Source organism: Rhizobium sp. LjRoot258 (assembly GCF_964254185.1).
Classification (GTDB): Bacteria; Pseudomonadota; Alphaproteobacteria; order Rhizobiales; family Rhizobiaceae; genus Rhizobium.
Map to the genome: position 1 here is coordinate 2,465,163 of NZ_CAXUST020000001.1, position 55,775 is coordinate 2,520,937.

The window sequence follows — 55,775 nt, forward strand, 5'->3', positions numbered from 1 at the left end:
AATTCCTGTGGCACGAAGGCGGCATAGGCCGCAGGGACGATCGCGCTCGCAAAACTGATCTGCTGCGCCGTCAAGCCGACGCCGAAACGCGTAGCATCGGTCGGGCCGTTAAGCGTGACCTCGTAGTTGACGTTCTTCGCACCACCGTTGCCCGCAGCACTCGACACGGTGAGATTGTTGAAGTCGATCGTCTCGTTGAAGCTCGTGAGCAAAGGGAAGGCATCCCGAAGCATCCCCTTGAGCTTGTCGCCGTCTGCCGCGGCAAGCTGCTTTTCGTCGGCGTGGTCGACCGCGAACATGATGATATCGCGAACCTTGTTTGCCGGCAGGCCGTTTACGGCGGCTGCGAAATCGATCGCGTCGGCGCGAATTTCGACCGGCGGCACCTCGCGACTGCTGATCGTCTCGAGGAATCCTGCGGCGGAGCCGCTGGTGGCGAAATTCGTCGTGCCAGCCGCTGCGCCATCCGATGACGTCAGCTTATACTTCATGCCATCAAAGCTGGCGCTGACCTCCTCGGCCTGGCTCTTCGACGAAAAATTGACGGCCTTCGTGGAGACGTCGCCCGAGCGAAGATAGCTGATCGCCGGGTCGAAAATGCCGCTGAAGATGAAGGCATCGATGGCATAGGTAAAATCGGTTTTCGGCTGTCCGGGTGCGGTGAAATTCCCGGAAACGTTGAGGGAATTGTTCCCTTCGACGCCCCACAGGCCGCTATCCAGTGGTGTAGCGAACATCGACCAAGGCGTCAGGCCGGTGATTGCAAAGCTGCCCGGCTTGACCTTCTTCAAGAGCGTCGCGAAATCATAGATGATCTCGTAGCGTGTCCCTGCTGGCTTCACGGTCACGAAGCCGTCTTTTGCCACACTCTTGGCCAGCAGCTTCGTCAGGCTTTCCTCGACCTGTTTTGCCCCGGCCTGGTTGATGTCGGCGGCATAGGCTGCAGATGCCAAAGCGAGCGCAATCGTGCTCGTTGCCGCAATGAGATTGAGCCGCATACCTGAATTCCTCCGACGCTTGCGTTTTGCGAGCATGTGAGGTTTCCCGACGACGGATGTCAAGCTGTGTTGCAGCGCCGCGATCAGGCCGCCGCGTCGGTCTTCACGGCAACCGTCGAGCCATCGACGACGCCTGCACCGTCAGGATTGACGAAGGCCTCGATGTCAAGACGCGGCATCGGCTTTCCGAACAGGAAGCCCTGCACCTGCATGCAACCTTCGCGGCGAAGGAATTCGACGTGCTCCTCCCGTTCCACGCCCTCGGCGAGAACCGGAATATCAAGGCTCTGCGCTAGAATAAGCGTCGAGCGGACAATCGCGGCCGACTGTTTGTTGGTGACGACGCCGTCGACGAAGGCACGATCGATCTTGATCTTGTCGAACGGGAAACTCTGCAACGTCGACAGCGAGGAATAGCCCGTGCCGTAGTCGTCCATTGCCACCTTGACGCCAAGCGCCTTCAGTCGCCGGATGGCAATCAGCGCATGCCCGTGGTCGGCAATGATGCCGGATTCCGTGATCTCGAGCTCGAGGCGCGGAGCCGCCAGACCCGTTTCCACCAGGATCTGATGGACGATCTGCGGCAGGCGGCTATCAGCGAGCTGCTGGGCCGCCACGTTGACCGCTATGGTCAACGGGTTCCTCCAGCTGGCCGCTTCGACGCAGGCGCTGCGCAGCACCCATTCGCCGAGTTCCATGATGAACCCCGTCTTCTCGGCGATCGGGATGAATTCGGTTGGCGAGATGTAGCCGCGCGTCGGATGCTTCCAGCGCAGCAGCACTTCGAAGCCAAGTACCTCGCGCGTCACGGTATCGTTCTGCTGCTGATAGAACAGCTCGAATTCGCCCTTCTTCAGCCCTTCACGCATCTCGATAGCCAGCGCGTTTCGTTCCCGCGCCGCCTCGTCCATCGAGGGGTCGTAGAAGCAGATGCTGCTTCCCGCCGTCGTCTTGGCGCGGTACATGGCGACGTCGGCCTGCGAAAGCAGGTCGTCGATGGTGCGCGCCCTGTCAGGGAAACTGGAAATGCCGATGCTGGATCCGACGCTGAGCGATTGGCCGTTCCAGTCGACTGGCCGCTCGATCTCGTCGAGCAGGCGTTGTGCGACGCTCCTGGCCTCCGAACGGCCGGCGTGATCGCGCATCACGACCACGAATTCATCACCGCCGACGCGGGCTGCAAACTGTCCCTTCTGCATGACCTTCGCCAGCCGCTCGCCGATCGCCCGGAGCACGGCGTCACCAGCCGCATGACCGTGGACGTCGTTGATTTCCTTGAACCGATCAAGGTCGAAGCAGAGGACGGCGACGTTCCAGCCGATTTCATGGGTGTTTTTGGTCGCAGTCGCCAGATGTTCGTTCAGCGCTGACCGGTTTGCAAGGTTTGTCAGCGGATCGTGCAGAGACAGATGGCGATAGCGGGCGACGGCCGCTTCCGTCGACTGCATGTCGATGATGTAGGTGGAGGCGCCGAGAAGCAGGATGATGATCATGACAGCGCCGACAAGGCCGGTCATCACGCCGACGGAGAGAATTTCGCGGGGAACGGACACGGTTGCATCGGGGACAATCGTCATGCCCGCCATGCCGAGGAAGTGCGTCGAAACGATTGCAAGGATCAGCGGCAGGGCGGCGGCGACCGGGCTGAAGCGTGTCGTCGGGCGGGCAACCCGGCTCGTCACGAAGGCGCCGAACCCGGCCGCTGCAATCAGCGAGCAGATGACATAGGCGCTGCTCCACTGGATATCCCCGGCCACCCTGTAGCCGGCGATGCCGAGATAGTGCATGGCTGCCACGCCAAGTCCGACGATGGCGCCGCCGGCCTCGACAAGTGCGTCCTGGCTTCGCATCGAGGCCACGCTAAAGCCGATCATCGTGGAGGCGATGCCGACGAAAAGCGACAGCAGCGTCAAATCGGGCTCATAGCCGCTGAGCGCCGGCGCCCGGAAACCGAGCATGGCAATAAAATGCGTCGTCCAGATCGTCGCGCCGCCAACGAACCCTGACAGGAACAACCAATTGAATTTTTGCAGCCCTTGGGTGCGCCGAACCCGCGAGAAAAGCCGTACCGTCAGCAAAGAGCCGAGAAGGCAGATGACCGTTGCAAAGATCAGGTGCGGCCAGCTATGGTCGACGGCAATGCAGGAGACGAGACGGAGCATGAGAAGGACCAGATTGTGATTGGCCCCTGATAGCCGCCGTGACATTCTGTATTCGTTAATCTCGCGGGAAATCCGGCTATATGGTTAAGCCTTCGCGATCGCTGAAATCGTTCCCTCGCCGACAGCTTGTCCGAAATCGTGGCCATTGCCGATGGCAAGGGAGCTGCTTGCGTTTCCGGTGCATCTGTACTATAGCGCACGCGTCCGCGCAGACACCCTTGGAGGCAACGCGGATGAGGATGGGGTAACCCGCCTCCAGTTCCGCGCCAAGCATTGGCCTGCGCGGGGCTCTCCAAATAACCTCGGAAGGAAAAGTCATGAGCCACGAAAGCTACGAGCTCAAGGCCGAGGCGCGCGAACGGGTTGGTAAGGGGTCCGCCCGTGAACTTCGCCGCAACGGTTTGATTCCCGCTGTCATCTATGGTGACAAGCAGGCCCCCATTTCTATCGCTCTCAGCACCAATGAGGTGACGAAGCGCATTCACGCAGGTGGCTTCATGACCACCATCGCGACCATCGAAGTCGACGGCAAGAAATACAAGGTTCTGCCGAAGGACTACCAGCTCGATCCGGTCCGCGATTTCACGATGCACGTGGACTTCCTGCGCGTTTCCGGCAACACCCAGGTTACCGTTGAAATCCCGGTTCACTTCATCAACGAAGAAAAGTCCCACGGCCTCAAGGCTGGCGGCGTTTTGAACATCGTTCGTCACGAAATCGAAGTGCAGTGCCCGGCCGATGCGATCCCGGAATTCTTCAACGTTGACCTGAGCGGTAAGAAGATCGGCGACAGCATCCACATCTCCGACCTCACCCTGCCGAAGGGTGTCGCGCCGGTTATCGCGGACCGTGACTTCACGATCGCAACGATCATCGCCCCGGCTGGCGGCATTGACGAAACGGTCGAAGAAGAAGGCGAAGCCGAAGCCTGATCGCTTCCATAATTTGTAAAGCATAGGGCCCGCTTTCTAGCGAAAGCGGGCCTTTTCATTTGCGCGCGCGGAGCCCGTTTCAGCAACATTTAATACATTTCATGGAAGCATGCCGGTAGGTTTTAGAAGACCGACGGGCGTAGAAAACCGTGAACGCAAAGTGCGGCTGGGGGCAAACGGAACAATGAACAATTCCGTTGAAAATCGTTTTTTGGCAATCATTTGCGCAGCGTTGCTCCTCTTCGTTGCTCCACTGTTCGTGCTTTTCCTTTTTCTTTCTTCCGAGCGCGCAGACAAGGAAATACGCGACCACATCTCGGTTCTTCTTGTCGCCAATTCTCAGGCGCTCGCAAAGCCGCTCTGGGACCTCGATGACGACAGCGTAACCCAGATCAGCGCGACGATCGTTTCGCAGGGCGCCATCGTCAAGGTTCAGGTCCGGGATCAATCCGGCCAGCTCGACGTGACGCAATCGACAATACCGAAATCGTTCAACGGCAATCTCGTCCAAGTGTCGCGCGCGATCATCTACAACACCATCGACGGCCCGAAGAATCTGGGCACGATCTCCGTCTTCTATCCGGCGCTTGGCCTCTTCTCCGGCCTCAAGCACGAAGAGGTCGTCTTCATGTCGATCTTCATCTTCGCAGTGCTGGCCGTCTTCAGCGCGGCATTGATCGGCAATCGCATCTTCATCATCCGGCCGCTGATGCGCCTGACGGCAGCCGTCGAGGCCACCCGCCAGCTCGGCTCGCGCCATCACGTCAACTGGCAATCGAACGACGAGATGGGTCGTCTGGCCCGCGGTTTCAACGAAATGCAATCCAAGCTCGAAAGCGAGGAACGCGAATTGAAGCTCGCGCATCGCCGTGCTGTCGACATCTACGACCTGACGCCGGCCATGCTGTTCTCGCTCGATGAGGATGACCGCATAACCGCCGTCAGCGACTACTGGCTTGTCGCGACCGGCTACGACCGGCCGCGGGTGATCGGCTGCAGGTTCGCAGATCTCGTGACCGCCGATACGCGCGACGCCTTCCTCAAGCGCAAGAACGACCTCGACGGCGGCGCCGCAGTCGACGTGACGGTAAAGTTCATATGCGCCGATAGCAGCCTCATGGATGTGCTCATCCTGGAATCGACAGCAGCGACCGCTGGCCACGACCGGCTCTCGCTATCGGTCATGACCGATGTCACGGAGCTGAAAGCCTCCGAAGCACGCAACCACCAGCAAGCCATCCGGGATCATCTGACCGGCCTGCTGAACCGCCAGGGCTTCGAAACGGTGCTCGACGCCAAGATCCTCGAAGTAGACGCCGCCGGCCAGGAACTCGCCTGCCTGTTCGTCGATCTCGACCGCTTCAAATGGATCAACGACAATCTCGGCCATGCCGAGGGCGACAGGGCGCTGCGTGAGTTTGTCGACCGGCTGAAGACCCATCTGGCGCCATCGGATCAGGCGGCCCGCCTCGGTGGTGACGAATTCGCGATCCTTCTGCCGGCAAAGGACGCGGCCCGGCGGGCAAACGCAATGGCCGAGCAGATCGCCTCCATCTTCATCGAGCCTTTCGGTCCGGATCTGCATCTGAGCGCCAGCGTCGGCATCGCCATCTACCCGCGCCATGCCTCGAACGCCGCCGAGTTGTTGCAGAAGTCCGATATGGCCATGTACGCAAAGAAGCGCGACGGCAAGAATGGCGCGCAACTCTTCGACACCAGCATGATGGACCACAATCGCGCTCGCGCCGAAATCGAGAACTATATCGAAGCAGGTCTCGCCGAGGACTGGTTCGACGCCTACCTGCAGCCGATCGTCAGCCTGAACGGCCGCGGCGTTGCCGGTTTCGAGGCCCTCATGCGCCTCAACCATCCGCAAAAGGGTTTGATGGCACCGGCGGAAATCATCAATGTCGCGGAGGAAACGGCCAAGATCGTTCGCGTCGGCAACGTCATCATGGAAAAGGCGATCGCCCATCTCGCGGCCATTTCCCGCCTCCCCGGCATGCAGGACAGCTATCTCGCCATCAACTTCTCGCCACTGCAATTCGAAGCCGCCCTGCCCGCGCGGCTTGCCGCTCTGCTCGGCCGCCACGGTATCCGCCCGCAGCGCATCGTCGTGGAAATCACAGAGGCAGTGCTGATGCACAACAATCCGCAAATCCGCACGGTTGTCGCCGAGATGCGCCGCTTCGGCTGCCGGATCGCCCTCGACGACTTCGGCACGGGTTATTCGTCGCTGAGCTATCTCAACCGCTTCCCGGTCGACATCATCAAGATCGACCAGTCGTTCACGCAGTCGATCAACGATGCCAACGACGACGTTCGCGAGAAAAGCCGTACGCTGGTGGAAAGTATCACAACGCTGTCTCACAAGATGGGGTGCATCGTCATTGCCGAGGGCATCGAGACCGAGGACGAATGCCAGACCTTGCACAAAATGGGCCTCGACTTCGGCCAGGGATACCTGTTCCATCGCCCGCAGCAAGCCGCGGCTCTGATCGAGCGTCTGTCTGCGACTGAACGGCTTGTTGCGCGGGCCTCTTGAACAAAGCAAGGCAACACAATGAAGAAACTGCTGCTTTTCACCCTTTTGAGCATCTGCGCCTCCAGCCAAGCCATGGCAGCCGGCGTCATGCTCGCCACCGAGGAATACCCTCCCTTCAGCTACCGTGATGGAAAGACAATCAAGGGCGCTTCGGTCGAGCAAGTCGAAAAGGTGATGAGCGACGCCGGCATCGACTACAAGATCGAGATGATGCCTTGGGCCAGGGCCTACAAGCTCGCCCAGACCACGCCTATGAGCTGCGTTTTCACGACCGCTCACAGCGCCAAGCGCGACCCCATGTTCAGGTGGGTCGAGCCGTTGCTGGTCGATCGCAACATCCTCATCACCAGGTCCGGGTCAGGTGTGACAGCGAAGAATCTTGAGGAAGCGAGGCAATATACCGTCGGAACACAGCGCGAAGATTATACCGAGGTGATGCTGAAGGAGAATGGCTTCACCAAGCTCGACGTCGCCACCGACTTCAACGCCACACTGCGCAAGCTGCTCAATGGTCGCATCGACATGATGCCGATCTCCGAGATCTACTTCGGCAAGCTCAAGGCGGAACAGCCTTTGGAGAAGCTCACGGTGCTCTCCTCACAGCCGATGGGGATCGCCTGCGAGAAGAACTTCCCAAGAGAGCTGCTCGCCAAGATGCAGGCTGCGCTGGATAAGCTGATCGCCAACGGCACGCAACAAACCATCTTCACCAAGTATGGTCTAAGCTCGGCAGACTGATTTTTCTGCGCCTGCGGCCTCTCCGCCTTGACTTTGACGCCGTTTCGCGGTGGTGAACGATAACGAACATTTCAAGGAATGAACGAGCCATGCTGATCATCGCGGGTCTCGGCAATCCCGGCGGCAAGTACGCCGGAAACCGCCACAATATCGGCTTCATGGCCGCTGATGCCATCTACCGCCGCCATGATTTTTCGCCTTGGTCGAAGAAGTTCAAGGCTGAGATCGCCGAGGGCGAGATCGCCGGTGAGAAGGTGCTGCTCATCAAGCCGCAGACCTACATGAACCTATCTGGTGAGGCCGTCGGCGAGGCCATGCGCTTCTACAAGCTGCAGCCCGCCGATCTCGTCGCGATTTATGACGAACTCGACCTGCCTCCGGGCAAGGCACGCCTGAAGACGGGTGGCGGCCATGGCGGTCACAACGGCATCAGGTCGTTGGACGCCCATTGCGGCAAGGACTATCGCCGCCTGCGCCTTGGCATCGGCCACCCCGGCGTCAAGGAACTGGTGCAGCATCACGTTCTCAGCGACTTCGCCAAGGCCGATCAGGCGTGGCTTGAGCCGCTGCTGGATGCGCTTGCCGACAACGCTGACATGCTGGTTCGCAAGGAAGACTCTCAACTGATGAACAAGCTGGCGCTGGCGCTTGGCGCAAAAGCCGAAGAGGAAAAGCCGAAGCCGGAGAAGAAACCAGCGGCGAAGTCTCATATCCACCAGGCCCGCATTCACAATCAACCGAAGATGCCTGCAACCGGCCCGATGGCCGAAATGCTGAAGAAGATGTTCGGCAACAAGGGCGATTGAAGCATGTCTGCCGGCGAGCTCATCATTCGCGCCGCTAAGGCACGCGACCTGCCCGGCCTGCTTGCCCTCTATCGTGAGCTCAACCCTGCCGATCCGACCATGGAGCGCGCGCAGGCCGAAGAGCGGTTTGGAGCGATCCTCGCGCAACCCGGCATGACAGTCTTCATCGGCGTCGCGGGCGAAACCGCCGGGGCGTCGGTGACGCTGGTCGTCGTCCCCAACCTGACCAGGAATGGCGCTTCCTATGGGTTGATCGAGAACGTCGTCACCGCGGCCGATTACAGGCAGCGGGGGTATGGACGAGCCTTGATCCAGCACGCCACCGACGCAGCCTGGAAGGCCGGCTGCTATAAGGTGATGCTTCTGACCGGCTCGAAGGATCCGGCAACACTGCGCTTCTACGAGAATTGCGGCTTCGTCCAGGACAAGACCGGTTATCAGATCAGGCGACCGGCAGCCGGCTCATAGCAGCGAGATAGTGTGGAGCCTGAAAAGAAAGAGGTTCCAGACCCACGAAAGACCCCTGTCGATCAGCCAGGCCATGGCGATGGAAACGCCCGGCGAAAACAGCATGGCCAGCAGACCGCCGACCACGCTCAGCATGCAGGAAATGCGGAAATTCTTGAGGCTGTCGAGACGATAGTAGCCGCTGTCATCATATTCGGTCCCGAAAAGCAGATCCGCAAGATTGTAACCACTCGACAGTGGCAAATCCATCAGAGGCCTGTCGGTGACGCGGTCAGGCAGAATGTTGAAGACCGCCCGGCAGACATGACCGATCGCGCCAAGGAGGGCAAAAAGCCCCGCCGCCACAAAATAGTGCCATGTTGCTGCCTCGCCCAGCATGAACGCCTCCGCTGCTGCCGACATTCTGCCCGAAAACAGCGGATGTCAGATTAAGGAGCCTGGTTAAGAGATCGCCAAGCTATTCCTCGGGCTCTGCCGTCAACATTAGCGGAAACCCGGCCTCCTTGGCATAGTCCATCGCCTCCTTGACCTTGGTCTCGGCGATATCCTTCGTGCAGACCACGACGACGCTCGATCCCAGCTTGTGCGCCGTCATCATCACGCGGTAGCCGACCTCCTCGCTCATGCGGAAGACAGCCTTGAGGATCATCACCACGAATTCGCGCGGCGTATAGTCGTCGTTGAAGAGAATGACCTTGTAGAGCTTCGGCCGATCCAGCTTCGGTTTCGACTTTGTCTTCGGTTTAAGGGCAATACCGTTGTCACTCATCGGAAACCCACCCGTTGATGACATGGAGAGGCGAGAACAGTCCATCGATGTCTATATTGCGCTGCAAAGGCGGGCGTTCAACCCCTCACAATGCAAGAGACTTGCGCGAAGAGCTTGACCGCAAGGCGCGTTTTATCCCATAGCCAGCACCAACGAATTCAAGAACAGCAGGTTTCAGGCCATGGGCTTCAAATGCGGTATCGTCGGTTTGCCGAATGTCGGCAAATCGACCCTCTTCAACGCGCTGACCAAGACGGCGCAGGCGCAGGCGGCGAACTATCCCTTCTGCACGATCGAGCCGAACACCGGCGAAGTCGCCGTGCCGGATCCGCGCATGCAGAAGCTCGCAGCGATCGCCGGCTCCAAGGAAATCATCCCCACCCGCATCTCCTTCGTCGACATCGCCGGCCTCGTGCGCGGTGCATCGAAGGGTGAAGGCCTTGGCAACAAGTTCCTCGCCAACATCCGCGAAGTCGATGCCGTCGTGCATGTGCTGCGCTGCTTCGAGGACGACGACATCACCCACGTCGAGGGCCGCATCAACCCGGTCGGCGATGCCGACACGATCGAGACCGAGCTGATGCTCGCCGACCTCGAGAGCCTTGAGCGCCGCGTCGAGCAGACGCGCAAGCGCGCCGCCAGCAAAGACAAGGAATCGCTGGCGCAGCTGCCTGTCATGGAAGCCGTGATCAAGCTGCTGAACGAGGGCAAGCCTGCACGCCTGCTTCTCAAGACGCTGGCGCCCGAGGAGATCGAGATCCTCAAGGGCCTCAACCTCCTGACCTCGCATCCGGTGCTCTACGTCTGCAACGTCGCCGAAGCCGATGCCTCGACCGGCAACGAGCACACCAAGGCCGTGGCCGCCATGGCCATGGAACAGGGCGCCGAATGCGTCATCATCTCGGCCGCGATCGAATCCGAAGTGGCACAACTGCCGGAAGAAGAAGCAGTGGAGTTCCTGTCGGCGCTCGGCCTTGAGGAAGCCGGTCTTGATCGGTTGATCCGCGCCGGTTACCACCTGCTCGACCTGATCACCTATTTCACCGTAGGCCCCAAGGAAACCCGCGCCTGGACGATCGTGCGCGGCACCAAGGCGCCTGCCGCCGCCGGCGTGATCCACACCGATTTTGAACGCGGCTTCATCCGCGCCTTCACGATCGCCTATGACGACTACATCAGCTTCAAGGGTGAAGTCGGCGCCAAGGAAGCAGGCAAAGGCCGGGACGAAGGCAAGGAATATGTCGTCCAGGACGGCGACGTGATCCACTTCCGCTTCAATACCTGACGCGAACTGAGAAACTGCCGCCTATGCCGGTGGCAGTTTCTCCTGCATGGCAGCCGGCAGCTTGCCTATGACGAGCCGCCGGAGCGGCATCCATCCGGTGCCGATGACGAGCACGATCGCGCCGACGGTCAGAAGCGTGATGTAGATGTAGGTATCGACACGCGCGTCCCCCTGGCGGAAGATGCCGTAGAGCGCAAAGCCCAGCGACAGCAGTCCTGACGTCACGAATGCGCGCCGGTCGATGATGAGACCGATCGCCATGAGCGCGACGACCGTCGCCACCACCACGGGCGTACGAAACGATACTGTCTGCAGCGCAGCAAGTGTACCGCCGCTGAGACCGGCAAGCGAAATGATGCTGTAGAGCAAAGCCGGTGCTGCGCCGAGATGGAGCCAGAAGGCAATATCGGAATTGACTGTACGACGAAGCGGGTCGCGCAGATCGAATTTCATGGCCAGCGCGAAAAGACCGACCGCGCATATGATCGCGATGATCGACAACACGACGGGATGATTGACCTCGAAGCCGGGATCGCCGCTGAGCCAGCCGAGCGTGCGCAAAACCAGTTGCAGAACAACCACCGCCGCCCCTATGATCGTCAGGGCAAGGGCGAGCGGTATGCGATACAGCAGATAGAAGAGACCGAACACAACCGGAAAGGCGAGCGTATACTGCAGGGCCACGTTGCCGCCTATGGCAATGACGGCAGGGGAGCCTTCCAGCCAGCGCGCAGCCACCACTGCGGTCCAGAGACCAAGCGCCACGGTCAAGACGACAGCAGGCAATGCCAGCCTCTGGCGTCGAACGAGGATCTCCGCAAGAACGACGATTGCCGGTAACACCGCGAAGACCGAAGCGATGCCCCACAGGCCTGCCAGCGCCACGATGATGCCGATCGTTATCAGCACATCGTGAAAGCCGCGCACGAAACTTGGCGTCTCGGTGTCGGAAAAAGCGGTCGGCTCCGCGCGCTGCTCCACCGGCTGGCCATCCGCCCTGACGCCGCGCTCGATCAGAAACGGCAGAAGCCGCTCAGCAGCCTGGACCGGAATGATACCCTCCCGTGTGGCTTCATCGAGGATCAATTTCAATTCGGGCATGTTCAAAATCTCGCGGGGTCCGTTGAGTCGCGTCGAATGCTATTGTAGTCGTTCTGAAACGCCTACGAGGGGAAGAGAAATTTGTCCGATCAGAAGCTTGCCTTCGAAGATTTCCAGCCGGGGCGACGTTTTGCGCTCGGCCCGAGGCCGGTAACGGCAGCGGAGATCATCGAGTTCGCCGGCGAATTTGACCCGCAGCCGATGCATCTCGACGAGGCGGCCGGCCGCGCCAGCATCCTCGGTGGGTTGGCAGCATCCGGCTGGCATACGTCCGCACTGTTCATGCGCATGATGGCGGAGAGCTTCCTCATCAACTCGTTCTCTCAAGGCGCGCCCGGTGTCGATTTCATGGAATGGCGAAAGCCTGTTCTTGCCGGAGACACGCTTTCGGGCCATTCGACAGTCATGGAGACCCGTGCGCTGCGCTCCAGGCCCGGCATCGGCATGGTGAAGTTCCGCCACGAGGTTGAGAACCAGAAAGGGAAACTCGTCTGCCTGGCGGAGAATTCGATCATGTTCGTCCTGCGTGAAGCGCTGGAGAAGACCGCATGATCATGGCAGAACGCTACACCAGCGGCGAGAAGACCGAAATCGGCAGCTACGTATTTTCGGCCGAACGGATCGTTCACTTTGCCGAGCGCTTCGACCCTCAACTGTTCCACCTGGACGCCGATGCCGCAAAGGCTACGCTCTTTGGCGGTCTCTGCGCTTCGGGATGGCACACTTGCGCGGCATGGATGAAGACCTTCGTCGCCTACTGGAGCGCAGAATGCGCTCGACTGGCCAGCCAGGGCATCAAGCCGCCCAAGCTTGGACCCTCCCCTGGCTTTCAGAAGCTTCAGTGGCTGCGGCCCGTCTTCGCCGGCGAGGAAGTGACTTATTCCGTCACGTTTCTTTCGAGCCGCCCCCTGGCATCCCATCCGGGGCGTCGGTTGAACACTATCCTCTGCGAGGGCGCGATCGGGGACGGCACGCCGGTCATCCGGTTCGAAAGCACCGTCATCGAATTCGAGTGATTGCGGGCCTCAGTGGCCCGAGAATTCCACCAGGGTTCGAACGTCGACGCCGAGATCCTCCAGCTTCCTGCGGCCGCCGAGATCCGGCAGGTCGATGACGAAGCAGGCTGAAACGACCTCCGCCCCCATTTGCCGCAGGAGCTGTGTGGCGGCCACCGCCGTTCCTCCGGTGGCGATCAGATCATCGACGAGGATGACCTTCTCGCCTGGCTGCACCGCATCCCGGTGCATCTCCATCTCGTCGACACCATATTCCAGGCTATAAGCGACACGCACGGTATCGCGCGGCAGCTTGCCTTTCTTGCGGATCGGTACGAACCCGGCCGAAAGCTGATGCGCGACCGCACCGCCCAGAATGAAGCCCCGCGCCTCGGTTCCGGCAATCTTGTCGATCTTCAGGCCCGCATAGGGCTGCACCAGTTCATCGACGGCGCGGCGGAAGGCCCGCGGATCGCCGAGCAGCGTGGTGATGTCGCGGAAAATAATGCCGGGCTTTGGGTAGTCCGGGATGGAGCGGATGCTGGCTGCAAGCTCCGAAATCGTATCACTCATGGAATATCCATATTCTGCAGGGCTTCAATTCGGCGCACCCTATCAATTGCCACTGTCGGAACCAACAAAAAAGGCGGCTCGAAGGCCGCCTTTCCCTAGATCCTGGAGCAAAGCTCTCAGTGTTCCTTGTTCGCATAGACCGAACGCTTGGTCAGGTAGATCAGTCCCGTGAAGATTACCAGGAAGACCATGACCATGAAGCCGGTGCGCTTGCGCTCTTCGAGATGCGGCTCGGCGGCCCACATCAAGAAGGACGAGACGTCCTTGGCGTACTGGTCGACCGTCGCCGGCGCACCGTCGTCATAGGTCACCTGGCCGTCGGACAGCGGCTTCGGCATCGCCAGAGCAGCGGCATTGGCGAAGTACGGGTTATAGTGCGTCCCCTCGGCCACCTGAACGCCGGCCGGCGGCTGCTGGTCGTAGCCGGTCAGCAGCGAGTAGATGTAGTCAGGGCCACCTTCCTGATAACCGCCGACGAACGGGATCATGTCGATCAGGAATTGCGGGAAACCACGTTCGATGCCGCGCGCCTTGGCAATCAGCGAGAAATCCGGGGGTGCAGCGCCATTGTTGGCCGCTGCCGCCGCCTCGTGGTTCGGGAATGGCGACGGGAAATGATCCGACGGAATGGCCTTGCGGGTGAACATGTCACCGCTGGCGTTCGGACCGTCCTGAACCTCGTAGTTGGCGGCAAAGGCCTTCACCTGAGCGTCCGAGTAGCCAAGATCCCCAAGCGTTCGGAAGGGCACAAGGCTCATCGAATGACAGGCCGCACAGACTTCCGTGTAGACCTTCAGACCGCGCTGCAACTGGCCCTTGTCGTAATGGCCGACAGGGCCGGCAAAGGTCCAGTGTTCATGCTTGGGATGAAGCAGCGGATAGTGCGGCGTCTCGCCTTCGGCATGGTGCGCCGGCGCGGCGCCGTTCGAGGCGGCTTCCTGGGCGAATGCTGCGCCGCTCAAACCGGCGACGACAGCAAGCGACAGGAGGCTTGTAACAAGCTTTTTCATGTTTCTCTTCCCTTCCTGTCGCACGCTCAAGCCTTGACCGGCTCAGCGGCGGCCGCCTTGTTGCGCTTTTCCAGAACCGCTTCCGTAATTGAATTTGGCAAGCGGCGCGGCGTCTCGACGAGGCCGAGAACCGGCATGGCGACCAGGAAGAAGGCGAAGTATAGCAGCGTGCAGATCTGCGAGATGGTGGTGAACAGGCCCTCGGCGGGCTGGGAACCGAGCCAACCGAGAACGATGGCATTGGCGACGAACAGCCAGTAGAACACCCTGTACCACGGACGATAGACAGCCGAGCGAACCTTCGACGTATCGAGCCAGGGCAGGAAGAACAGCACGATGATGGCGCCGAACATGACCAGAACGCCGGCGAGCTTCGAGTCGATCGGTCCGATGTTGAAGGTGATCGAGCGCAGCATCGCGTAGAACGGCAGGAAGTACCATTCCGGAACGATGTGGGCAGGCGTCTTCAACGGATCAGCCGGAATGTAGTTGTCCGGGTGGCCAAGGAAGTTCGGCATGTAGAAGACGAAGTAGGCGTAGACCAGCAGGAAGATCGACACACCAAGCGCATCCTTGAGGGTCGCGTAAGGCGTGAAGCGAACGGTATCCGTCTTGGTCTTGACCTCGACACCGGTCGGATTCGTCTGGCCGACAACGTGCAGCGCCCAGATATGCAGGACGACGACGCCGGCAATGACGAAGGGCAGCAGGTAGTGCAGCGAGAAGAAGCGGTTGAGCGTCGGGTTCTCGACGGCGAAACCACCGAGCAGGAACTGCTGGATCCACTCGCCGACCAGCGGGAATGCCGAGAAGAAGCCGGTGATAACGGTCGCGCCCCAGAAGGACATCTGACCCCAGGGCAGAACGTAGCCCATGAAGCCGGTCGCCATCATCAGGAGGTAGATGAGGACGCCGAGGATCCAGAGGATCTCACGCGGCGCCTTGTAGGAGCCGTAGTAGAGACCACGGGCGATGTGCAGATAGACGGCAACGAAGAAGAAGGAGGCGCCGTTGGCGTGCATGTAGCGCAGCAGCCAGCCATGGTTGACGTCACGCATGATCTTCTCGACGGAGTTGAACGCAACCGTCGTTTCCGCAGCATAGTGCATGGCGAGCACGACGCCGGTTAAGATCTGCACGACGAGCATGACTGCAAGCATGGCGCCGAAGGTGTAGGCATAGTTCAGGTTCCGCGGAACCGGATATGCGACGAAACTGTCGTAGACCATGCGCGGCAAAGGCAGGCGCGAATCGATCCACTTCTCTAGGCCGGTTGATGGCTCGTAGCTGGAATGGCCACTCATAAATCAGTCCCCCTCAACCGATCTTGATTACTTTATCGGAAATGAACGAATAGGTCGGGATCGCCAGGTTCTGCGGCGCCGGACCTTTGCGGATGCGGCCGGCCGTATCGTAGACCGAGCCATGGCAGGGACAGAACCAACCATTGTATTCGCCGGCCTGGCCGAGCGGGATGCAGCCGAGATGGGTGCACGAACCGATCATGACGATCCAGTTTTCCTTGTCCTTGCCGGCGGAACGATCAACGCCCGTCGCCTGGGCGTCTGAAGGCAGATTGGCGTTGCGCGCGACCGGATCCTTCAGATCGGACAGCGCAACCTCATCGGCAGCCTTCACTTCCTCAGGCGTACGGTTGCGGATGAAGATCGGCTTGCCGCGCCACTTGGCGGTCAGCGACATTCCGGGCTCGAGGCTGGAAACGTCGACTTCGATGGAAGCCAGAGCCAGCGTGGAGGCATCCGGACGCATCTGATCGATAAACGGCCAAGCGACCGAAACGGCGCCGACAGCGCCCGCCATACCAGTGGTGAGATAAAGGAAATCACGGCGAGTGGGCTCGCCCGTGATCTCGCTTGTCGTTTCGTGTTCGCTCACGGCTTAAACCATCCTCTACGCAATTTTTGCGGAACTCCGCCTTCCCCTCGCGGCGGCGAATCTGTCGCGACACAATTCGACCATAGATTCCCCACCAATCCGGCGCGTTCTAAGCTTGATCGCAAATTATGTCCAGCCTTGGCAAGGCCATGTGGGCACAATGTCGCGGGAATTTTCAGATGATTTTCGAAGACAATCACATGCTTGCCACAGTTGTGCATTGCACCAATTCCAACCTCGTGCTAGGCGACCGCCACAAACCTCTCCCTATCCCAGCGCCCGCCGATGAAAGACACTTTATACTGCATAGGGAGTGTCCTCCTCTCGCTGTTGCTGGCGCTGATGTCTTTGCGCTACATCACACACGTCTGGCTTCTGGCCTTCGTCTATAGCTTTCAGATCCACTTTGGTCTGGTTGCGATGACAGGGTGCCTGGTGCTTCTGCGCCTCAAGCGGCACTGGTATGCCTACATGCTGCTTTCCGTCGCCGTGATCGTGCTCGGACATGGCGTGATCATGCTGCGAGAGTTTGAGGCACCCCCGGCACCTGCCGAGACGCCACCGCTTTTCAGGCTGATGTCCTTCAATATCGAGCACGAGAACGTCTCCAACGCAGCCCGTATTGCGGATTTCATCATCGCCTCGAGTGCCGATGTCGTGAACATCCTGGAGGCGGCACCCCTTCGCCCGCACATTTTGCGCCTGTCTGGCGCATATCCCTATCACATAGGCTGCGGTGCGGAGACCAACGAATGCGACACGCTTGTCCTCTCGAAGCGACCGTTTGTCGACAAGAAGGTCAGCAGCCTGGGTGAGCTTTGGCGCAACCGGCTGACGCGCTCTGCGATCGACTTCGACGGAACCAAGATCAACTTCCTGGCAGCCCACCTCGCCAAACCCTATTTCGACGACTTCCAGACAGACGAACTCGTCGATCTCAGCTCGGCGGCAGGTGCGATCGACGGCCCGCTCGTTCTTGCCGGAGACTTCAATTCCGCAATCGTCGACCCGCACATCCAGCGTTTCATGCGCAGGACCGGCTTTCACTCCGTCTTTCCGGAACCGGCCACCTGGCCGATCAGGGCGGGCCGCCTCGGCATCGGCATCGACCACGTCCTCGCCCGCCCTCCGCTGCGTCTGAAAACGGTCGAGCGGATAAAAGACAATATGGGGTCAAACCACTTTGGCCTCATGGCCGAGTTTGCGCTCGACCGTTGACGCAGGCGTCGACGCCTCGAAATCGGTGGCGAGGAACCCGCCTGATTGCCGCGCCCAGAGTTCGGCATAAAGACCGCCATGCTTCAGCAGGGTCTCGTGTGTTCCCTCTTCAATGATCTCGCCCTCGTCGACGACGATCAATCGATCGAGGGCGGCAATGGTGGAGAGCCGATGGGCGATGGCCAGCACCGTCTTGCCTTGCATCAGGCCGATCAGGTTGGATTGGATTGCCTCTTCCACCTCGGAATCCAGCGCCGAGGTGGCTTCGTCGAGAACGAGGATCGGCGCATCCTTCAGCATGATGCGTGCGATCGCGATGCGCTGGCGCTGACCGCCGGAGAGCTTCACGCCACGTTCCCCGACATGCGCATCGAAGCCCTTGCGGCCATTCTGGTCCTGCAGGTGCTCGATGAAGCCAAGCGCTTCTGCGCGCCGTGCCGCCTCCATCAGCCTCGCCTCGCCCGCATCAGGGCGCCCAAACAGGATATTGTCCCGGACCGAGCGATGCAGCAGCGACGTATCCTGGCTGACGACGCCGATCTGCATGCGCAGGGTTTCCTGCCGGACCGCTGCAATGTCCTGGCCATCGACCAATATCTGTCCGCCTTCGAGGTCGTAGAGGCGCAACAGCAGGTTCACCAGTGTGGACTTGCCAGCACCGGAGCGCCCGACGATGCCGACCTTCTCCCCCGGCTCGATCGTCAGCGAAAAGTTGTCAATGACACCGCTTTGCCTGCCGTAGTGGAAGGAGACGTTCTCGAAGCGGATGCCGGGATGTCGGATGACAAGGTCGGGCGCGTCGGGGCGATCGACCAGTCCGAGCGGCTGCGAAATCAGCTCGGCAGCGTTCTGGATCGTGCCGAGGTTGCGCATGATGCCGTTGAACTGGGTCATCAGCCGACCCAGAAGGAAGTTGAGGCGCAAGACAAGCGCAAGCGAGAACGCCACAGCACCGGAACTGACAAGGCCGGCCAGCCACAAATGCACGCTGAGAGCCGCCATCGTGACGATCATGATGCCCGACAGCAGCGCCATCGAGGCGCGTACGCCGGTGATGAAGCGCGTGAACCGCAGCACCGTCTCCTGATAGAAGTCGAAGCCCTGCCGCATGTAGCGGTCGCTCTCCTCATCGCGCGCAAACAGCTTCAAGGTCTGGATATTGCTGTAGGCATCCACCATGCGCCCGTTGATCATCGAGGCGGCTTCAGCTGTTTGGCGGGAATGAAACCGGATGCGCGGCACGAAATAGCGCGCCAGAACGCCGAAGGCGCACAGCCAGCCGAGCACGACCGCGGCAAGCGAGAAATCGAGCCCTGCGACGAGTACCAGCGTCGTCGCCGCATAGATGCCGACGAACCAGACACTCTCCATCAGCGACGTGACCAGGTCGCCCGTGGCCTGCCCGGCCGACCAGACCTTGGTGACGATGCGACCCGAGAAATCGCTTTGGAAGAAGGAGAGCGATTGCCTCGAAACATGCAGATAGGATTGCCAGCGCGCCAGGTTGTAGAAGCCGGGTGTGATCACCTGCTGATCGACGAGCGCAATCAACAGCGCGACGACAAAGCGGACAATGCCGATAAGAACGAGCATGCTGAACAACTCGGCGCCGTGCGCGGCAAGCAGACCGCTCCAGCCTGCCGCCGGCGTGATCGTCGCGAGAATATCGACGAGCCGCCCGACGAACCAGAACAGTGCCGCCTCGATTGCCGCCGACATCCCGCCGAGCACGAGCATCGCCACGAACGGCGCCTTCGCCTGACCAATATAGAACCAGATGAATCCAAACGTTGTGCGCGGTGGTTGAATGTTTTCCCGCGGCGCAAAGGGACTAATCCAATTTTCGAAAGCACGGAGGAGTCGTTTTATCAGCATATTTGCGATATAGACTTAATAGCCGGAGCGGGAAAGCGACGGCCCCAGGGCGCAACCCTATATTTTCGTAACAATCGGTAACAACAACGGCATCGTCGTTGAATGAGACTGACCTCGTCACAATCTCGGGGTACAATGGATTCTTACGGGAGACGGCCGCGATGCAAGCAAGAAAGGCAATCATGTCGAGTATTCCGCTGCCCCTTGCGGAACGACTTGATGCACTCGTTGAACAGTTGGAAATATCCTACGACCAAGCTATTGGCGAGGCGATCTCTGCGTGGATCGATCGTGAGGAAGAGCGGCGTCTGTTCGCATTGCGTACGCTTGCGTCGACCAATAGCATGCTTGTCGAAGGAAACCGGGTGAAAGACTGGGCAGACAGCCTGTGACCCCCGCATCCATAGACCCAAAAGAAAAGCCCTCTCCGCATCTGCAGGGAGGGCTTCTGGCTTATTCGGCTGCCTCTTCCGCCTCTTCGGAATGATCGGCCAGGAAGCCGCCCGATTGCCGGTTCCACAGGTCGGCATAGATGCCGCCTTGTTCGACAAGCTCGACATGGGCGCCGGCCTGGATGATCCTACCCTTGTCGAGGACGATCAGGCGGTCCATCTCGGTCAGGGTCGACAGGCGATGCGCGATTGCAATCACCGTCTTGCCTTCCATCAGCGCGAACAGGTTCTCCTGGATCGCCGCTTCGACCTCGGAGTCGAGCGCCGATGTCGCCTCGTCGAGAACCAGAATCGGCGCGTCCTTCAAGAAGACGCGGGCGATCGCGATGCGCTGGCGCTGACCGCCGGAGAGCTTCACACCACGCTCGCCAACCTGCGCGTCGAGCCCCTTGCGGCCCTGCAGGTCGACAAGCCCTTCGATGAATTCCCAGGCATTGGCCCGCTTGGCAGCTTCGATCACCTGGGCATCTGTCGCCTCGGGGCGGCCATAGGCGATGTTGTCGCGGATCGAACGGTGCAGCAGGGAGGTATCCTGCGTCACGACGCCGATCAGTTCGCGTAGGCTCTCCTGAGAAACGGTCGAGATGTCCTGCCCATCGATGGTGATGCGGCCAGCCTCCAGATCGTAGAAGCGCAAAAGCAGGTTCATCAGTGTGGTCTTGCCGGCGCCGGAACGACCGACCAGACCGACCTTCTCGCCCGCCTTGATGTCGAGAGACAGACTGTCGATGACGCCTTTGCCCTTGCCGTAATGGAAGCGGATGCGTTCGTAGTGGATTGCACCCTTCTTCGCAGACAGTTTCGGCGCGCCCGGCTGGTCGACGATGTCGTGTTTCTTCGTCATCATCTCCATGCCGTCATAGACCGTGCCGATGTTCTCGAACAGCGCCGAGACCTCCCACATAATCCACTGCGACATGCCGTTGACGCGCATGGCAAGACCGATTGCGATGGCAATGGCGCCGACGGAGATCTGTCCGTTCAGCCAGAACCAGATGGACAGGCCCGACACCACGAACAACGCCACGCAGTTGTTGATGTAGACGGCGATGTGAAACAACGTGACGCGGCGCATCTGCGCATGGACGGTTCCAAGGAACTCCTCCATACCGCTACGCGCATACGTCTCCTCGCGGCCGGCATGCGAAAACAGCTTGACCGTTGCGATGTTCGTGTAGCTGTCGACCACCCGACCCGTCATGATCGAGCGCGCATCGGCCTGCTGCGCCGCGATCCTGCGCAGCCGTGGCACGAAGTAGGACACGATGGCGACGTAGACGGCGAGCCAGACGAGGATCGGGATCATCAGCCGCCAGTCGGCAGCAGCGATGACGATGATCATCGACAGGAAATACGTCACGACATAGACGAAGACATCCAGGATCTTCATCGTCGTTTCACGGACGGCAAGCGAGGTCTGCATCACCTTCGTCGCAACGCGTCCGGCAAACTCGTTGGCAAAGAAAGTCATGCTGTGACGCAGCAGGAAGCGGTGCATCTGCCAGCGCGCGATCATCGGGTAGTTGCCGAGAAGCACCTGATGCATGATGAGCGAATCTATGCCCGCCGCCAGCGGCAGGCCGATGAGGATCAACGCTCCCATCCATGCCAGCCTTGGCCACTCCGTTTGCAGGAACGTTGCCTTGTCGGCATTCGTCAGCCAGTCCACGATGTCGCCGAGGAACTGGAAGAGAGCGACCTCACCGACGGCGATCAGCGCCGTCAGGACTGCCATGATGGCAAGCCACGGTGCTGCCGGCTTCGTATAGTGCCAGCAAAAAGCAAAAAGGCCCTTTGGAGGAGCAACCGGCTCCTCGCTCGGGAAGGGGTTAAGTCGCTGTTCGAACCAGCCAAACATGAAAATGCTCCGAAACTTCGCAGTTCCGGCCTCCCGGCTCGCGCAAAAGGGGGCGCTTGAGCTCATATGGGAACCGGACGTTCACGGGGCGAGGCCACTTCAGCCGCGCAATGGATGACAAATGGGAATTCAGGAAAGAAATGGCACTAGGCGTGCCAGATCGCCACTCGTGGGTTCACGCGTCGAGAGCGCATACGCGGCAATATTTCCATCTTGGCGCTCCCTGCTGGCGATTAAAAGATATGCACCGATAACGCGAATTCGATGAAATTTCCAGCCCCGATCTGCCGGAAATTGAACATTTCAGGGTCAAAATGCGTCCTGTTGCACCGAAATCACAGTTGCAATAGGTGTGCTTCGACGAAAACCGAAGAAGACGACCGCGCCATGGCAGATCTCAGACTAGCCCTCTATCAGCCTGACATCCCCGGCAATACCGGTACCATCCTGCGTCTTGCCGCCTGCCTCGGCTTTGCCGTCGATATCATCGAGCCGGCGGGCTTCGACATATCGGACCGCAACCTCAAGCGGGCCGGCATGGATTACATCGCCGCAGCCGCCCTCACCCGCCACGTCAATTGGGATCGCTTCGAAGATTGGCGAAAGAACACCGGCCGGCGCCTGGTGCTGGCATCCACCAAGTCGTCCGGCCGTTACACCGACTTTTCGTTTCACGCCGACGACATCCTGCTTTTCGGCCGCGAGAGCGCCGGCGTCCCGGACCACGTGCATGCGGCAGCCGACGCCCGGATCCTTGTTCCGATGGTTGAAGGTCAACGCTCGATCAATGTTGCCGTCTCGGCCGCGATGATCGTCGGAGAAGCCATGCGGCAGACCGTCTGGGGTTGATTTTTAGCCCCGGTGACGCAAATGCCGATACAGCCTCAGAATATGTCGCGAACGGCGTTGTGAATTTTCCTGAGCGGCGTATAGTTTTTAGCCGGACAATTAAAAACGTGTCCGGAAGGCCATGTTTTCAATCACTTGGCAAAGAGAGATTCGAACAGGAGGGCGCCTGTTCGCATAAGAGGCAAAAGCAACGGTAGAATGGAATCGACGATCGTGATGATCAACCTGTTCGGCGCGGTAGCCCTGCTACTGTTCGGCCTGGCACAGGTAAAGGACGGCGTTTCCCGAGCGTTTGGAGCGCGACTGCGCAGCGGCCTTGCGACCGGCACCCGCAGTGGCTTGCGCTCTTTCGCGTCCGGCTTCGTCGCCACGGTGGCGCTGCAGAGCTCGACTGCGACGGCCATGATGGTCGCCTCCTTCGTCGAGCGCGAGCTGGTGAAGCCGCGCATGGCGCAAGTCGTCCTGCTCGGCGCCAACGTCGGAACCGCGGTGACCGCCTGGATCGTCGCCACCGGCATCGCGTGGCTGTCTCCTCTGGTGATCCTTGCCGGAATGATCCTTCATCGCAGCGCCTCGTCGTCGCGCCAGGGCGGCGGCACGGCGCTGATCGGCATCGGCCTGATGCTTTTGTCGCTGCATCTCCTCAGCAGCGCCACCGAGCCGATGCGCCAGTCGCCGGCGCTTGGCGCCTTCATCGCCCTGCTCGACAATGCCTGGCCGGTCGCACTTGTCTTTTCCGCTGGCATCGCCTTCATCTCGTCGTCGAGCCTTGCCGCCGTCGTCCTCATTCTCTCGCTTGCCTCGACGGGCATCCTGTCGGCCGGACTGGTCATCGTGCTGGTGCTCGGCGCCAATCTCGGCGGCGCCTTTGCCCCGGTCATTGCCTCGCTCGGCGGGCCAGCAGCCGCCAAGCGCGTCACACTGGGCAATCTGATCGTGCGGGCAATCGGCTGCCTGATCGCATTGCCGCTCGCAGGCTACGGAGCGGAACTGCTGGCAACGCTGCCGCTGGCGCCGGCAAAACTGCCGGTCGACGCCCATCTCGGCTTCAACCTGATCCTCGCGGCGCTTGCCTGGCCCTTCTCGCGCCCCCTCTCGCGGCTGATGCTAAGACTGGTGCCCGACGACACGCAGCCGGACAGCGGACCGAGATACCTCGACCAGCATGAACTTTCGACGCCTGTTGTCGCCCTCGCCAGCGCGACACGGGAAGTGCTCGGCGTCGGCGATCTGATCGAACGCATGTTGTTGCGCGCCTCGAACGCTTTTGAAACCAACGAGCTGGCGAAGCTCAAGGAAATCCCGTCGCTGGAAAAGCGGGTCGACAGCCTGCAGCAGGAGGTGAAAATCTACCTGTCCAAGCTCGGCCACGCCGGTCTGAGTGAAGAGGATGGTCGCCGTTCCATCGTCATCATCGACTACGCGATCAACCTCGAACATATCGGTGACATCATCGAGAAGGGCCTGACGCCGCAGGTGACGAAGAAGGTTTCGCTGGGGCTGAAATTCTCCGAGGAGGGCTTCGAGGAACTGCGCAAGCTCTTCCACCTGACGATCGACAATCTGCGCATCGCCCAGACGATCCTCGTCACCCGCGACTTCAACCTTGCCAAGCAGCTGATGGAGGTGAAGGTCGAGGTTCGCCGGATGGAGAAGCAGTCCTCGGAACGACATCTGGAGCGCCTGCGCGACGGTCGCGCTGACAGCCTGCAGACAAGCTCATTGCATCTGGACATGCTGCGCGACCTGAAGCGCATCAACGCCCACATTGTTTCGGTCGCACACCCGATCCTCGACGAAAGCGGACTGCTCATCGAAAGCAGGCTGAAAGGCGCTGCCGAGTAAGGCCGCTCAGTCGGCCGACGGCAGCCGGCGCATCGTGAATTCGATCTGGTCGCCTTCCAGCTGGCGCCAGCTTTCGACTTCCGTCCAATATGCAGCCTTGGGATATTCGTCGAACCATTCGCGCGCCTTGGCGCGGGCCTCGAGGAGATTGAGGCAATAGGTTTGGCGCACGAAACGATCGTTCTTCCGGGGCGTGCCTTCCGCCCGGTGGGTAGCAATCCGTCGCTTGAGACCGTCGAACGACGGAGGTCCAGGAATTTTCGTCATGAGCCTACCTCTGTTCGAAAAAGGTAATATCGAAAATCGCGTTTTGCGAGTCGAATCTGAGGAAGCCTCAATCACCTGCTCTGCTGGCAGGACCCTGCCCCACCTGCTATCAGAGCAGCACAGACGAAAGCGCGAGTCGACTGGCGGCCCGCTCGGAGAGAGATAGAATGGAAAGACCCGAACTTCCGATCGGCCTGCCGGATGACATCGAAGAGAAGAAGTCGACTGCCCGGGCGTGGTTCGAAAGTCTTCGCGACACGATCTGCGCCTCGTTCGAAGCGCTGGAAGACGAACTCTCCGGCCCGCTCTGCGATAGAGAGCCGGGCCGCTTCGTGGCGAAGGAGTGGTCGCGCGAAAATGGTGCAGGCGGCGGCGGCCGCATGTCGATGATGCACGGCCGCGTCTTCGAGAAGGTTGGGGTGCACACCTCCACCGTCTACGGAGAGTTCGCGCCGGACCTGCGCGCCCAAATGCCTGGTGCCAAGGAGGACCCTCGCTTCTGGGCTTCGGGCATTTCGCTGATCGCCCATCCTGTCAATCCCAACGTGCCGGCCGTTCACATGAACACGCGCATGGTGGTCACCTCGAGCCGCTGGTTTGGGGGCGGCGCCGACCTGACGCCGGTGCTTGATCGCCGCCGCACGCAGGAAGACGAGGACAGCCAGCTCTTCCACAAGGCCATGGAGATCGCCTGCCGCAGCCACGCCGCTGTCGCCGACTACGCCGCCTACAAGACGTGGTGCGACGAGTATTTCTTCCTCAAGCACCGGAACGAGCCGCGCGGCATCGGCGGCATCTTCTATGATTGGCTGCATTCCAGTGAGGAGGCCGGCGGCTTTGACGCCGATTTCGCCTTCACCCGCGACGTCGGAAGGGCATTTGCCATGGTTTATCCACGGATAGTTCGCGCCAACGTCAATAAACAGTGGACAGAGGCGGATCGTGACGAACAATTGATTCGCCGTGGACGCTATGTTGAGTTCAATTTGCTCTATGATCGAGGTACAATCTTTGGCCTCAAGACAGGAGGAAACGTAGAGTCCATTCTCTCATCCCTACCCCCGCTCGTCCGCTGGCCGTGACCTCACAAAAAAACGCCGGGAGGGCTTAAATTCGGAGACGGGACTACTAAGTTCATGCATGTACGCGTAACAATCGGAGGAGGATTGTCATGACGATACAAAGCAGCTCTGCAGCACCGGCGGGTGCTCCGGAGCCTCGCCCGCCCATCGAAACGCCGGAGTTTTTGAGCCGGATTGCCGAAGGGTTTCGGGCGAAGAGTGGGTCCGATCTGCCACTTTCGTGCTTTATCGAGCAAGTGAAGCTTCAGCTGGCCGGCGGTAAGACGCCGGAAGAACTTGATCGTCTGGCAAAGATCCAGGACAGCAAAGCAGCAATCGATTGCTACAGAGCCTGGGCGATGCCCGATTAACAAGAAAATGAAAAACCGGCCGGTCCTTCGCGCCGGCCGGAACCTTCCTACCGCTTCGAACATTCAGGCATTACGCAGCGCGTGATGTCGTTGAAATCCGAAAGAAGGAGGAAAGAATGAGACTCTTCGAATGTGGCACGCTCGTCCCCGGATGCGAATGGCATACCCGGGCAAATGACGATGCCGAAATCGTCCGCCGCGCTGTCGAGCATATGCGCAACGCCCACGGCGAAACCGTCATCCGCGAAAACATGATCGAGAATATCAAGGCTCGGATCCGCAACGAGGCGACGGCGGCCTGAGCTATTTTGTCAGATCATTCAGCCGGGCGAGCAGCGCCGCCCGGTCCGGCGTGAAGTTTTCCTCGACCCAGAAGTTTTCCAGTGCCGACAGCGTCTCACCGACCTGCTTGCCGGCCGGCACGCCCGCGCCCATGACGTCGCCGCCATTGATCGGGAGCTGTGGTTTTTTCCAGTTTTCAGCCAGTTCGAGCAGCTTGCCGAGCCTTGCTGAGCGAGCCATTTCCTGCATGTCGGCTTGTGCCTTGCCCCGCGCCGTTGCCAGCGCAAGTTTCAAGCGGGTTGCAATCCCGTCCGCGCCGTGCCGATAGAGCAGCCGCGCAAACGCGGCCGAAGACAATTCATCATTGATAACAGGCGCTTTGGTCCACGCTTTGAAATAGGCGGCCTCGGCATTGGCGAGCTTGAGGCGTGTTGCCATCTTCTCCAGGCGATCGGCATCGGGAGGAACGATGGCGGCGAGGCGCAGAAGCGGGTCCGGCTTCCAGCCAAGCGCCCTCTCCGTGTTGATCAGCGTCGCAATGGTGTCGATCCCCCACTTCTCCGTCTCCGGCAGGATTTCGCTGAGCACGCCGACCTGGCGCATCCACAAGAGCGCCCGCCCGGGATCCTCCACGCTGAGCAGCTTACGCAGTTCCGACCAGACCCGTTCGGCAGAAAGCGTTTTCAGCTTGGCGCGAGCCGATGCGCACGCCCTCAGCCCATCGGCATCCGGACGGCCCGAACCATAATAGGCGAAAAACCGGAAAAATCGCAGGATACGCAGATAGTCCTCGGCAACACGCGTCGCGGCGTCCCCGATGAAGCGGATGTTGCGCTTCTCGATATCGGCAAGTCCACCGACCAGGTCGATCACGTCGCCCTTGGAGTCGACATAAAGCGCATTGATCGTCAGGTCGCGCCGCTCCGCGTCAGTCTGCCAATCCGAGCTGAAGGCAACCTTGGCCCGGCGTCCGTCGGTCTCGACATCGGTCCTCAACGTCGTGACTTCGAAGGGCTTGCCGTCGATGACAAGGGTCACCGTGCCATGTGCAACGCCTGTCGGAACGGCTTTGATAGCAGCGGCGGCGGCGCGTTTGATGACCTGTTCGGGCGTGAGAGTCGTGGCCACATCGATATCGCTGACGGAAAGCCCCATGAGGCTGTTGCGAACCGCCCCGCCGACGACGCGCCCCTCTCCGCCGTCGGCGTTGAGCAGCGCGAACACGCGCGTCAGCGCCGGATCCTTGAACCAAGCCTTTTGGCCAAGGTTGGTCATGCATAGAGCCTTTCATAGAGGGTGCGGACGATGCCCGCGGTAATGCCCCAGATCATCCGGCTTTCATAGGGCATCCGGTAGAAATGTCGTTCGAGACCGTCGAGCACACGCCTGTCGCGGCTGTGATTGGCCGGGTTCATGAGAAAGGACAGCGGCACTTCGAAGACGTCATCCACCTCGGTGGGGTTAAGCTTCAATTCGAAGCCGCGCCGCACGACCGCGAGCACCGGCGTAATACGAAAGCCAGTCGAGGCGAGGTAGTTCGGAAGCCGCGCCACGGTCTCGACAAACGACCCGTCGATACCGATTTCCTCCTCGGTTTCCCGGATTGCCGCTCTTTCAGCGGATCCATCGATGGCATCGATCTTGCCGCCCGGAAACGCGATCTGTCCGGAATGTTTGCGCAGCGTCGCGGTGCGCTGCGTGAAGATGACATGCGCCTCGTCCCCGTCGTCGATCACCGGCACAAGGACCGCAGCATCACGAAGCTTGAAGGACTCCACCTGCGCGACGATATCAGGATTGAGAATGTGATCGCCGTGGTCACGCCATGACATATCCACCGGTCCGCCGCTCTGATGAAGCGCGCGACGCCGAAATTCGGCCGCGGAATAGAGCGCATGGCGGTCAGTCAAAACGTTGCTCATCGGGAGAGTTTATCCAGTTCGTCGGCCGCCATGACAGGAAACGTCACGCCACCGGAGCGAAGGCAGAACATCATCTTGCCATCGACCTCAAGGCGTTCGCCGCGTTCGACGAGTTCGTACATAATGGGGCGAGAAACCAGCGCCTCCAGTTGCCCGCGCACGTGAAGATAAGGCTTCAACTGGCTGTTTTCGCCGTGAATTACAAAGCGGAGAGAATGCTCCGCTCCGGCCTCGACCACGTCGCCGACATTGGTCCGGAACGTCAGCAACGGCTCGCCATCCCTTTCGCCGGCATTCATTTCAACCGCCACGAAGGGTGCGTCTGCGACCCGGATGCCGACCTTTTCCACAGGCGTTACAAGATAGGTTTTCCCATCTTCGTCCCTGCGCAGGACGGTCGAAAACAGTCTGACGAGCGGCGCCCGGCCGATCGGCGTTCCCATGTAGAACCACGTGCCGTCGGCGCGGATTTCCATGTCGATATCGCCGCAGAAGGGCGGGTTCCATCGATCGACGGGAGGAAGCCCCCGCGCTTTGGCGCCCGCATCGCCGGCGGCGCGTGAAATCAGCGCTGCAAGACCGGCCGCGTCCGTCGTTGCTTTGATCTCTTCGGCTGCCATTCTTCTGTCCCGGTTTGTCTTTAACTCCAGAAGGTCACGAGATAGTCATTCGGAACCAACTTGTCAGCCCGCAACAACTCCATAACTCTATCTGGTATGAGGCTTGCGTGTAAGTCTGCCGATTCGCGACGAATGATATCAGCCGCTGGAGATGACTAATGGGTATGATGAAGACCGAAGCCCCGCTTGATGAAAAGGCGATCATCGCCGCGGCCGAGAAGGCACTTGCAGATATCGCCGCCGTCCGGGGCGAAGTCTCCAAGGTGATCTTTGGCCAGGAAAGCGTCGTCGAGAACACCCTCCTTGCGGTTCTCTCGGGCGGCCATGCCCTGCTGGTGGGCGTGCCGGGTCTCGCCAAGACCAAACTCGTCACCACGCTCGGCGAAGTGCTTGGCCTCGCCTCCAACCGCATCCAGTTCACGCCGGATCTGATGCCGTCCGACATTCTTGGCTCGGAGGTGATGGACCAGGACGAGAGCGGCCGCCGCTCCTTCCGTTTCGTCAAGGGACCCGTGTTCGCCCAGCTCCTCATGGCCGACGAAATCAACCGCGCGTCGCCGCGCACGCAGTCGGCCTTGCTGCAGTCCATGCAGGAGTACCACATCACCGTCGCCGGTCATCGCTACGACCTGCCGGCCCCATTCCACGTCCTCGCCACTCAGAATCCACTGGAGCAGGAAGGCACCTACCCCTTGCCCGAGGCACAGCTCGACCGCTTCCTTCTCCAGGTCGACGTCCACTATCCGGAGCTTGCTGCTGAGCGACAGATCCTGCTCGAGACGACTGGCATCGGCGAAACGGCGCCGCAAGCGATCCTGAATGCCGAGCGCCTCGTCGAAATCCAGACGCTCATCCGCCAGATGCCGGTCAGCGACAAGGTTGTCGATGCCATCCTGGCGCTTGTCCGCTCCGCTCGTCCGGGTCAGGGCAATGCCTCGACCGACAAGAACGTTGCCTGGGGTCCCGGCCCACGTGCCGGCCAGGCCATGATGCTGTGCGCCCGGGCGCGCGCCCTCTACGAGGGTCGCCTCGCACCGTCTGAAGACGACATCCACGCACTCGCCGAACCCGTCCTGCAGCACCGCATGGCGCTGACATTCGCGGCGCGCGCAGAAGGCATGTCGGTTCGTGATGTCATTGCCGGGCTGGTCAAGCAGGCCAAGGGATAAGGAAGCGTCTGCGTGGCACCCATCGGACAGATCGTCAATCCGACTTCGGGCAACGACGCCCTTGCCCGCGCAAGGCAGCGGGCAAGCCTGGTGCCGGATTGTCTGGTCGAGGCCAAGCGGATCGCCAACACGGTGATCGCCGGTTGGCATGGCCGCCGCAAACGCGGCATCGGCGAGAATTTCTGGCAGTTCCGTCCCTATACCGAGGGCGAGAGCCTGTCCCGCATCGATTGGCGCCGGTCCGCGCGCGACGACCACACCTACATCCGCGACCGCGAGTGGGAGGCGGCCCATACGATCTGGCTCTGGGCCGACATGTCTCCCTCGATGATGTACAAATCGACTTTCGGGAACGCCTCGAAGGAAGGTCGCGCACTCGTCATCATGCTGGCGCTTGCAGAGATTCTCGCGCGCTCCGGCGAGCGCATCGGATGCCCAGGCGTCATGGAACCGGTCGCCGCGCGCAACGCCGCAGAACGACTTGCAACGGCATTGATGCATGCCCCGCTGAGCGGCGGCCTGCCAGAAACGGCCATGATTCGCGGCTGGAGCGAACTTGTGCTGATCGGTGATTTCCTCGACGATGCGCGTGCGGTCATGGCGCGCATCGGTCCCTTGGCGCGGCGCGGTCTGCGCGGCCACGTGATCGAGATCGCCGACCCGGCCGAAGAGCTCTTCCCCTATGATGGCCGCACCGAATTCACCGATCCCGAGACCGGTTCGAAACTGACATCCGGCCGCGCCGAGCATGTCCGCGAAGCCTATACCCGCGCCTATCTCGGCCGCAGGGACGATCTTGGCCAGGCGCTGCGCCACATGGGCTGGACCTTTGTCAGCCACCGCACCGACCATCTCGCCTCCGAAGCACTGGTCGCCGTTCACATGTATCTGTCGGGTATGCCGGCAAGGGCGACGCATGGAGGGCAGCCATGAACGCCCTTCCCTTCGCTTTCGCCTATCCAGCAATCCTCGGCGCGCTCGTCGCCCTGCCGATCATATGGTGGCTGCTGCGATTGACGCCGCCGCGCCCGAAGAGCGAAGTCTTCCCGCCTCTGAAGATACTCGCGACGGTTCTCAAGCGAGAGGAAACCCCGGCCCAGAGCCCCTGGTGGCTGACGCTGCTGCGCATGCTGCTTGCTGCGGCCGTCATCCTGGCGATCGCCGACCCTGTCTTCAATCCACGCGCGAATTCAATCGCTTCCAGCGGCCCGCTCGTGCTCTTTGTTGACAATGGCTGGGCGACGTCGCCGGATTGGGATCTGCGCGTCAAGACCGCCGACGCGCTGATTGACGACGCGGAAGCGGCCGGGACCCCTGTTGCCATCGCCTTCACCGCCGATCCGACCAACGACGCGGTTCCGGGAACGGCGTCCGTTGCCCGCGACAAGCTGCGCGCCGCGGAGCCGAAGCCGCTTGTGCCCGACCGCCAGCGCGCGTTTGAGGCGCTGCGTGCCGCCTTGAACGGCGTCCATCCCGGCACCCTCGCCTTCCTCACCGATGGCGCCGCCGCAAGCGACAGCGACGCAACGATCCGCCAACTTTCCGATCTCTCGCCTGCCCAGTTGCGCTTGGTTTCCGGCGACGCGGCCGAGACGATCGCCATCACGTCAGCCAACAATGCCGCGGATGCGATGACGGTGACCGCCACGCGCCTCGACAACGTGGGTGCCGCGTCGCTGCAAATCACTGCGCAGGATACACAAGGTCGCGCAATCGCGGCCGGCTCGATCGACTTCCAACAGGGGCAGAGCGTTGCCACTGGATCGATCACCGCACCGTTTGAAATGCGCAACGACTTCGCGCGCGTCAGCATTGACAGCCACGCCACGGCAGGCGCGGTGCACCTGCTCGATGATGGCTTCAAGCGCCGCCGCGTCGTCCTCTTGTCCGGCGAAGTCGGCGATACGTTCCAGCCGCTGCTTTCGCCGCTCTATTACATTCAGCGCGCCCTGCAGCCCTATGCCGATCTGATAGAGCCGAACACGCCCGATCTCGCGTCCTCGATCCCGGATCTCCTGACGCAGAATCCGTCCGTGATCATCATGGCCGACATCGGCCGCCTGCCCCAGGAAACCTACGCACCGCTACAGCGCTGGATCGCGAATGGCGGAACCTTGATCCGCTTTGCCGGGCCGCGCCTTGCCGCCGCTCCCGCCGACGACCCGCTGGTTCCGGTCACGCTGCGCCAGGGCGAGCGTGCGCTTGGCGGCGCGCTGTCGTGGGCCGAACCGCAGCCGCTGGCCGAGTTTCCGGGATTCGGCCCGTTCGCTGGAATGCCGAAGCCGACGGACGTCACCATCAAGCGTCAGGTTCTCGCCGAGCCGACGCCTGATCTCGCCGAGCGCACCTGGGCAAGCCTTGCCGATGGGACGCCGCTCGTGACCACGAAGCCGATCAATGCCGGCCGGATCGTCCTCTTCCACGTCAGCGCCGAGGCCACGTGGTCCAACCTGCCGATTTCGGGCAACTTCGTCGAGATGCTGCGCCGCCTCGTCCAGTTGTCGCGCTCGGGTGGCGTCAACGCCGAAGCGAATGGCGCTTCGAGCGCCGAGGCGTTGCCACCCTTCCGCCTGCTGACTGCCAAGGGCGCGCTGACGACCGAGACCGGCACAGCGCGTCCGCTGATCCCCAACGCGAAGGTCACGCCGCTTGCCAGCTTTGACAACCCGCCTGGCCTGTATGGCTCCGAGGAAGGATTTACCGCTCTGAACGTGCTGCCGAAGAACGCCGAACTGAGGCCGCTCGACACGTCGGGGATCACCATCGTGCGCGAGGGACTGATCGGCGGCGAAACCTGGTCTGCAAAGCCTGCCCTGTTCCTGATCGCCTTGCTGCTGCTTTTGGCCGACAGCCTGATCGTGATGTTCATGAGCGGCGCCTTCTCGCGGCTGCGCCCAGCGGCCCGCACGGCGGCGCTTGTCGCCGTTGCGGTCAGTGCGGCTTTCTTGCTGCAGCCCGGACAATCGCATGCAGATGACGCCAAGCCAGGCGACGAGCCGATCTTCCAGCGGCTCGACAATACGCACCTTGCCTTTGTCGTTACCGGCGAACAGGAAGTCGATCGTATCTCCGAACGGGGGCTCGAGGGCCTGACGGACTTCCTGACCTATCGCACCACACTGGAGCCGTCTCCACCTGTCGGTCTGGATCTCACCAAGGACGAGCTCGCCTTCTATCCGATCATCTATTGGCCCGTCTCGGCGACCGCGCCGATGCCTTCGGCCGCGGCGATCAACAAGATTGACGCCTATATGCGCTCCGGCGGAACTGTGCTCTTCGACACACGCGACCAGTTCAGCGCACTCGACAACAATGGCGGCTCTCTCAGCGCCAATGGCGAGCGGCTGCAGCAGATCCTTGCCAATCTCGATATTCCGCCGTTGGAACCAGTGCCATCGGACCACGTTCTGACGAAATCCTTCTACCTTCTGTCGAGCTTCCCCGGCCGCTACACCGGAAGCCCCCTGTGGATCGAAGCGCGACAGGAAAATCGTGCCGCCGATGCCAAGTCGACCGGCACGGCAGACGGCGTTTCGCCGATCCTCATCACCGGCAACGACTTTGCCGGCGCCTGGGCCGTCGACGACAACGGGGTGCCCATGTTGCCGACGGTTCCGCCTGATGAAACGCAGCGCGAGTACGCCTACCGCAGCGGCGTCAACATCATGATGTATATGCTGACCGGCAACTACAAGACCGATCAGGTCCATGTTCCCGCTCTCCTGGAACGGTTGGGACAGTGACATGACGGTTGATTTTTCGCCTTTCATCCCTTGGCCGGTCCTGGCGGGTCTGGCAATCATTGTCGTCGCCACCGCCGCCTTTGCCATCTGGCGTCGTGTGCGCGGTGCCTGGATCCGCTCGATTGCTGCGCTTGCTTTGCTGACCGCCCTCGCCAACCCGCTGTTGCTGCAGGAAGATCGCGACCAACTGTCGACCGTCGTGCCCGTCATCGTCGACCGCAGCCAGAGCCAGCAGACGCCTGAACGCATCAAGATGACCGACGATGCCCTGGCGCAGTTGAAGGAGCGTCTCGCTCGCTTCCCCAATGTCGAACCGCGCTACGTCGACGCGACGGAACCGGACGATTCCGACGCACCCTCGACCCGGCTGTTCAACGCGCTTTCCGCGGCTGTCGCGGATGTGCCGCCCGCGCGCATCGGCGGCGCGATCATGCTGACGGACGGCGAAGTCCATGACGTTCCCGGCGTCAACCAGGCACTTGGCTTCGATGCGCCGATCCACGGCCTGATCACGGGTAAAGCCAACGAATTCGACCGCCGTATCGAAGTCGTCAAGGCACCCCGTTTCGGCATCGTCAACGAGGAGCAGCAATTGCTGCTGCGCGTCTTCGACGACGGCCCAAGCCCCGGCGGCACGGCCAATGTCACGGTGAAGCTCAACGGCAATGAGATCGCCACGCTCCAGGCCACGCCCGGTCGCGACACGCCGTTTTCGTTCAAGGTCGAACGCGGCGGCAGCAACGTTCTCGAATTTTCGGTCACCGGCCTTCCGGGCGAGGTTACCGAGGCAAACAACCGCGCCGTCCATGTGATTGACGGCATTCGCGAGAACCTGCGCGTTCTGCTTGTCTCCGGCGAGCCGCATGCCGGCGAACGCGCCTGGCGCAACCTCCTGAAATCGGATGCGTCGGTGGATCTCGTCCATTTCACCATCCTGCGCCCGCCCGAAAAGCAGGACGGCACGCCGATCAACGAGCTGTCGCTAATCGCCTTCCCGACCCGCGAGCTGTTCGTCGACAAGATCAAGGACTTCGACCTGATCATCTTCGACCGCTACCAGCACCGTGGCGTGCTGCCGATCCTCTATTACGACTACATCGCCCAGTATGTGGAAAATGGCGGCGCCCTGCTGATCGCAGCCGGCCCCGAACATGCCGGCCAGGATTCGATTGCGCTGACGCCGCTGTCGTCCGTGCTGCCGGCCGCCCCGACCGGCCAGATGATCGAGAAGGCCTTCTATCCCAGGCTTTCGGAAGAAGGCCGCAAGCATCCGGTCACCCGTGGCCTCGACGGGTCCGCCGACGAGCCGCCTCATTGGGGCCGGTGGTTCCGCAGTGTCGATGTCGAGCCGCCGCAGGGCCAGACGGTCATGGTCGGTGCCGACAACCATCCGCTCCTCGTTCTCAATCGCGCCGGACAGGGTCGCGTCGCCATGCTGCTCTCCGACCAGGGCTGGCTGTGGGCCCGTGGCTTCGAGGGCGGTGGTCCGCATGTGGCGCTCTATCGCCGCGTTGCCCACTGGCTGATGAAAGAGCCAGCCCTTGAGGAAGAGGCGCTGACCGCTCGGGCATCCGGTCGCACGCTGGAGATCACGCGCCAGACGATCGGCGCCAACCCCGGCAACGCGACGGTACGCTATCCCTCCGGCAAGACGGAGACGCTGCCGCTGACGCAAGCCGAGCCCGGCCTCTTCAAAGCCGAGAAGAAGATGGACGAGATCGGCCTCTTCGAAATCAGGAACGGCGAGATGACGACGCTCGTTCACGTCGGCGCGGTCGATGCTCCGGAATTCAAGGCGATGATCTCGACGACCGAGGCGTTGAAGCCCATTGCCGACAAGTCGAAAGGCCTTGTCACCCGCGTTTCCGATACCACCGGCGCGATCAGCATTCCGCCGATCCTGCCGGTTCGTGGCCAGATCCGCGTTGCCGACAACGATCGCATGCAGATCCACCTCACCAACGAAACGGTGCTGAAAGGCATCAACACGCTGCCGCTGTTTGCCGGCTTTGCCGGTGTCGGTATGCTGTTGCTTGCCTTCGGTGCCATGTGGTGGCGCGAAGGGCGCTAGCGGCATGGCTGAGTTTGAGGTAACAGGCTCGCCCGCTGCTGATGATCTCTCGACGATCGGCGACGCGCTCTCGGCGTTCAATCTCGGTGATGTTGGCCCTTCCGAACGCCGGCCGCTGGCGGTTCTCATTCGTGATACCGATGGAAACGTCACCGGCGGCCTTTCCGGCTATACCGCCTGGGGCTGGCTCTTCACGCAGTTGCTGTACGTTCCCGACAAGGAACGGGGCAAGGGCATGGCTGGCAAGATCCTTGCTTTGGCCGAGGAGGAAGCGGCCGCACGCGGCTGCCGCCATGCCTGGATCGATACCTTCAATCCGCAGGCGCTGCGGGCATACCAGCGCCAAGGCTACGAGATATTCGGCGAATTGCCTGAATTCCCGAAAGGCCGCACCCGCACATTTCTGCGCAAGCGTCTCGAGAGCCTTTCAGGGTTAAATTGAAGCGTTCTGCCGGAGCAGGTTTTCATCGGGGCAGAGGCGATTGGCAAACGTCATATCCCGATGTGCGTCCGAGCCGGTCGCCTCTGATCCTGGCGGAAAGTGCCCGGCCCTTCGGGTTGGCTGAAACGGGCCGCCTGATCGACCGGCCGTTAGAGCCAACAGAATGCTTCAGTTGAACGCTGAGCGGCTCTAGACGCCAAAACAAGGTACGCGAACCCGCCAGACGTCGATGCTCCACCGTCGCGACGAACGGTGGAGCGCTGGTTTCTTTCAGCTGTCAGACGGCAATCTTTCCACCGCCGACCTTGGTGATCGCAACGACAGCCGGTCGGACCGGCATGTCATCCTTGAAGTCCGGCCAGCGGGTGGAGAGATCCTCATAGTAGGACGCACGACCGTGGCCCGACCAGTCGTCGCCGCCGTCGCCGGGATGTTGCACGGCTACGAATGCCGTCTCATCGTCGGGCAGGAAGAGCGGGCCGCAGAGCTCGGCACCCACCGGAACACGGTAGAAGAGTTTGGACGTTGCGCGCGCGTCGCCTTCGGTGTCGACGGCCCAGAGACCGTCGGTGCGGCCTGTCGCCTTGTTGTTGTTGCCGTCGGTCGCGACCCAGAGGCGGCCGGCAGCATCGATGGAACAGTTATCCGGCATGCCGAACCAGCCGTTCTTCGTCGTTTCGGTCGAGAAGGAAGCGCCGACGTCTGCGACGGCAGGGTCTCCACACTTCAGCAGCACTTCCCACTTGCCCGAGGTTGCCCCGAAGGCGCCGCCATCCTCGGTGATCTCGATGATATGGCCGAAGGCATTGTCGGCACGTGGATTGGCCGCGTCCACTTGCTCGGGCTTGCGCTTCGTGTTGTTGGTGAGCATCACATAGACCTTGCCATTGACGGCATTGGGTTCGATGTCTTCCGGCCGGTCCATCTTCGTCGCCCCAAGCAGGTCCGCCGCGCGGCGGGTCTCGATCAGCACGTCGGCCTGGCTGGTAAAGCCGTTTTCCGCTTTCAACGGCCCCTGGCCGTGGACAACAGGCAACCACTGCAGCGTCCCGTCCTCGGCGAACTTGGCGACATAAAGCGTCCCTTCGTCGAGCAGGGTCATGTTGGCCGTGCGGTCGTTGGCACTGTAGGTGCCCGACGTCACGAACTTGTAGACATAGTCGAAACGTTCGTCGTCGCCGAGGTAGAAGACGACGCGGCCATCCTTGTCGACGATCGATGCAGCGCCTTCATGCTTCGTGCGTCCAAGCGCGCTGCGCTTCTTCGGGGTCGACGTCGGATCGAGGACATCGACCTCGACGATCCAGCCGAAGCGATTGGGTTCGTTCGGCTCCTTAGCAACATTGAAGCGGTCATAGAAGTTTGCCCACTCATAGGCGCCTTCCGGCACGCCGTAGCGCTTATAGTTCGCCGCCTCCTTGTGATCGGCAGGCAGTTCGCCGGAGAAATAGCCATGGAAATTTTCCTCGGCCATAATGTAGGTGCCCCAGGGCGTGACGCCGCCGGCGCAGTTGTTGAACGTGCCGATTACCTTGGTGCCGGTAGGATCGGCGGACGTCTTGACGCGCTCATGGCCCGCCACGGGACCGGTCAGTTCCGTCTCGGTCACCGAGGTTATGCGGCGATTGTACTTGCCGTCCGGCACGACCTGCCACTTGCCGTCGGCTTTTCGGATCTCGACGATCGTGCCGCCGTGAGCAGCCATCTCGATATCGACCTGCTCTTTGGTGAGCGGCGCCTGCTTGATCTTGCCGTCGGCGATCGTCACCAGGCCGGGGAACATCAAGTGCGGGTTTGTGTATTCGTGATTGACGACGAGGATACCGTGCTGCGACGAGCCATCGATCGGAATATAGCCGACATAATCGTTGTTGTAGCCGAACTGCCGGCTCTGCGCGGCAGCCGACTGCTTCTTCGGGTCGAAGACCGGCGAATCGGAGAAAAGGGCATCGCCCCAGCGCAAGAGAATATCGGCATCGTAACCCGCTGCGACATGGTGGTCCGCATCGACGCCGGCCTCGACTTCAGTGAAGGAGAAAGCCGAGCCGCCCGCCGCGCGAGCCTTTTGCGCGCTCGACAGCGCGATTGGGCTGACAGTCGCGGCAATGGCCGAAACGGCGAGCGATCCTTGAAGGAAACCGCGACGCGAGAAACGCCGGCCAATGATCTCCCCCATGGTGGGATTGTCGCTGCGGTTATGGCCATCGCCGTCGGCATCCTCAAGCTGGCTGGTCGGAAAGATTTGCTTCTGCGAAATATGTTCGGTCATCGAACCACCCCCAATAATATTGACACCACAGGTCCGCTTTAGAGCGCTGGCAAAGTCTAGGGACCGCGCATGACAGTTCTGTGATCAACCGAATTTGAAGTGGCAATGGCGATGCCTGGATGGGCCGCCCGCACACGTTTTTGCACACGTTGCCGGTGCTAGTCAGCCGAGCGCTGCCTGGCGCGTTTCTGCGTCGATCGCCCTCGCGGCAAAGGCTGCCACGACCAGCAGGCCGGCAAACAGGCCGATGGCCAGGCCCAATCCACCTGATACGACGAATGCCATCAGGGACGGAGCAAGCAGCCCGCCGAGACGCGCCATCGCGCCTGCCGATCCCATGCCCGTCGCCCGCGATGCAGTGGGGTAAAGCTCGGGAGTATAGGCGTAAAGCGCGCCCCACGTCCCGAGCAGCGCGAAGCTCATGACCAGCAGCGACGCGCCGACCAGCATGTCGCTTGGAGAAACCACGAAGAGCAGGCACCCGAGCGCAGAAAGCAGGCAGAAACCGATCAGCGTCGGCCTGCGCCCCCAAGCCTCGACGCCATAGGCGGCAAGTGCGTAGCCCGGTACCTGGGCAAGTGCGACGAACACCAGAAAGCCGTATCCACGGACGAAGCCGAACCCGTCGCCGGCCAGCTTCGCCGGCATCCAGGTGAAGACGCCGTAATAGGAAACGGAAACCAGGAACCAGATCGCCAGGATCAGTGCGCTTCGGCGACGAAGCTCTTCGGAGAAGATCCCTTCCGCCACCTGTGGCGTCGCGACGATCTCGTCGTCGAACCGCAGGGGCGCTTTTTGGTGCAGCGCCAGCATCCTGTTGACGATCATCTTGGCCTCGCCTGTCCGTCCGGTCCGAAGCAGGTAGAGCGGACTTTCAGGAACGAAGAAGCGCAGCGTCAGACCCAAAAGTGCCGGCAGTGCGGTGACCGCGAAAATATAGCGCCAGGGATCGGTCACCCCGGCAACGCTCGCAGCCCAGGCAGCCAATGCGACGATCAGCGTACCGATCGCCCAGAAGCCTTCCAGCGCGACCAGCCAGCGGCCACGGCTCTTGGCAGGCAGGAACTCGGCCATCATCGCGTAATCGACCGGCAACGTTCCGCCGACTGCCATGCCGGTCAGGAAGCGCAGAACGAGCAGGCTGGTAAAATCGGGAGCGAAGATAGAAAGCGTGCCGAAAAGCGCATCGCAGGCAACCGTTACGATCAACACCTGGCGCCGTCCGACCTTGTCGGCCAGGCGGCCGAAGGCGACGGCGCCGATGAGCATGCCGAGAAAGAACAGCGTGCCGGTCTGCAGAGCTTGCGGAACCGTCAATCCAAAGGTGGCTGCAATCGAGGCTGCGGTGAAACCGACGGCGAGCACCTGCATTGCATCGGCCGTCCAGACAAGTCCGAAGATGCCGATCAAGCGCCGCTGGAAAGCACCGGTCCCGGCGCGATCCAGCGCCTCGTCCATGGAAATGCTGCTCATGCTCAGCCCTTCAAGTTACTGAAAGATCACGCCAAGCGCGCGCCCAGGCAGAAGGCTCAATACCGCACGCGACCTATTTCCGCCAGCCGATAGTTCCCTTGAGCCTTACATGCGCATCCTCGGCGAGCGGCACCACCAGCACGCGCGCCGGATCGACCGGGCCCGGAAACGTCAGCGCATTGTGGGCAACCCTCTCGAAGCCGAGCGGGCAGTAGTAAGGCGGGTCGCCGATGAGAATGACCGCCTCTGACCCCTTGCGCCGCGCTGCCTCGACGGCAATCCGGACCAGTTCCCGGCCGATACCGCGACCCTTGTGGGACGGCCGAACGGCTAGCGGCCCAAGCAGGTGTCCATTGACCGAACCGGCCTGGACGGGCGTCATTCGTACCGATGCGATCGTCTCCCCGTCATCGGTGCAAATGAAGGACAGTAAAAGGTCGTGTGGCCCCTGCTCGCGGATTCGGGCTGCGGCCCGCGTATGCCGGCCGGGACCGAATGCTTCTTCGTTGATGTGTTCGATAGCAGCGTCGTGCGACGCATCCTCAGTGAGGTAGACCAGATCGTGCTTGTGCATGATGAGACGGAAACCGGATAGACAGAATTGATGGATCTCGAGCACGCCCTTCGGCGTTCGGGAGCATCAGCGTCGTCGTAGGTTTCTCGGTGCAAACATCAAATCGGGTTCCAGAAGTGTGAAAAGGCCGATAGCAGGAAAAATTTCGGTCGTCCAACGGAAATTGAGCGGGAGACCACGCGACGTGACGCTGTGTTCAATCTTTGCCGCCTGCAAAGAAGCAAGAGCTGCGATATGTTCTGCCGCAAGACAATCTGAAGGATCACAACATGGGCATGCTGGTTGACGGCGTCTGGCATGACGTCTGGTACGACACAACAGAAACCAAGGGGCACTTCAAGCGCGCCGCTTCGCAGTTTCGAAACTGGATTACGGAAGATGGGGCCCCTGGCCCTTCCGGTACCGGCGGTTTCAAGGCCGAAGCCGACCGCTACCACCTTTATGTTTCGCTGGCGTGCCCTTGGGCGCACCGCACGCTGATCTTTCGCAAACTCAAGAAACTCGATGATCTCATCACCGTTTCCATCGTTGATCCCCTCATGCTGTCGAACGGCTGGGAGTTCAAGATCGGTGACGGCGCCACCGGCGACCATCTGTTCGGCGCCAAGACGCTATGGGAAATCTACGTGAAGGCCGATCCGCACTATTCCGGCCGCGTGACGGTCCCGGTCCTGTGGGACAAGAAGGCCAACACAATCGTCAACAACGAGTCTTCCGAGATCATCAGGATGTTCAACAGCGCCTTTGATCATCTGACCGGCTCAACGGTTGATTTTTATCCGCAGGATCTACGCGCCGCCATCGATGAAGTTAATACCGTCGTCTACGATACCGTCAACAACGGCGTCTACAAGGCTGGCTTCGCCACGACGCAGGACGCCTACGGTGAGAATGTCGTCAGGCTTTTCGAAACGCTTGACATGCTCGAAGACCGTCTCGGCAGGGGTCGTTATCTCTTCGGCGATCGGCTGACCGAGACCGATTGGCGGCTGTTCACGACATTGGTTCGCTTCGATGCCGTCTATGTCGGCCACTTCAAGTGCAACATCCGTCGCATAGACGACTATCCCAATCTGTCGGCCTACCTGCGCGACCTCTATCAGACGGCAGGCGTCAAGGAGACGGTGAATTTCCGCCACATCAAGGACCACTACTATTGCAGCCACAAGACGATCAATCCGACCGGCATCGTGCCGATCGGCCCGGCGCTCGATCTCGATCGCCCGCATGGCCGTGCCCGACTGGCAGCGGCCTAGCCCTTTGCTCTACCAGACGTGGGCGGGCTCCCGCTCGCCCGCGAGCTCAGCCAGGCGACGACGCGTCGCGTCAGTGGTGCCGGGCGGCAGATCATCGATTGCGAAGAAGCCGCACTCGACGATTTCCCTGTCGGCTGGGCGCGGTGCCGTCTGCTCCACCTGTGCCTTGTAGAAGAGAACATGGTCGCGTCGGCTGGCCGCCGTGTTGAAATAGATGTGAAACAGCTGAGGGCGACCGAGAATACGCAGGTTCCCCTCTTCACGAAGTTCCTTGATCAGCGCCTCCTCGGCAGTCTCATTGCGCTCAAGCCCGCCGCCGGGCATATGCCAGCCGGGCACGTAGCTGTGCCGCACGAGAAAGATGCGGCCCGCCGAATCGAAGCAGGCCGCCCGCACACCCATCGTCATTCCGCGCGCGATCGCGAAATAGACATGCACGATACGCATCAGGACTCGCGACTGCCAGGGGCGGATGGTACCGATCACGCTTTTTCCAATTCCATTAATCCGTTCAAGCAGATGTGTTTGAATTGCAGACTTACTGGGCTATGTGTCGTCGCATGTTCAAGCTCGCGCACATCTCCGATATCCATCTCGGCCCCCTCCCTCGCATTTCCGTGCGCGAGCTCTTCTCCAAACGCATTACCGGCTTTGTGAACTGGCATCGCAACAGGCGCAAGCACCTTTTCGGCAGCACGCTGGATCTGTTGCTCGATGACATACGCGCGAAGCAAGCCGATCATCTGGCGGTCACCGGCGACCTGGTGAACCTCGCGAGCGGCTTGGAGATCCGTGCCGCCGCCGGATGGCTGAAAGAACTCGGCGACCCCGCAGACAATTCCGTCGTACCCGGAAACCATGATGCCTACGTCCCCGGTGCCTACGAAAAGTCGGTGCGTGCCTGGTATGACAATGTGCGCGGTGACCTTGCACCGGCCGAGTGGCAGGAAGACCGCCACGTTTTTCCCTACCTCCGCGTTCGCGGCAAGGTCGCCATCGTCGGCTGCTCGACAGCCGTCGCAACGCCGCCTTTCGCTGCCAGCGGCTTCTTCGGTGAACGCCAGGCCCGTGATACCGTGAACATGTTGCGTGCCGCTGGCGAGGCCGGCCTGTTTCGGGTCGTGATGATCCACCATCCGCCCATTCGTGGCGCAACGTCCTTCTACAAGCGGATGATCGGCATCCGCCGCTTCGGTGCGGTGATCTCCACCGGCGGCGCAGAACTGGTGCTCCACGGCCATACGCATCTGAACACGCTCCACTGGCTGCGCGGCCAGACTGGTCCCGTCCCCGTGGTCGGCATCGCCTCGGCATCGCAGGGGCCTGGAGGGCTGAAACCTCGCGCCGCCTACAATCTCTTCACGATCGATGGCTCTCCCGGCGCGTGGGAACTGACCGGAGAGCGCTTCAGCATCAACTCCATGGGCGACAGCGTGGGCAGCGAAAGTGTCGATATTTTCAAGGCTTAGCGCCCTTTTTGGAATCATCTTGTCGGCAAGCTCACTCAGAAACTCAAAATGACGATATCTTGAATTCGCAAGGCATCCGCGGCCTTGGCAATTGGCGAGCGCCACGTACACTCGTTATCTCTGGACCCATCAATTCACGGAGTCGTTACATGCACTTGGCATCCTTTAGCCTTCGCGGCCTGGCTTTGGCCGGTTCCCTTGCCGTCGCCGTCTCTTCCGCGGCCTTTGCCATTGGCGACGAGAGCGACGAAACGAAGCCGCCGCCAAAGACCGAAACGACGACAAAATGCACCGACGGCAAGGTCTGGGACACAAAGCGCAAGGAGTGCGTGGTTGCGAAGAAGAGCTCGTTTAACGACGACGACCTCTACAAGGCAGCCCGCGAATTCGCCTATGCCGGCCAATACGACAACGCCCTGACGGTGCTTCAGCTTGCCAAGAACCAGAACGATCCGCGCATCCTGAACTACCTCGGCTACGCCAACCGCAAGGCGGGCAGAATGGAACTGGGGATGTCGTATTACCGCAAGGCGCTGCAGGCCGACGAGAACTATGTTCTGGCACGGTCATACATGGGACAAGCTTTGGTGGAACAGGGTGATGTGCAGGGAGCGCGCGTCCAGCTCGTCGAGATCCGGGATCGGGGCGGCGAGCAGACCTGGGCCTACCGCTCGCTCCTGCAAGCATTGAACGGCTACCGCACCTATTGAGGTTTGCCGCACCGGTGCCAGCGAAGAAAAGCTTTGAGAACCCGTGGGATACGCCGCCGGATGCTTGCGAAGCATCAGGTACTTGTTTCATAAAGGACACAGAAGCGATATAAATCGATTTCCTGCTGGGCGTTCTGCCCGAACGCCCATGCACTACTTGGAAAGACCATGCGTCAACCCGTGACGACCATCGATATCAGACGCGATCTGGTGGGCCTTCTGCCCCGGCTGCGGCGTTTCGCGATGACCCTTGCAGGTGACGCAGCGAGCGCCGACGAGATCGTGCAGGCGGCTTGTCAGCGCGCCATCGCCAAAAGCAACCAGTGGAACGGCGAAGGCCGTCTGGAAAGCTGGGTTTACACCCTCGCCCGCCAGCAATGGAGCGATGACCATCGTCGTCGCAAGCCGCATACCTCTCAGAAGACCAATGTGACCGATATCCGTGAGGCGAGCCGCGACCGCGCCTCGCTCATCGAGCCCGATGTCACCCACCGCATGGTTTTTGAGATGCCAGAAGGCACGTCCAGCGTGTTTCTGCTGGTCGTCGTCGAGGGGCGCAGCTATCAACAGACGGCCGACATTATGGGCGTTGCCGTCAACATCGTCGTGTCACAACTCGCGGCGGCGAAACTGCACTTCGCCAGCGTCGCGGACAATTATCCTCACAGGTACTGAATTGCTCGATTTCAAGAAACTGCCGCTCGATGCTCAGCTGACCGCCCTGCTGGACGGTGAGGCGACGCCAGAACAGAAGCAGGAGCTCGAGAGCCGCTTGGCAACCGACGAAGGCGCCAAGCGGCTCTACGACACGCTGCGGCAGGGCGCCGACTTCGGGAAGCACCGTTTCGACGATATTCTCAAGGAGCCCGTTCCCCTTGCGCTCGTTCGGTCGATCAAGAGCGTACAGCCACCGAAGGCTCCGGTTGCTCCGCGCCTTTCGCGGCCTTCGCTGAAGCTTGCGCCGACCGGTCCGCAGGCTCTTGCCGCGGCAATCATCCTGTTCGTTGCCGGGTGCGGCATCGGTTATTTCGCCGCCGGCAGCACCAGCACCGTGCAGTCGGCGCCGCCTTCAACGATGGAAGCCGCCTCGGATTCCAGCGAGTGGTTGACAGACGTCATCGCCAACCAACGCCTGATCGCCCGCCAGCCGCGTCATATTTTCGAAGTGCCGTCGACACAGGCGGAGGAAATTTCCACCTGGCTGACCTCAACGGTCGGCGTTGCATTCCGCGTGCCCGACCTGTCAGATCAGGGCTGGACCTTCCAGGGCGCACGGGTCTTCATCGGCGACGGCCGGCCGGTCGGTCAGCTCGTCTACACGAGCTCCGATGGCGACCTTGCTTCCATCTGCTTCCGCAAGGACAACTTGCCCTCCGAGGCCGACGATTTCAAGGAAACGATCAAGGACGAGGTCGGTGTGGTCGCCTGGCACAATGCCGGCACGTCCTATGTGTTCGTCGGCCCATCGTCAGAAGCCTCGCTCGGCCAGCTTGCAATGCAGGTCGCCACGTCGATCTGAGACGGTCGAGGTAACCCGCCACACGTTGCCGCTAGGTAGCGACGGGTGCGCCCTATTCGCAGCATGTTTTCGCAAAGAGGCGCAGCGGCCGAACCCGCTGCGCAGATCTTGTCAGGCCTTTCCGGCCTTGACCTCGAGCACGCGGTTCGCCGCGGACACGATTGCTTCCAGCGACGCGCCGACGATGTTCGTGCTGATCCCCGCGCCGAAGAGCTTGCCGCCCGGATAGGAGGTCTCGACGTAGGAGATGGCGGCAGCATTAGAGCCGTGCTGCAACGAATGCTCCGAATAGTCCTCGACCGACATTTCGATGCCGAGATAGTGCGAGAGTGCATTGATGAAGCCGTCGACCGGGCCGTTGCCCCTGCCTTCGATGCGCTTCGTCTCACCATTGTCGGTAATCTCGGCAGCGACGATGCGCTGCCCCTTGTGCTCCGGATCGGCGTAGGTGTGGTGGTCGACGAACTTGATGCGGCCCTCGGGCTGGGTCACGTAGCGCTCGATAAAGCGGTCATAAATCTTCCGTGACGGCAGCTCCTTGCCCTCTTCGTCGGTGATCCGCTGGATGTCCTCGCGGAATTCCACCTGCAGGTTGCGCGGCAGGTTGAGCCCGTAGTCCTGCTGCAGGATATAGGCGATGCCGCCCTTGCCGGACTGCGAGTTGATGCGGATGATCGCCTCGTAGGAACGGCCGACATCCTGCGGATCGATCGGCAGGTAGGGCACTTCCCAGACCGGGTGATTGGCGACCTTGATCGCCTTCATACCCTTGTTGATCGCATCCTGGTGGGAGCCGGAGAAGGCGGTGTAGACCAGTTCGCCGACGTAAGGGTGGCGCTCGCCGATCGGCATCTGGTTCGAATACTCGAACACTTCCTTCATGCGAACGATATTGGAGCAGTCGATCTCCGGGTCGACGCCCTGCGTGAACATGTTCAGCGCCATGGTGACGACATCGACGTTGCCGGTGCGCTCGCCATTGCCGAACAGCGTGCCTTCGACACGGTCTGCACCCGCCAGCAGTGCCAACTCGGCAGCGGCGATACCTGTGCCGCGGTCGTTGTGCGGATGCAACGAAATGATCAGGTTGTCGCGATTGTCGAGATTGCGGCACATCCACTCGATCTGGTCGGCATAGACGTTTGGAGTGGCCATTTCGACGGTGGACGGCAGGTTGATGATCAGCTTGTTGTCAGGCGTCGGCTTCATCACCTCGATGACGGCGTTGCAGATGTCCAAAGCGACGTCGAGTTCGGTGCCGGTGAAGCTCTCCGGCGAATATTCGAAACGATAGCCGCCGCCGGCCTTCGCCGCCATGTCGGAGATCATCTTCGCAGCATCGACTGCGATCTGCTTGATGCCCTGGACGTCCTTGGCGAAGACGACACGACGCTGCAATTCGCTGGTCGAATTGTAGAAGTGAACGATCGGACGGTTCGCGCCTTCCAGCGCCTCAAAGGTACGGGTGATCAGCTCCGGACGGCACTGCACCAGCACCTGCAGCGATACGTCGTGCGGCACGTTGCCCTGCTCCACGCACCAGCGCGCGAAGTCGAAATCGGTCTGCGACGCGGACGGGAAACCGATCTCGATTTCCTTGAAGCCCATGTCGAGCAGCAGCTGGAACATCCGGGCCTTGCGGTCGTGGCCCATCGGGTCGACCAGCGCCTGGTTGCCGTCGCGCAAGTCGACCGAACACCAGATCGGCGCCTTGGTCAGCGTCTTGGACGGCCATGTGCGGTCCGGGATGTTCACCTGTGGATAGGGGCGGTACTTGATCGCCGCGTCGGGCATGCCTTTGGTCTGGGAGCCGGTGTTCGTGTCCATGTCTTTTCTTCCTCTTCCCGTCATCTGGCCAGCCGCGTCATAGCGTATCGGGTCTGGCTTGGCGATGACGAATCCGGTGCCAATGCATCCGGTTGATCAGCTTTCGGGATTGGTCACGAGGAGCGATGGCCTGGGCGGGCTTTCGGCCGCCGGGCGCTCCTCAACGGACCCGGCAACCGCGCGTAAGGCCGAGGAGAAGAAGCGAGGTAAGGGCGCGCGTATTGTCGCGGAGCGCGATGCGCCCGCGTGCAATCTGCTCAGAAATCATGACGCCCGTGTTCTTCATGGTCGCGCTTATAGCCGGGGTACAAAAAACTGGCAATCCCTCCGTCTATTTTTTCGCCGCTTGTACAAAACGTGACAATGCCAGCATCAGCCCTCCGCCGAGCAATCCCCAGAATGCGCCCGAGATACCAGCGAAGGAAACACCGGATGCGGTCACCAGAAACGTGATGGCTGCCGCCTCCCGCGATTCCGGCGCCTGGAAGGCGGCCATGGCCGAGCCCGAGAAGGCGCCGACCAGCGCCAGACCGGCCACCGCCTGGATCAGGATCGGCGGCGCCAGGGCCACGAAGGTCGTCACTGCGCCGGCAAGCAGCCCGAGAATGACATAGGAGATGCCTGAGACCAGGACCGCCCAGTAACGCCGCGCCGGATCGGGATGCGCGTCCTGGCCGGCGCACATCGCCGCGGTAATCGCAGCAAGGTTCACCGCATGGCCTCCGAACGGCGCCGACAGGATCGAGAAGAGGCCGGTCACGGAGAAGAGTGGCCCGGGCTTTGGCTGGTAGCCATTCACCTTCAGCACCGCAATGCCGGGAATGTTCTGCGACGCCATCGTCACGATGAAGAGCGGCAGGGCGATGGAAATGAAAGCCGGCAGATTGAAGACAGGGGCAACGAACTCGACAGGGGGTCGCAGCGCCTGTTCGATCGAACCGAGCGCTCCTTGGGGAATGTCCACGCCGAAGGCTACCACCAGCACGAAAGCCGCTAGAGCCGCCGGCACCGCCCAGAGCCGCTTGAACGCGCCGACGACGATCCACGCCAGTACGATCGGCAAGCCGAGTAGCGGATTGAAGCCGATCGCCCTGACCGGTGCAAAGCACAACCCGATCAGCACACCGGCGAGCATCGCATTGGCAAGGGGCGCGGGAATAGCCGCAACTGCCCGGCCGAGCGGCTTGAACAGGCCGGCAACAACGATCAGCAACGCGCAGATAAGAAACGCCCCGACCGCCGCATTGAACCCACCTTCGACCACACCGGTACTTGCAAGAAGCGCCCCACCTGGAGTGGACCATGCGATACTGATGGGCACGCGCGTCACAGTGCTGAGCACGATCGCGCAAAGCCCCAGCGAGATCGACAGCGCCATAAGGCCCGACGCGGCCTGCGCATCCGTCGCGCCGACACTCTTCAGGCCATGCAGCACGACCGCGAAGGAGCTGGCAAATCCCACGAAAGTGGTGAGAACGCCCATGAACAGGGTTTGCACGGAGAAGTCTTTAAGCATGGCGGGACTCGAACTGAATGCAACTGCCGCATGGAGCATTAGACGCGGAAAGAACACAAGTCCGCGACGGCCAAGTTCCGTTCTCCTGCACCATCGAGCCGTCTCGCAAAAGAGACGCTGCCAATGGTCGAAATACTGTTGACCTGTCCCCTGGGGCTGCCCCGATAAGCAGGGCGACAAACAACCAACGAGGTGAGTCGTGGTTCATTCCGCACATTTTTTGAGCCCGCGCGAGGCGGCAGCGCGGCTAGGCATCTCCATCAAAGCGCTGCGGATCTATGAGCAACGCGGCCTCGTCGCCCCGCTGCGCACATCTTCGGGCTGGCGCGCATACGGGCCGGATGAGATGGCACGCGCTGGCGAGATTGTGGCATTTCGCGCACTCGGCCTCAGCCTCACACAGATTGCGCAGGTTCTGAAGGGTGATCGCGGCGGCCTCGAACAAGTACTCGCCTTGCATCAGGCATCACTGGAAAACGGTGTGCAACGGCTCATCGAAACGATCGGCCGCGTCGCGACGTTGCGCAGGGCCATCGCCGCGGGCCACACCCCGTCGTCTGCCCAACTGGCCTCGATCGGGCCAACGTCTCCGGTTCTTGCCGTCTTTGGACTGCCTTGGCCATGGGGCGGTGAACGTTTTGAACTGCGAGACGTCAAGGCTTTGAACTACATCATCGGTCCGCTTGGAAGCGGCAAGACGCGGCTTGCCCATGCCATTGCTGACGCGTTGCCGGATGCCCGCTTCCTCGGCCTTGATCGCGCAGCCGCGACGAGCGCCGATATCGATGCGCGGTTGGATATCGATCCGCCATCGAAGGCGCGGGTCCTGCAAGCCCTCGACTGGCTTGTCGATGAGGGCGCCACCGCCTCACTCGCCTTGAAAGCGCTTCTCGCCGAATTGGAGGCTGAGCACCAGGGAACGCTCATCATCGACATGATCGAGCAGGGATTGGATCAGGCCACGCAGGAAGCCTTGATTTCCTACCTGCGCAATCGTCCGGCAACCCAGCGCACTCTTTTCATGCTGACGCGTTCGAAGATGATCCTGGATCTCGGCGCCGTGACACCGAATGAAGCAATCATCTTTTGTCCGGCCAACCATAGCCCACCGATGACCGTGCAACCCTATCCCGGGGCGCCGGGCTATGAGGCGGTCGCAACCTGCCTGGCGTCGCCGGATGTGCGTGCGCGCACGGAAGGCGTCATCGCCTGGCGGCCCGCGGTCGCTTGACAGCGGGCCTTGCTTCCTGAGTTACGGCGCGCCGGACGACGAAGATCATCTCCTCGGACTTTCGCTCGTCGAAAGGTTGGCGATCCCAATCGCCGTAAACGGCGTCGGCGCGCAGCCCGGCAGCCTCCAGGTGCCGCTCGATATCGTTGCGCGACAGAAACAGCAGCTCGCTTTCTGAGACAAGCGTCTCTTCGGGGAAATGATAGCGGGTTTCGAAATGGGCCCGCCCTTCCTCGTAAGAGACCACGTCGCGCGTCTTACGAACGACAAGCCCGTCGTGAATGAGCTCGAACACACCGCCGTCCCAACGTGCTTTCCAGTCTATTTTGGGATTGCGAGACTCAAAGACGATCCGGCCGCCATGCGCCAGATGCTCGCGCATGACGGCAAAGGTTGCGAGGATGGCGTCCTCATCGAGCAATACCTGAAAGGCATGGCCGGTCATGATGATCAGATCGAAGCGTTTTTCAGATCGAAAGTCCTGTGAGCAACACTCTACCCACTCGATGCTGCCGCCATTCGGTTTGCGTCCAGCGATATCGAGCATCCGTGCTGAAGGATCGGCGCCGGTCACGTCATGGCCACCTGCCGCGTAGGCATCGCAGATCAGCCCGGTGCCGCAGCCAAGATCGAGAATTGACTTCGGCCCGCCCTGCGCCAGCGAGAGATAGAAATCCCGATCCTTCGACCAACCGCAGGCAAGGTCATAAAGGGCTGCCAGACGCGGATGCTCATAGTGTAGATCGGGCATGTCGAAACCCCGCTTACCTCGGCTCTGGAAACAAAAAACGCCCTCACCCGCCATCCGGCAAGCAAGGGCGCGTCTCATAGCACGAAATCAGATCTCGGAGTGCGACGTTACAATGCGAGAAACGAGGCCGTAAGCCTTGGCTTCTTCTGCAGACAGCCAGTAGTCGCGGTCGGTATCGGCAGCGATCTTCTCGTAAGGCTGGCCCGTGGCCTCGGACATGATCTTGTTCAGACGCTCGTTCATCTTGATGATCTCGCGAGCCTGGATTTCAATGTCGGATGCCATGCCGCGCGTGCCGCCGGACGGTTGGTGCAACAGGAAGCGCGTGTTCGGCAGGCAAATGCGCTGTTCCTTCGGCGCCGCGACATAGATCAGCGCGCCGGCCGATGCGACCCAGCCCGTTCCGATCATCCAGACCTTCGGCTTGATGAACTTGATCATGTCATGGATCGAATCGCCGGATTCGACATGACCGCCAGGCGAGTTGACGTAGATACGAATGTCCTCGTCATTGGCCGCGGAAAGCGCCACAAGCTGCGTGCAGACCTTCTGCGCGAGTTCCTGCGTGATCGGCCCGTAGATGAAGATCGAACGCGACTTGAAAAGGTTCGCCTCCGTTTCCTTGCCGAGCGGCAGTTCCTTCGTCTTGTCGTCCTGTTCTTCTTCTTCGTACATTCGAACCTCTCTTACGTCGAATTCGGGTTCCCCGCACATAGTGCGACTCCATGCGTAAAACAATGCGGGAAAAAGACAAGCCACGGAACGGATGAAGATATGGTTAGGTCGCCCGGCGGCTTACCGAAATGTAACTTGGCGCGGCTTTGAAAAGTCGAAATCCGTTCCTACGTCATCCCTAGGCGCAAATCGCCAGCAACAAAGGAGACCGGCCATGTCACCTGAAGAACGCCAATTGTTGACCGCCCTTTTCGAGCGCGTCCGCACCGCATCGGCAACGCCGCGTGACCATGACGCCGAAGCGCTGATCGATCAGGGAACGCGCGAGCAACCGTATGCCACCTATTATCTGGCGCAGGCTGTGATCGTGCAGGAAAAGGGCCTCGAAGCGGCGGCCAATCACATCAAGCAGTTGGAAGAGCGCATTCGTCAGCTCGAAGCCGACCAGAGCGAATATCACAAGGCTGAACAGGGCGGCGGCTTCTTGAGCTCGATCTTCGGCAGCAGCCAGAGCCCGCAGCAGCCGGCGCCTCCCCCGCCTTCCTCAGGCCCATGGGGAAGCGCCCCGCGCCAGCAGATCCAGCAGGATCGCGGCTTCGACACGGCCCCGCGCGCCATGCCGCAGCAACCGACCGGACCCTGGAGCCCGCAGGCGGCTGCGCCTTCGGCCGGCGGCAGCTTCCTACAGGGAGCGCTCGGCACCGCGGCAGGCGTTGCAGGCGGCATGCTGCTTGCCAACTCGCTGAGCGGGATCTTCGGGAGCCACATGTCGTCGCTTGGCTGGGGTTCACCGCTTGCCGGCAACAATCCCTTCGGCAACGCGCCGAGCGAAGAGACCGTCATCAACAACTACTTCAGCAACGACGGCGACAAGCAGCAGGCAGCTGACAACACCACAGGCAACGATAACAGCGACGCCAACGACGCTGCCGGTCTGCAACAAGCAGACTACGACCCCAACGATGACGCCTCTGCCGATGACGATCAATCCGGTTCCGGCAATGACGACAGCTTCAACGTCTGAGGCGGTCTGGTTGCCTTCGCTTGATGCCAGTCTGTCGGTCGCGGTGCACGACGATGCTCCCATCCGCTATGGGATGTATATGAGCAACCGACAGATCAACCTTGACGATAGGGGCAGAGTTCTCGATAAGGTCGGAAGCGTTATGACCGTTTAGCAGGCAAGAGCGTCGTGAATATCCTTATTATCAGTCGCAGGTCAGAGCACGAGAGAAGGCATTTTCAGTCTCAACAGATGGCGAGACTTGGATTGGAGTATCGTTTTCTTGATGCGTTTGAAGCAAGCGACCTATCGCCCGAAGACTGCCAGGGAGCCGCGAACAACTGGCCAAGTCCGACGCTTCGCCAGGACATAGCCTGCTTCACCTCGCATAGAATGGCATGGAACGCCGTCGTAGAGCGAAACGAAAAGACAATCATACTGGAAGATGATGTCGTCCTTTCGAGTGATATTGCCGACGTGATAACGGCTATCCGCGACCGAGATGACGACTGGAATTGCGTCTACGATCTGGAGTTTGTCCCTCAGCCCCACATCGTGGCAAAATCGCCGCTTTGGATCGATGATCGCAGCGGCCACAAGGCAACGCGCGTCTTTCAAAATCGGCTCGGCCTGGCTGGCTATGTCATCGGCCCGCAAGCAGCCACCAGAATGCTTGAGGATACGAAGAAGTATGCGCTGGTCGACGCGCATTTCTGGCATCGATCATGGGTGGCGGCCCTTCAGATCGAACCAGCTCCGGTCGTCCAGCTGCGTTTTATCGGCGACAGCACGGTTAGGGCGGCGCCCTTCCTTCGGACATCCCAAGACGATGCATTCAGGCCAAAGAGCAAGCTGCGCAAGCATTTCATGCGCTTGCGTCTCGAGCTCGTGAAGGCGCGCAATCTTATGCGAGCCGCCCATTCTCGAAGCGAGAAGCGCCATATCCGCATGGATCGCGCCAAGTTCACACTCGCGCCCGACCACGACAACGTTTGAATTCCGTCCCAGCCAAATCACCCCAGCCGCCATCCGTTTGGCGGCGGGATAACGGTGCTGTTGATCAAACGGACGCTCAGCCGCGACCGCGATAGGTCGCAACGCCCTGGTCGGGCAGCCACACGCCCTCCGGCGGCTTGCCGGTCTGCCAGAACACGTCGATCGGAATGCCACCGCGCGGATACCAGTAGGCGCCGATCCTCAGCCACCTCGGATCGAGCAGCTCGACCAGCCGCTTGGCGATATAGATCGAGCAATCCTCGTGGAAGGCGCCGTGGTTGCGGAAGGCATGCAGGAACAGCTTCAGCGACTTCGATTCCACCAGCCAGTCGTTCGGAATGTAGTCGATCACGATGTGGGCGAAATCGGGCTGCCCCGTCATCGGGCAAAGCGACGTGAACTCCGGCGCAGTGAAGCGGACGACATAGTCGGTGCCGGCGTGGCTCGACGGCACCCTTTCCAGCACCGCTTCCTCAGGTGATTTCGGAGATTCTGTGTGGCTGCCCAGCATGGACAGGTTGGATACGTCTGTGGTGGGCATTCAAGCCTCCTTGATGACTTTGACGCGGATGCCATGGGCTTTTTCACCCTCAGGCTCAACGTGGATGGCGATGCTGGAGCCCGGATGCGCTGCGCGGATGGCATCTTCAAGGCGGTCGCAGATATCGTGCGCCTGCCTTACAGACAGGGCGGCCGGCACGACAAGGTGAAAATCGACGAAGGTGACCGTGCCGGCGCGGCGCGTCTTCAGGTCGTGCACGCCGATCGAGCCCGCGGCGTGCGTGGCGATCGCCTGCTTGATCGCCTCTTCCTCTCCGGGTTCGACGGCCTGATCCATCAGCCCGCCGACAGAATGCCAGATCACCTTCCAGCCCTGGTAGAGAATGTTGATGGCGACCAGAATGGCGAGCACTGGGTCGAAGATCGCGTAACCGGTGGCCAGCGCCAGCAGCAGGCCGGCGAGAACACCGACGGAGGTGACGACGTCGGACATGATGTGCTGACCATCCGCCGTCAGCGCCGCGGATCGGTACTTGCGTCCGGTCTTGATCAGCAGCTGCGCCCAGACCGCATTGATGATGCCGGCGACAAAGTTGATCGCCAGGCCAAGCGCCGGCGCATCCAGCATCCGCGGATCTGAGAGATGCCCGATCGCCTCATTGACGATCAGCAGCGCCGCCACGACGATCAGTGCGCCCTCGGTCACCGCCGAAAAATATTCCGCCTTGTGATGGCCGAAGGGATGATCGTGGTCGGCCGGTTTCTGCGCATAGCGGATGACGAAGAAGGCGATGAAGGCGGCAACGACGTTCACCGTCGATTCCAGCCCGTCCGACAGCAACGCCACCGAGCCTGTCACCCACCATGCGACCATCTTCAAGCCCATGACGCCGAGCGACATCGGGATACCCCAGAGCGCCAGCCGCCGAACCGTAAGACTGCCCTTTTCGTTCATCTTCATCCCCTGCGCAGACATCGGTGCGGATGCGAATGAATTGCAGAAACCAGCCCATTCAAACGCAAAACCGCCCGCGCGAAAATCGCACAGGCGGCCCATGAGGCTCATATGTGTGATGATACCTATTTTGTCAAACCGGATCAGCAAGAAAGATTTCGACGGATCGCCGTCGCAAACGGCGATCCTGACCGGTCGACGCGAATGCCGGCCGCGACCTCGGTCGCTAAGTAGTCTCGGCCGGGCTTGAGGACGTCGATACTGCCGCACTTTCGGCTGTGAAACTGATCGATTGCGGCCAACGGAGGAGTGCCGCTTCGCCGGCTGGCGTCAGCGCATAGACACCCTTCTCCCGGCGCTCGAACCAGCCATATACGTTGCCGAGCAGGATGTTCCCCGCATCCGAGGCCAGCGCCTTCATGTCGCGCGGCCGCACGAGCCCTTGGCTGAGCGCCGCGGCGCAGATGAGCGCCCGCTGGCGATAGGCCGTCATGATCGGCGCACGCGAGCCGCCGCCGACGGCCGGATCGCCGCGTCGGCGCTGATGTTCCTTGACGAGCCGCGACCGGCGCTTCGGATTGGTGCGCGGCATCGGCGAGACGGAACTGACGATGACGATGACGTCCCCGGTATCGGAAACGCCGAGCATGCCGATCCCCAGCCGACGGCAAAGATCGCGATAGCGCTTGTCGGCCTCGCGGCCTCGTCCCTTGGCGGAAACGCGAGC

53 protein-coding genes and 1 pseudogene (2 of these 54 cut by a window edge) are annotated in these 55,775 nt (G+C 61.1%); 28 read left to right on the plus strand and 26 right to left on the minus strand.

What is annotated here, in order from left to right; genetic code table 11:
• Window positions 1-998, minus strand: partial view of a hypothetical protein gene (locus ACSQ9D_RS12225; RefSeq protein WP_436282444.1) — the 5' portion only. 457 nt of this gene lie to the left of the window's left edge; the window shows 998 of its 1,455 coding nt (coding positions 1-998); its start codon is at window positions 996-998; the stop codon falls past the left edge of the window.
• Window positions 999-1,081: 83 nt separating this feature from the next.
• A complete protein-coding gene (locus ACSQ9D_RS12230; RefSeq protein WP_436283827.1) occupies window positions 1,082-3,160 on the minus strand; it encodes a putative bifunctional diguanylate cyclase/phosphodiesterase in 2,079 nt (692 codons plus the stop codon).
• 317 nt (window positions 3,161-3,477) lie between these two features.
• Between ACSQ9D_RS12230 and ACSQ9D_RS12235 the strand changes: the two genes are divergently transcribed.
• From ACSQ9D_RS12235 to ACSQ9D_RS12255, 5 genes are all read left to right on the plus strand, one after another.
• The gene (locus ACSQ9D_RS12235; RefSeq protein ID WP_436282445.1) at window positions 3,478-4,092 is read left to right on the plus strand and encodes a 50S ribosomal protein L25/general stress protein Ctc; all 615 of its coding nucleotides are present in this window, start codon (window positions 3,478-3,480) and stop codon (window positions 4,090-4,092) included.
• A gap of 184 nt (window positions 4,093-4,276) precedes the next feature.
• Window positions 4,277-6,637 (plus strand): EAL domain-containing protein, encoded by a 2,361-nt coding sequence (locus tag ACSQ9D_RS12240; RefSeq protein WP_436282446.1) that lies wholly within the window; start codon window positions 4,277-4,279, stop codon window positions 6,635-6,637.
• Between the two features lie 18 nt (window positions 6,638-6,655).
• The gene (locus ACSQ9D_RS12245; protein WP_436282447.1) at window positions 6,656-7,375 is read left to right on the plus strand and encodes a substrate-binding periplasmic protein; all 720 of its coding nucleotides are present in this window, start codon (window positions 6,656-6,658) and stop codon (window positions 7,373-7,375) included.
• Window positions 7,376-7,464: 89 nt separating this feature from the next.
• Window positions 7,465-8,181: an aminoacyl-tRNA hydrolase gene (gene pth, locus ACSQ9D_RS12250; RefSeq protein WP_436282448.1), complete on the plus strand. Its 717-nt coding sequence runs from the start codon at window positions 7,465-7,467 to the stop codon at window positions 8,179-8,181.
• A gap of 3 nt (window positions 8,182-8,184) precedes the next feature.
• A complete protein-coding gene (locus tag ACSQ9D_RS12255; RefSeq protein ID WP_436282449.1) occupies window positions 8,185-8,649 on the plus strand; it encodes an N-acetyltransferase family protein in 465 nt (154 codons plus the stop codon).
• Here ACSQ9D_RS12255 and ACSQ9D_RS12260 read toward each other — a convergent pair.
• Entirely contained in the window at window positions 8,644-9,027 is a 384-nt protein-coding gene (locus tag ACSQ9D_RS12260; RefSeq protein ID WP_436282450.1) for a hypothetical protein, read from the minus strand. The genes ACSQ9D_RS12255 and ACSQ9D_RS12260 overlap by 6 nt on opposite strands.
• A gap of 79 nt (window positions 9,028-9,106) precedes the next feature.
• On the minus strand, window positions 9,107-9,418 hold the full coding sequence (clpS, locus tag ACSQ9D_RS12265; RefSeq protein ID WP_072373038.1) for an ATP-dependent Clp protease adapter ClpS: 312 nt from the start codon (window positions 9,416-9,418) through the stop codon (window positions 9,107-9,109).
• Window positions 9,419-9,599: 181 nt separating this feature from the next.
• Here clpS and ychF point away from each other — a divergent pair, with 181 nt between their 5' ends.
• Window positions 9,600-10,703 (plus strand): redox-regulated ATPase YchF, encoded by a 1,104-nt coding sequence (gene ychF, locus ACSQ9D_RS12270; RefSeq protein ID WP_037118173.1) that lies wholly within the window; start codon window positions 9,600-9,602, stop codon window positions 10,701-10,703.
• A gap of 21 nt (window positions 10,704-10,724) precedes the next feature.
• Here ychF and ACSQ9D_RS12275 read toward each other — a convergent pair whose 3' ends face one another.
• On the minus strand, window positions 10,725-11,804 hold the full coding sequence (locus ACSQ9D_RS12275; protein WP_436282451.1) for a hypothetical protein: 1,080 nt from the start codon (window positions 11,802-11,804) through the stop codon (window positions 10,725-10,727).
• An 81-nt stretch (window positions 11,805-11,885) separates the two neighbouring features.
• Here ACSQ9D_RS12275 and ACSQ9D_RS12280 point away from each other — a divergent pair, with 81 nt between their 5' ends.
• Both ACSQ9D_RS12280 and ACSQ9D_RS12285 read left to right on the plus strand, forming a co-directional pair.
• A complete protein-coding gene (locus tag ACSQ9D_RS12280; protein ID WP_436282452.1) occupies window positions 11,886-12,356 on the plus strand; it encodes a MaoC family dehydratase in 471 nt (156 codons plus the stop codon).
• The gene (locus tag ACSQ9D_RS12285) at window positions 12,353-12,820 is read left to right on the plus strand and encodes a MaoC/PaaZ C-terminal domain-containing protein (protein ID WP_436282453.1); all 468 of its coding nucleotides are present in this window, start codon (window positions 12,353-12,355) and stop codon (window positions 12,818-12,820) included. Before ACSQ9D_RS12280 ends, ACSQ9D_RS12285 begins: the two co-directional genes overlap by 4 nt.
• 9 nt (window positions 12,821-12,829) lie before the next feature.
• Here ACSQ9D_RS12285 and ACSQ9D_RS12290 read toward each other — a convergent pair whose 3' ends face one another.
• The 4 genes from ACSQ9D_RS12290 to petA form a co-directional block, all read right to left on the minus strand.
• Window positions 12,830-13,372 (minus strand): adenine phosphoribosyltransferase, encoded by a 543-nt coding sequence (locus ACSQ9D_RS12290; protein WP_436282454.1) that lies wholly within the window; start codon window positions 13,370-13,372, stop codon window positions 12,830-12,832.
• A 116-nt stretch (window positions 13,373-13,488) separates the two neighbouring features.
• A complete protein-coding gene (locus ACSQ9D_RS12295) occupies window positions 13,489-14,382 on the minus strand; it encodes a cytochrome c1 (protein WP_037118185.1) in 894 nt (297 codons plus the stop codon).
• Between the two features lie 26 nt (window positions 14,383-14,408).
• Window positions 14,409-15,686, minus strand: coding sequence for a cytochrome b (locus tag ACSQ9D_RS12300; RefSeq protein ID WP_037118186.1), 1,278 nt, complete (start codon window positions 15,684-15,686; stop codon window positions 14,409-14,411).
• A 13-nt stretch (window positions 15,687-15,699) separates the two neighbouring features.
• Window positions 15,700-16,278 (minus strand): ubiquinol-cytochrome c reductase iron-sulfur subunit, encoded by a 579-nt coding sequence (petA, locus tag ACSQ9D_RS12305; RefSeq protein WP_024313884.1) that lies wholly within the window; start codon window positions 16,276-16,278, stop codon window positions 15,700-15,702.
• A 285-nt stretch (window positions 16,279-16,563) separates the two neighbouring features.
• Here petA and ACSQ9D_RS12310 point away from each other — a divergent pair, with 285 nt between their 5' ends.
• Window positions 16,564-17,496 carry an endonuclease/exonuclease/phosphatase family protein gene (locus ACSQ9D_RS12310; RefSeq protein WP_436282455.1) on the plus strand — a complete coding sequence of 311 codons (933 nt, stop codon included), beginning with the start codon at window positions 16,564-16,566 and terminating at the stop codon, window positions 17,494-17,496.
• Here the strand turns inward: ACSQ9D_RS12310 and ACSQ9D_RS12315 are convergent.
• On the minus strand, window positions 17,452-19,371 hold the full coding sequence (locus ACSQ9D_RS12315; RefSeq protein WP_436282456.1) for an ABC transporter ATP-binding protein: 1,920 nt from the start codon (window positions 19,369-19,371) through the stop codon (window positions 17,452-17,454). The genes ACSQ9D_RS12310 and ACSQ9D_RS12315 overlap by 45 nt on opposite strands.
• 182 nt (window positions 19,372-19,553) lie before the next feature.
• Between ACSQ9D_RS12315 and ACSQ9D_RS12320 the strand changes: the two genes are divergently transcribed.
• Window positions 19,554-19,763: a hypothetical protein gene (locus ACSQ9D_RS12320; protein WP_037118488.1), complete on the plus strand. Its 210-nt coding sequence runs from the start codon at window positions 19,554-19,556 to the stop codon at window positions 19,761-19,763.
• A gap of 61 nt (window positions 19,764-19,824) precedes the next feature.
• On the opposite strand, the gene ACSQ9D_RS12325 is transcribed toward ACSQ9D_RS12320, so the two are convergent.
• Complete coding sequence (locus ACSQ9D_RS12325; protein WP_436282457.1) at window positions 19,825-21,681, minus strand: ABC transporter ATP-binding protein; 1,857 nt, start codon at window positions 21,679-21,681, stop codon at window positions 19,825-19,827.
• A gap of 387 nt (window positions 21,682-22,068) precedes the next feature.
• Here ACSQ9D_RS12325 and ACSQ9D_RS12330 point away from each other — a divergent pair, with 387 nt between their 5' ends.
• A complete protein-coding gene (locus ACSQ9D_RS12330; protein ID WP_436282458.1) occupies window positions 22,069-22,530 on the plus strand; it encodes a tRNA (cytidine(34)-2'-O)-methyltransferase in 462 nt (153 codons plus the stop codon).
• 198 nt (window positions 22,531-22,728) lie between these two features.
• Window positions 22,729-24,375 (plus strand): Na/Pi cotransporter family protein, encoded by a 1,647-nt coding sequence (locus ACSQ9D_RS12335; RefSeq protein WP_436282459.1) that lies wholly within the window; start codon window positions 22,729-22,731, stop codon window positions 24,373-24,375.
• A 6-nt stretch (window positions 24,376-24,381) separates the two neighbouring features.
• On the opposite strand, the gene ACSQ9D_RS12340 is transcribed toward ACSQ9D_RS12335, so the two are convergent.
• Entirely contained in the window at window positions 24,382-24,642 is a 261-nt protein-coding gene (locus ACSQ9D_RS12340) for a hypothetical protein (RefSeq protein ID WP_037118207.1), read from the minus strand.
• Between the two features lie 167 nt (window positions 24,643-24,809).
• On the opposite strand from ACSQ9D_RS12340, the gene hemF reads away from it, so the two are divergent.
• From hemF to ACSQ9D_RS12355, 3 genes are all read left to right on the plus strand, one after another.
• The gene (gene hemF / locus ACSQ9D_RS12345; RefSeq protein WP_436282460.1) at window positions 24,810-25,724 is read left to right on the plus strand and encodes an oxygen-dependent coproporphyrinogen oxidase; all 915 of its coding nucleotides are present in this window, start codon (window positions 24,810-24,812) and stop codon (window positions 25,722-25,724) included.
• Window positions 25,725-25,813: 89 nt separating this feature from the next.
• On the plus strand, window positions 25,814-26,074 hold the full coding sequence (locus ACSQ9D_RS12350; protein ID WP_047519799.1) for a hypothetical protein: 261 nt from the start codon (window positions 25,814-25,816) through the stop codon (window positions 26,072-26,074).
• 116 nt (window positions 26,075-26,190) lie between these two features.
• Complete coding sequence (locus ACSQ9D_RS12355; protein ID WP_037118210.1) at window positions 26,191-26,376, plus strand: DUF1059 domain-containing protein; 186 nt, start codon at window positions 26,191-26,193, stop codon at window positions 26,374-26,376.
• Window position 26,377: 1 nt separating this feature from the next.
• Here ACSQ9D_RS12355 and ACSQ9D_RS12360 read toward each other — a convergent pair whose 3' ends face one another.
• The 3 genes from ACSQ9D_RS12360 to ACSQ9D_RS12370 are packed head-to-tail and all read right to left on the minus strand — an operon-like array spanning window position 26,378 to window position 28,898.
• Window positions 26,378-27,631, minus strand: coding sequence for a CCA tRNA nucleotidyltransferase (locus tag ACSQ9D_RS12360; protein ID WP_436282461.1), 1,254 nt, complete (start codon window positions 27,629-27,631; stop codon window positions 26,378-26,380).
• Window positions 27,628-28,278, minus strand: coding sequence for a CoA pyrophosphatase (locus tag ACSQ9D_RS12365; protein ID WP_436282462.1), 651 nt, complete (start codon window positions 28,276-28,278; stop codon window positions 27,628-27,630). The genes ACSQ9D_RS12360 and ACSQ9D_RS12365 overlap by 4 nt, the downstream gene beginning before the upstream one ends.
• The gene (locus ACSQ9D_RS12370) at window positions 28,275-28,898 is read right to left on the minus strand and encodes a DUF1285 domain-containing protein (protein WP_436282463.1); all 624 of its coding nucleotides are present in this window, start codon (window positions 28,896-28,898) and stop codon (window positions 28,275-28,277) included. The genes ACSQ9D_RS12365 and ACSQ9D_RS12370 overlap by 4 nt, the downstream gene beginning before the upstream one ends.
• 158 nt (window positions 28,899-29,056) lie before the next feature.
• Here ACSQ9D_RS12370 and ACSQ9D_RS12375 point away from each other — a divergent pair, with 158 nt between their 5' ends.
• The 5 genes from ACSQ9D_RS12375 to ACSQ9D_RS12395 are packed head-to-tail and all read left to right on the plus strand — an operon-like array spanning window position 29,057 to window position 36,323.
• Window positions 29,057-30,067: an AAA family ATPase gene (locus tag ACSQ9D_RS12375; protein WP_436282464.1), complete on the plus strand. Its 1,011-nt coding sequence runs from the start codon at window positions 29,057-29,059 to the stop codon at window positions 30,065-30,067.
• 12 nt (window positions 30,068-30,079) lie between these two features.
• Window positions 30,080-31,000 (plus strand): DUF58 domain-containing protein, encoded by a 921-nt coding sequence (locus ACSQ9D_RS12380; protein ID WP_436282465.1) that lies wholly within the window; start codon window positions 30,080-30,082, stop codon window positions 30,998-31,000.
• Window positions 30,997-33,810, plus strand: a complete 2,814-nt coding sequence (locus tag ACSQ9D_RS12385; RefSeq protein ID WP_436282466.1) for a DUF4159 domain-containing protein — start codon at window positions 30,997-30,999, stop codon at window positions 33,808-33,810. Before ACSQ9D_RS12380 ends, ACSQ9D_RS12385 begins: the two co-directional genes overlap by 4 nt.
• 1 nt (window position 33,811) lies before the next feature.
• Window positions 33,812-35,881, plus strand: coding sequence for a hypothetical protein (locus ACSQ9D_RS12390; RefSeq protein ID WP_436282467.1), 2,070 nt, complete (start codon window positions 33,812-33,814; stop codon window positions 35,879-35,881).
• A gap of 4 nt (window positions 35,882-35,885) precedes the next feature.
• A complete protein-coding gene (locus ACSQ9D_RS12395) occupies window positions 35,886-36,323 on the plus strand; it encodes a GNAT family N-acetyltransferase (protein ID WP_436282468.1) in 438 nt (145 codons plus the stop codon).
• Between the two features lie 277 nt (window positions 36,324-36,600).
• Here the strand turns inward: ACSQ9D_RS12395 and ACSQ9D_RS12400 are convergent, their stop codons facing one another.
• From ACSQ9D_RS12400 to ACSQ9D_RS12410, 3 genes and pseudogenes are all read right to left on the minus strand, one after another.
• Entirely contained in the window at window positions 36,601-38,592 is a 1,992-nt protein-coding gene (locus ACSQ9D_RS12400; RefSeq protein ID WP_436282469.1) for a PhoX family protein, read from the minus strand.
• A 162-nt stretch (window positions 38,593-38,754) separates the two neighbouring features.
• Window positions 38,755-40,065 (minus strand): MFS transporter, encoded by a 1,311-nt coding sequence (locus tag ACSQ9D_RS12405; protein WP_436282470.1) that lies wholly within the window; start codon window positions 40,063-40,065, stop codon window positions 38,755-38,757.
• A gap of 73 nt (window positions 40,066-40,138) precedes the next feature.
• Window positions 40,139-40,706 (minus strand): annotated as a pseudogene (locus ACSQ9D_RS12410) (GNAT family N-acetyltransferase).
• Between the two features lie 202 nt (window positions 40,707-40,908).
• Between ACSQ9D_RS12410 and ACSQ9D_RS12415 the strand changes: the two are divergent.
• Complete coding sequence (locus ACSQ9D_RS12415) at window positions 40,909-41,895, plus strand: glutathione S-transferase family protein (protein ID WP_436282471.1); 987 nt, start codon at window positions 40,909-40,911, stop codon at window positions 41,893-41,895.
• Between the two features lie 9 nt (window positions 41,896-41,904).
• On the opposite strand, the gene ACSQ9D_RS12420 is transcribed toward ACSQ9D_RS12415, so the two are convergent.
• Complete coding sequence (locus tag ACSQ9D_RS12420; protein WP_051970568.1) at window positions 41,905-42,342, minus strand: NUDIX domain-containing protein; 438 nt, start codon at window positions 42,340-42,342, stop codon at window positions 41,905-41,907.
• A gap of 113 nt (window positions 42,343-42,455) precedes the next feature.
• On the opposite strand from ACSQ9D_RS12420, the gene ACSQ9D_RS12425 reads away from it, so the two are divergent.
• The 4 genes from ACSQ9D_RS12425 to ACSQ9D_RS12440 all read left to right on the plus strand — a co-directional run bounded on the left by ACSQ9D_RS12425 (window position 42,456) and on the right by ACSQ9D_RS12440 (window position 45,593).
• Window positions 42,456-43,364, plus strand: coding sequence for a metallophosphoesterase family protein (locus tag ACSQ9D_RS12425; protein ID WP_037118236.1), 909 nt, complete (start codon window positions 42,456-42,458; stop codon window positions 43,362-43,364).
• Window positions 43,365-43,513: 149 nt separating this feature from the next.
• The gene (locus tag ACSQ9D_RS12430) at window positions 43,514-44,074 is read left to right on the plus strand and encodes a hypothetical protein (protein WP_436282472.1); all 561 of its coding nucleotides are present in this window, start codon (window positions 43,514-43,516) and stop codon (window positions 44,072-44,074) included.
• A gap of 168 nt (window positions 44,075-44,242) precedes the next feature.
• Entirely contained in the window at window positions 44,243-44,749 is a 507-nt protein-coding gene (locus ACSQ9D_RS12435) for an RNA polymerase sigma factor (RefSeq protein ID WP_436282473.1), read from the plus strand.
• A 1-nt stretch (window position 44,750) separates the two neighbouring features.
• Window positions 44,751-45,593, plus strand: a complete 843-nt coding sequence (locus ACSQ9D_RS12440; RefSeq protein ID WP_436282474.1) for an anti-sigma factor family protein — start codon at window positions 44,751-44,753, stop codon at window positions 45,591-45,593.
• A 111-nt stretch (window positions 45,594-45,704) separates the two neighbouring features.
• On the opposite strand, the gene leuA is transcribed toward ACSQ9D_RS12440, so the two are convergent.
• Entirely contained in the window at window positions 45,705-47,420 is a 1,716-nt protein-coding gene (leuA, locus tag ACSQ9D_RS12445) for a 2-isopropylmalate synthase (protein WP_436282475.1), read from the minus strand.
• Between the two features lie 331 nt (window positions 47,421-47,751).
• Window positions 47,752-48,936, minus strand: coding sequence for a benzoate/H(+) symporter BenE family transporter (locus ACSQ9D_RS12450; RefSeq protein WP_436282476.1), 1,185 nt, complete (start codon window positions 48,934-48,936; stop codon window positions 47,752-47,754).
• Between the two features lie 199 nt (window positions 48,937-49,135).
• Between ACSQ9D_RS12450 and ACSQ9D_RS12455 the strand changes: the two genes are divergently transcribed.
• Window positions 49,136-50,167 (plus strand): MerR family transcriptional regulator, encoded by a 1,032-nt coding sequence (locus ACSQ9D_RS12455; protein WP_436282477.1) that lies wholly within the window; start codon window positions 49,136-49,138, stop codon window positions 50,165-50,167.
• Here the strand turns inward: ACSQ9D_RS12455 and ACSQ9D_RS12460 are convergent.
• Together ACSQ9D_RS12460 and ACSQ9D_RS12465 are read right to left on the minus strand one after the other, a co-directional pair.
• Complete coding sequence (locus ACSQ9D_RS12460) at window positions 50,139-50,918, minus strand: methyltransferase domain-containing protein (protein ID WP_436282478.1); 780 nt, start codon at window positions 50,916-50,918, stop codon at window positions 50,139-50,141. The two genes, ACSQ9D_RS12455 and ACSQ9D_RS12460, sit on opposite strands and share 29 nt — an antisense overlap.
• A gap of 87 nt (window positions 50,919-51,005) precedes the next feature.
• On the minus strand, window positions 51,006-51,593 hold the full coding sequence (locus tag ACSQ9D_RS12465) for an ATP-dependent Clp protease proteolytic subunit (protein WP_037118244.1): 588 nt from the start codon (window positions 51,591-51,593) through the stop codon (window positions 51,006-51,008).
• A 214-nt stretch (window positions 51,594-51,807) separates the two neighbouring features.
• Here ACSQ9D_RS12465 and ACSQ9D_RS12470 point away from each other — a divergent pair, with 214 nt between their 5' ends.
• Both ACSQ9D_RS12470 and ACSQ9D_RS12475 read left to right on the plus strand, forming a co-directional pair.
• On the plus strand, window positions 51,808-52,617 hold the full coding sequence (locus ACSQ9D_RS12470) for a DUF2076 domain-containing protein (protein WP_436282479.1): 810 nt from the start codon (window positions 51,808-51,810) through the stop codon (window positions 52,615-52,617).
• 168 nt (window positions 52,618-52,785) lie between these two features.
• Window positions 52,786-53,592 (plus strand): glycosyltransferase family 25 protein, encoded by an 807-nt coding sequence (locus tag ACSQ9D_RS12475; RefSeq protein ID WP_436282480.1) that lies wholly within the window; start codon window positions 52,786-52,788, stop codon window positions 53,590-53,592.
• Between the two features lie 76 nt (window positions 53,593-53,668).
• On the opposite strand, the gene queF is transcribed toward ACSQ9D_RS12475, so the two are convergent.
• From queF to ACSQ9D_RS12490, 3 genes are all read right to left on the minus strand, one after another.
• On the minus strand, window positions 53,669-54,133 hold the full coding sequence (gene queF, locus ACSQ9D_RS12480; RefSeq protein ID WP_436282481.1) for a preQ(1) synthase: 465 nt from the start codon (window positions 54,131-54,133) through the stop codon (window positions 53,669-53,671).
• On the minus strand, window positions 54,134-55,048 hold the full coding sequence (gene emfA, locus ACSQ9D_RS12485) for a CDF family cation efflux transporter EmfA (RefSeq protein ID WP_436282482.1): 915 nt from the start codon (window positions 55,046-55,048) through the stop codon (window positions 54,134-54,136).
• A 226-nt stretch (window positions 55,049-55,274) separates the two neighbouring features.
• On the minus strand, window positions 55,275-55,775 hold the 3' portion of the coding sequence (locus ACSQ9D_RS12490; RefSeq protein ID WP_436283828.1) for a DUF2161 domain-containing phosphodiesterase. The gene runs 210 nt beyond the window's last position; 501 of the gene's 711 nt are visible here — the last part of the coding sequence; its start codon lies off the right edge, out of view; it ends in the stop codon at window positions 55,275-55,277.

Coding starts and splice junctions, on each gene's coding strand:
- ACSQ9D_RS12350 (WP_047519799.1), top strand. CDS start 25,814: ATGACGATACAAAGCAGCTCTGCAGCACCGGCGGGTGCTCCGGAGCCT.
- ACSQ9D_RS12285 (WP_436282453.1), top strand. CDS start 12,353: ATGATCATGGCAGAACGCTACACCAGCGGCGAGAAGACCGAAATCGGC.
- ACSQ9D_RS12435 (WP_436282473.1), top strand. CDS start 44,243: ATGCGTCAACCCGTGACGACCATCGATATCAGACGCGATCTGGTGGGC.
- ACSQ9D_RS12260 (WP_436282450.1), bottom strand. CDS start 9,027: ATGCTGGGCGAGGCAGCAACATGGCACTATTTTGTGGCGGCGGGGCTT.
- ACSQ9D_RS12325 (WP_436282457.1), bottom strand. CDS start 21,681: ATGTTTGGCTGGTTCGAACAGCGACTTAACCCCTTCCCGAGCGAGGAG.
- ACSQ9D_RS12395 (WP_436282468.1), top strand. CDS start 35,886: ATGGCTGAGTTTGAGGTAACAGGCTCGCCCGCTGCTGATGATCTCTCG.
- ACSQ9D_RS12400 (WP_436282469.1), bottom strand. CDS start 38,592: ATGACCGAACATATTTCGCAGAAGCAAATCTTTCCGACCAGCCAGCTT.
- pth (WP_436282448.1), top strand. CDS start 7,465: ATGCTGATCATCGCGGGTCTCGGCAATCCCGGCGGCAAGTACGCCGGA.
- ACSQ9D_RS12230 (WP_436283827.1), bottom strand. CDS start 3,160: ATGCTCCGTCTCGTCTCCTGCATTGCCGTCGACCATAGCTGGCCGCAC.
- ACSQ9D_RS12365 (WP_436282462.1), bottom strand. CDS start 28,278: ATGAGCAACGTTTTGACTGACCGCCATGCGCTCTATTCCGCGGCCGAA.
- ACSQ9D_RS12320 (WP_037118488.1), top strand. CDS start 19,554: ATGTCGAGTATTCCGCTGCCCCTTGCGGAACGACTTGATGCACTCGTT.
- clpS (WP_072373038.1), bottom strand. CDS start 9,418: ATGAGTGACAACGGTATTGCCCTTAAACCGAAGACAAAGTCGAAACCG.
- ACSQ9D_RS12290 (WP_436282454.1), bottom strand. CDS start 13,372: ATGAGTGATACGATTTCGGAGCTTGCAGCCAGCATCCGCTCCATCCCG.
- ACSQ9D_RS12235 (WP_436282445.1), top strand. CDS start 3,478: ATGAGCCACGAAAGCTACGAGCTCAAGGCCGAGGCGCGCGAACGGGTT.
- ACSQ9D_RS12470 (WP_436282479.1), top strand. CDS start 51,808: ATGTCACCTGAAGAACGCCAATTGTTGACCGCCCTTTTCGAGCGCGTC.
- ACSQ9D_RS12300 (WP_037118186.1), bottom strand. CDS start 15,686: ATGAGTGGCCATTCCAGCTACGAGCCATCAACCGGCCTAGAGAAGTGG.
- ACSQ9D_RS12245 (WP_436282447.1), top strand. CDS start 6,656: ATGAAGAAACTGCTGCTTTTCACCCTTTTGAGCATCTGCGCCTCCAGC.
- ACSQ9D_RS12385 (WP_436282466.1), top strand. CDS start 30,997: ATGAACGCCCTTCCCTTCGCTTTCGCCTATCCAGCAATCCTCGGCGCG.
- ACSQ9D_RS12415 (WP_436282471.1), top strand. CDS start 40,909: ATGGGCATGCTGGTTGACGGCGTCTGGCATGACGTCTGGTACGACACA.
- ACSQ9D_RS12450 (WP_436282476.1), bottom strand. CDS start 48,936: ATGCTTAAAGACTTCTCCGTGCAAACCCTGTTCATGGGCGTTCTCACC.
- ACSQ9D_RS12370 (WP_436282463.1), bottom strand. CDS start 28,898: ATGGCAGCCGAAGAGATCAAAGCAACGACGGACGCGGCCGGTCTTGCA.
- ACSQ9D_RS12460 (WP_436282478.1), bottom strand. CDS start 50,918: ATGCCCGATCTACACTATGAGCATCCGCGTCTGGCAGCCCTTTATGAC.
- emfA (WP_436282482.1), bottom strand. CDS start 55,048: ATGAACGAAAAGGGCAGTCTTACGGTTCGGCGGCTGGCGCTCTGGGGT.
- ACSQ9D_RS12310 (WP_436282455.1), top strand. CDS start 16,564: ATGAAAGACACTTTATACTGCATAGGGAGTGTCCTCCTCTCGCTGTTG.
- ACSQ9D_RS12420 (WP_051970568.1), bottom strand. CDS start 42,342: ATGCGTATCGTGCATGTCTATTTCGCGATCGCGCGCGGAATGACGATG.
- queF (WP_436282481.1), bottom strand. CDS start 54,133: ATGCCCACCACAGACGTATCCAACCTGTCCATGCTGGGCAGCCACACA.
- ACSQ9D_RS12295 (WP_037118185.1), bottom strand. CDS start 14,382: ATGAAAAAGCTTGTTACAAGCCTCCTGTCGCTTGCTGTCGTCGCCGGT.
- ACSQ9D_RS12240 (WP_436282446.1), top strand. CDS start 4,277: ATGAACAATTCCGTTGAAAATCGTTTTTTGGCAATCATTTGCGCAGCG.
- hemF (WP_436282460.1), top strand. CDS start 24,810: ATGGAAAGACCCGAACTTCCGATCGGCCTGCCGGATGACATCGAAGAG.
- ACSQ9D_RS12255 (WP_436282449.1), top strand. CDS start 8,185: ATGTCTGCCGGCGAGCTCATCATTCGCGCCGCTAAGGCACGCGACCTG.
- ACSQ9D_RS12425 (WP_037118236.1), top strand. CDS start 42,456: ATGTTCAAGCTCGCGCACATCTCCGATATCCATCTCGGCCCCCTCCCT.
- leuA (WP_436282475.1), bottom strand. CDS start 47,420: ATGGACACGAACACCGGCTCCCAGACCAAAGGCATGCCCGACGCGGCG.
- ychF (WP_037118173.1), top strand. CDS start 9,600: ATGGGCTTCAAATGCGGTATCGTCGGTTTGCCGAATGTCGGCAAATCG.
- ACSQ9D_RS12405 (WP_436282470.1), bottom strand. CDS start 40,065: ATGAGCAGCATTTCCATGGACGAGGCGCTGGATCGCGCCGGGACCGGT.
- ACSQ9D_RS12330 (WP_436282458.1), top strand. CDS start 22,069: ATGGCAGATCTCAGACTAGCCCTCTATCAGCCTGACATCCCCGGCAAT.
- ACSQ9D_RS12335 (WP_436282459.1), top strand. CDS start 22,729: ATGGAATCGACGATCGTGATGATCAACCTGTTCGGCGCGGTAGCCCTG.
- ACSQ9D_RS12465 (WP_037118244.1), bottom strand. CDS start 51,593: ATGTACGAAGAAGAAGAACAGGACGACAAGACGAAGGAACTGCCGCTC.
- ACSQ9D_RS12430 (WP_436282472.1), top strand. CDS start 43,514: ATGCACTTGGCATCCTTTAGCCTTCGCGGCCTGGCTTTGGCCGGTTCC.
- ACSQ9D_RS12360 (WP_436282461.1), bottom strand. CDS start 27,631: ATGACCAACCTTGGCCAAAAGGCTTGGTTCAAGGATCCGGCGCTGACG.
- ACSQ9D_RS12315 (WP_436282456.1), bottom strand. CDS start 19,371: ATGCTGATAAAACGACTCCTCCGTGCTTTCGAAAATTGGATTAGTCCC.
- ACSQ9D_RS12355 (WP_037118210.1), top strand. CDS start 26,191: ATGAGACTCTTCGAATGTGGCACGCTCGTCCCCGGATGCGAATGGCAT.
- ACSQ9D_RS12375 (WP_436282464.1), top strand. CDS start 29,057: ATGGGTATGATGAAGACCGAAGCCCCGCTTGATGAAAAGGCGATCATC.
- ACSQ9D_RS12390 (WP_436282467.1), top strand. CDS start 33,812: ATGACGGTTGATTTTTCGCCTTTCATCCCTTGGCCGGTCCTGGCGGGT.
- ACSQ9D_RS12275 (WP_436282451.1), bottom strand. CDS start 11,804: ATGCCCGAATTGAAATTGATCCTCGATGAAGCCACACGGGAGGGTATC.
- ACSQ9D_RS12340 (WP_037118207.1), bottom strand. CDS start 24,642: ATGACGAAAATTCCTGGACCTCCGTCGTTCGACGGTCTCAAGCGACGG.